General features: G+C 58.8%; 52 protein-coding genes, 1 pseudogene and 1 riboswitch (2 of these 54 only partly in view). Of the genes and pseudogenes, 36 read left to right on the top strand and 17 right to left on the bottom strand.

Annotated elements, in window-relative coordinates; genetic code table 11:
* Together G5253_RS02220 and G5253_RS02215 are read left to right on the top strand one after the other, a co-directional pair.
* Positions 1 to 371, top strand: the 3' portion of a protein-coding gene (locus G5253_RS02220; RefSeq protein WP_040066126.1) for a transglycosylase SLT domain-containing protein. The gene continues 1,531 nt to the left of window position 1, outside the view; 371 of the gene's 1,902 nt are visible here — the last part of the coding sequence; its start codon lies off the left edge, out of view; its stop codon occupies positions 369 to 371.
* 177 nt (positions 372 to 548) lie between these two features.
* Positions 549 to 1,547 carry a LacI family DNA-binding transcriptional regulator gene (locus G5253_RS02215; protein WP_069527099.1) on the top strand — a complete coding sequence of 333 codons (999 nt, stop codon included), beginning with the start codon at positions 549 to 551 and terminating at the stop codon, positions 1,545 to 1,547.
* Between the two features lie 76 nt (positions 1,548 to 1,623).
* Here the strand turns inward: G5253_RS02215 and G5253_RS02210 are convergent, their stop codons facing one another.
* Both G5253_RS02210 and G5253_RS02205 read right to left on the bottom strand, forming a co-directional pair.
* Positions 1,624 to 2,688, bottom strand: a complete 1,065-nt coding sequence (locus tag G5253_RS02210) for a 3-deoxy-7-phosphoheptulonate synthase (protein WP_421202622.1) — start codon at positions 2,686 to 2,688, stop codon at positions 1,624 to 1,626.
* Positions 2,689 to 2,814: 126 nt separating this feature from the next.
* On the bottom strand, positions 2,815 to 4,767 hold the full coding sequence (locus G5253_RS02205; protein WP_266133758.1) for a TonB-dependent receptor domain-containing protein: 1,953 nt from the start codon (positions 4,765 to 4,767) through the stop codon (positions 2,815 to 2,817).
* A gap of 266 nt (positions 4,768 to 5,033) precedes the next feature.
* Between G5253_RS02205 and G5253_RS02200 the strand changes: the two genes are divergently transcribed.
* From G5253_RS02200 to G5253_RS02150, 11 genes and pseudogenes are all read left to right on the top strand, one after another.
* Entirely contained in the window at positions 5,034 to 6,182 is a 1,149-nt protein-coding gene (locus G5253_RS02200) for an isochorismate synthase (protein WP_266133759.1), read from the top strand.
* Positions 6,179 to 7,825: a (2,3-dihydroxybenzoyl)adenylate synthase gene (locus tag G5253_RS02195; RefSeq protein WP_266133760.1), complete on the top strand. Its 1,647-nt coding sequence runs from the start codon at positions 6,179 to 6,181 to the stop codon at positions 7,823 to 7,825. Before G5253_RS02200 ends, G5253_RS02195 begins: the two co-directional genes overlap by 4 nt.
* Entirely contained in the window at positions 7,822 to 8,754 is a 933-nt protein-coding gene (locus tag G5253_RS02190; protein WP_266133761.1) for an isochorismatase family protein, read from the top strand. The genes G5253_RS02195 and G5253_RS02190 overlap by 4 nt, the downstream gene beginning before the upstream one ends.
* Entirely contained in the window at positions 8,751 to 9,518 is a 768-nt protein-coding gene (dhbA, locus tag G5253_RS02185; RefSeq protein ID WP_266133762.1) for a 2,3-dihydro-2,3-dihydroxybenzoate dehydrogenase, read from the top strand. The genes G5253_RS02190 and dhbA overlap by 4 nt, the downstream gene beginning before the upstream one ends.
* A 126-nt stretch (positions 9,519 to 9,644) precedes the next feature.
* Positions 9,645 to 13,634 (top strand): amino acid adenylation domain-containing protein, encoded by a 3,990-nt coding sequence (locus G5253_RS02180; RefSeq protein ID WP_266133763.1) that lies wholly within the window; start codon positions 9,645 to 9,647, stop codon positions 13,632 to 13,634.
* Complete coding sequence (locus tag G5253_RS02175) at positions 13,631 to 14,500, top strand: hypothetical protein (RefSeq protein ID WP_266133764.1); 870 nt, start codon at positions 13,631 to 13,633, stop codon at positions 14,498 to 14,500. Before G5253_RS02180 ends, G5253_RS02175 begins: the two co-directional genes overlap by 4 nt.
* Positions 14,501 to 14,769: 269 nt before the next feature.
* Positions 14,770 to 15,858: a pyruvate dehydrogenase (acetyl-transferring) E1 component subunit alpha gene (pdhA, locus tag G5253_RS02170; protein ID WP_266133765.1), complete on the top strand. Its 1,089-nt coding sequence runs from the start codon at positions 14,770 to 14,772 to the stop codon at positions 15,856 to 15,858.
* Positions 15,851 to 16,837 (top strand): alpha-ketoacid dehydrogenase subunit beta, encoded by a 987-nt coding sequence (locus G5253_RS02165; protein ID WP_040066143.1) that lies wholly within the window; start codon positions 15,851 to 15,853, stop codon positions 16,835 to 16,837. The genes pdhA and G5253_RS02165 overlap by 8 nt, the downstream gene beginning before the upstream one ends.
* Positions 16,834 to 17,934, top strand: a complete 1,101-nt coding sequence (locus G5253_RS02160) for a dihydrolipoamide acetyltransferase family protein (protein WP_266133766.1) — start codon at positions 16,834 to 16,836, stop codon at positions 17,932 to 17,934. Before G5253_RS02165 ends, G5253_RS02160 begins: the two co-directional genes overlap by 4 nt.
* A 208-nt stretch (positions 17,935 to 18,142) precedes the next feature.
* Positions 18,143 to 18,352 carry a cold-shock protein gene (locus G5253_RS02155; protein WP_005302803.1) on the top strand — a complete coding sequence of 70 codons (210 nt, stop codon included), beginning with the start codon at positions 18,143 to 18,145 and terminating at the stop codon, positions 18,350 to 18,352.
* Between the two features lie 90 nt (positions 18,353 to 18,442).
* Positions 18,443 to 18,749: pseudogene (locus tag G5253_RS02150) on the top strand (hypothetical protein).
* Here the strand turns inward: G5253_RS02150 and G5253_RS02145 are convergent.
* Together G5253_RS02145 and G5253_RS02140 are read right to left on the bottom strand one after the other, a co-directional pair.
* Positions 18,736 to 18,984 (bottom strand): TIGR02647 family protein, encoded by a 249-nt coding sequence (locus G5253_RS02145; protein WP_005334209.1) that lies wholly within the window; start codon positions 18,982 to 18,984, stop codon positions 18,736 to 18,738. The pseudogene G5253_RS02150 and the gene G5253_RS02145 sit on opposite strands and share 14 nt — an antisense overlap.
* 73 nt (positions 18,985 to 19,057) lie before the next feature.
* Positions 19,058 to 19,231 (bottom strand): hypothetical protein, encoded by a 174-nt coding sequence (locus G5253_RS02140; protein ID WP_227340851.1) that lies wholly within the window; start codon positions 19,229 to 19,231, stop codon positions 19,058 to 19,060.
* Here G5253_RS02140 and G5253_RS02135 point away from each other — a divergent pair.
* Both G5253_RS02135 and G5253_RS02130 read left to right on the top strand, forming a co-directional pair.
* Positions 19,230 to 19,784, top strand: a complete 555-nt coding sequence (locus G5253_RS02135; RefSeq protein WP_266133768.1) for a hypothetical protein — start codon at positions 19,230 to 19,232, stop codon at positions 19,782 to 19,784. The genes G5253_RS02140 and G5253_RS02135 overlap by 2 nt on opposite strands.
* Before the next feature lie 156 nt (positions 19,785 to 19,940).
* Positions 19,941 to 20,333, top strand: a complete 393-nt coding sequence (locus G5253_RS02130; RefSeq protein ID WP_005344491.1) for a DUF2750 domain-containing protein — start codon at positions 19,941 to 19,943, stop codon at positions 20,331 to 20,333.
* Positions 20,334 to 20,427: 94 nt separating this feature from the next.
* On the opposite strand, the gene G5253_RS02125 is transcribed toward G5253_RS02130, so the two are convergent.
* The 5 genes from G5253_RS02125 to G5253_RS02105 form a co-directional block, all read right to left on the bottom strand.
* On the bottom strand, positions 20,428 to 22,278 hold the full coding sequence (locus G5253_RS02125; RefSeq protein WP_266133769.1) for an extracellular solute-binding protein: 1,851 nt from the start codon (positions 22,276 to 22,278) through the stop codon (positions 20,428 to 20,430).
* 129 nt (positions 22,279 to 22,407) lie between these two features.
* Positions 22,408 to 23,301 (bottom strand): EamA family transporter, encoded by an 894-nt coding sequence (locus G5253_RS02120; RefSeq protein WP_266133770.1) that lies wholly within the window; start codon positions 23,299 to 23,301, stop codon positions 22,408 to 22,410.
* A 126-nt stretch (positions 23,302 to 23,427) separates the two neighbouring features.
* Entirely contained in the window at positions 23,428 to 24,174 is a 747-nt protein-coding gene (locus G5253_RS02115) for a DNA-binding transcriptional regulator YciT (RefSeq protein WP_266133771.1), read from the bottom strand.
* Positions 24,175 to 24,269: 95 nt separating this feature from the next.
* Entirely contained in the window at positions 24,270 to 26,702 is a 2,433-nt protein-coding gene (locus tag G5253_RS02110) for a formate C-acetyltransferase/glycerol dehydratase family glycyl radical enzyme (protein ID WP_266133772.1), read from the bottom strand.
* A 4-nt stretch (positions 26,703 to 26,706) separates the two neighbouring features.
* Positions 26,707 to 27,603 (bottom strand): glycyl-radical enzyme activating protein, encoded by an 897-nt coding sequence (locus G5253_RS02105; protein WP_266133773.1) that lies wholly within the window; start codon positions 27,601 to 27,603, stop codon positions 26,707 to 26,709.
* Positions 27,604 to 27,731: 128 nt separating this feature from the next.
* Here G5253_RS02105 and fsa point away from each other — a divergent pair, with 128 nt between their 5' ends.
* Both fsa and G5253_RS02095 read left to right on the top strand, forming a co-directional pair.
* Positions 27,732 to 28,385 (top strand): fructose-6-phosphate aldolase, encoded by a 654-nt coding sequence (gene fsa, locus G5253_RS02100; RefSeq protein WP_266133774.1) that lies wholly within the window; start codon positions 27,732 to 27,734, stop codon positions 28,383 to 28,385.
* A 125-nt stretch (positions 28,386 to 28,510) separates the two neighbouring features.
* Entirely contained in the window at positions 28,511 to 28,690 is a 180-nt protein-coding gene (locus tag G5253_RS02095; protein ID WP_216954119.1) for a hypothetical protein, read from the top strand.
* Positions 28,691 to 28,698: 8 nt separating this feature from the next.
* On the opposite strand, the gene G5253_RS02090 is transcribed toward G5253_RS02095, so the two are convergent.
* On the bottom strand, positions 28,699 to 29,898 hold the full coding sequence (locus G5253_RS02090) for an HD-GYP domain-containing protein (RefSeq protein WP_266133775.1): 1,200 nt from the start codon (positions 29,896 to 29,898) through the stop codon (positions 28,699 to 28,701).
* 168 nt (positions 29,899 to 30,066) lie between these two features.
* On the opposite strand from G5253_RS02090, the gene rsuA reads away from it, so the two are divergent.
* On the top strand, positions 30,067 to 30,759 hold the full coding sequence (gene rsuA, locus G5253_RS02085) for a 16S rRNA pseudouridine(516) synthase RsuA (protein ID WP_108542280.1): 693 nt from the start codon (positions 30,067 to 30,069) through the stop codon (positions 30,757 to 30,759).
* A 17-nt stretch (positions 30,760 to 30,776) separates the two neighbouring features.
* Here the strand turns inward: rsuA and G5253_RS02080 are convergent, their stop codons facing one another.
* Positions 30,777 to 31,676, bottom strand: coding sequence for a DMT family transporter (locus tag G5253_RS02080; RefSeq protein ID WP_201990399.1), 900 nt, complete (start codon positions 31,674 to 31,676; stop codon positions 30,777 to 30,779).
* A gap of 156 nt (positions 31,677 to 31,832) precedes the next feature.
* Between G5253_RS02080 and G5253_RS02075 the strand changes: the two genes are divergently transcribed.
* Positions 31,833 to 33,470, top strand: coding sequence for a peptide ABC transporter substrate-binding protein (locus G5253_RS02075; protein ID WP_266133776.1), 1,638 nt, complete (start codon positions 31,833 to 31,835; stop codon positions 33,468 to 33,470).
* 10 nt (positions 33,471 to 33,480) lie between these two features.
* Positions 33,481 to 34,023 carry a phosphodiesterase gene (gene yfcE / locus G5253_RS02070; protein WP_227340840.1) on the top strand — a complete coding sequence of 181 codons (543 nt, stop codon included), beginning with the start codon at positions 33,481 to 33,483 and terminating at the stop codon, positions 34,021 to 34,023.
* A gap of 36 nt (positions 34,024 to 34,059) precedes the next feature.
* Here yfcE and G5253_RS02065 read toward each other — a convergent pair whose 3' ends face one another.
* The 3 genes from G5253_RS02065 to flgA form a co-directional block, all read right to left on the bottom strand.
* Positions 34,060 to 34,476, bottom strand: a complete 417-nt coding sequence (locus G5253_RS02065; RefSeq protein ID WP_266133777.1) for a flagella synthesis protein FlgN — start codon at positions 34,474 to 34,476, stop codon at positions 34,060 to 34,062.
* Complete coding sequence (flgM, locus tag G5253_RS02060) at positions 34,473 to 34,793, bottom strand: flagellar biosynthesis anti-sigma factor FlgM (RefSeq protein WP_005344518.1); 321 nt, start codon at positions 34,791 to 34,793, stop codon at positions 34,473 to 34,475. The genes G5253_RS02065 and flgM overlap by 4 nt, the downstream gene beginning before the upstream one ends.
* 93 nt (positions 34,794 to 34,886) lie before the next feature.
* A complete protein-coding gene (flgA, locus tag G5253_RS02055; RefSeq protein WP_216954405.1) occupies positions 34,887 to 35,570 on the bottom strand; it encodes a flagellar basal body P-ring formation chaperone FlgA in 684 nt (227 codons plus the stop codon).
* 144 nt (positions 35,571 to 35,714) lie between these two features.
* On the opposite strand from flgA, the gene G5253_RS02050 reads away from it, so the two are divergent.
* The 14 genes from G5253_RS02050 to mgtE all read left to right on the top strand — a co-directional run bounded on the left by G5253_RS02050 (position 35,715) and on the right by mgtE (position 50,300).
* Positions 35,715 to 36,626: a chemotaxis protein CheV gene (locus G5253_RS02050; protein WP_005344523.1), complete on the top strand. Its 912-nt coding sequence runs from the start codon at positions 35,715 to 35,717 to the stop codon at positions 36,624 to 36,626.
* 19 nt (positions 36,627 to 36,645) lie between these two features.
* A complete protein-coding gene (locus tag G5253_RS02045) occupies positions 36,646 to 37,470 on the top strand; it encodes a CheR family methyltransferase (RefSeq protein ID WP_005344525.1) in 825 nt (274 codons plus the stop codon).
* 261 nt (positions 37,471 to 37,731) lie between these two features.
* A complete protein-coding gene (gene flgB, locus G5253_RS02040; RefSeq protein ID WP_005344526.1) occupies positions 37,732 to 38,130 on the top strand; it encodes a flagellar basal body rod protein FlgB in 399 nt (132 codons plus the stop codon).
* Positions 38,130 to 38,549: a flagellar basal body rod protein FlgC gene (gene flgC, locus G5253_RS02035; protein ID WP_005350658.1), complete on the top strand. Its 420-nt coding sequence runs from the start codon at positions 38,130 to 38,132 to the stop codon at positions 38,547 to 38,549. Before flgB ends, flgC begins: the two co-directional genes overlap by 1 nt.
* A gap of 15 nt (positions 38,550 to 38,564) precedes the next feature.
* Positions 38,565 to 39,305, top strand: coding sequence for a flagellar hook assembly protein FlgD (locus G5253_RS02030; protein ID WP_266133778.1), 741 nt, complete (start codon positions 38,565 to 38,567; stop codon positions 39,303 to 39,305).
* Positions 39,306 to 39,315: 10 nt separating this feature from the next.
* Positions 39,316 to 40,674 (top strand): flagellar hook protein FlgE, encoded by a 1,359-nt coding sequence (flgE, locus tag G5253_RS02025; protein WP_266133779.1) that lies wholly within the window; start codon positions 39,316 to 39,318, stop codon positions 40,672 to 40,674.
* 137 nt (positions 40,675 to 40,811) lie between these two features.
* Positions 40,812 to 41,558 (top strand): flagellar basal-body rod protein FlgF, encoded by a 747-nt coding sequence (gene flgF / locus G5253_RS02020; protein ID WP_266133780.1) that lies wholly within the window; start codon positions 40,812 to 40,814, stop codon positions 41,556 to 41,558.
* A gap of 14 nt (positions 41,559 to 41,572) precedes the next feature.
* Positions 41,573 to 42,361, top strand: a complete 789-nt coding sequence (gene flgG, locus G5253_RS02015; RefSeq protein WP_216954109.1) for a flagellar basal-body rod protein FlgG — start codon at positions 41,573 to 41,575, stop codon at positions 42,359 to 42,361.
* Positions 42,362 to 42,375: 14 nt separating this feature from the next.
* The gene (flgH, locus tag G5253_RS02010; RefSeq protein ID WP_216954403.1) at positions 42,376 to 43,047 is read left to right on the top strand and encodes a flagellar basal body L-ring protein FlgH; all 672 of its coding nucleotides are present in this window, start codon (positions 42,376 to 42,378) and stop codon (positions 43,045 to 43,047) included.
* A gap of 8 nt (positions 43,048 to 43,055) precedes the next feature.
* Positions 43,056 to 44,153, top strand: a complete 1,098-nt coding sequence (locus tag G5253_RS02005; protein ID WP_266133781.1) for a flagellar basal body P-ring protein FlgI — start codon at positions 43,056 to 43,058, stop codon at positions 44,151 to 44,153.
* Positions 44,154 to 44,196: 43 nt separating this feature from the next.
* Positions 44,197 to 45,270 (top strand): flagellar assembly peptidoglycan hydrolase FlgJ, encoded by a 1,074-nt coding sequence (flgJ, locus tag G5253_RS02000; protein WP_266133782.1) that lies wholly within the window; start codon positions 44,197 to 44,199, stop codon positions 45,268 to 45,270.
* Positions 45,271 to 45,273: 3 nt separating this feature from the next.
* Positions 45,274 to 47,277, top strand: a complete 2,004-nt coding sequence (locus G5253_RS01995; RefSeq protein WP_216954106.1) for a FlgK family flagellar hook-associated protein — start codon at positions 45,274 to 45,276, stop codon at positions 47,275 to 47,277.
* Positions 47,278 to 47,281: 4 nt separating this feature from the next.
* Positions 47,282 to 48,490 (top strand): flagellar hook-associated protein FlgL, encoded by a 1,209-nt coding sequence (flgL, locus tag G5253_RS01990; protein WP_216954104.1) that lies wholly within the window; start codon positions 47,282 to 47,284, stop codon positions 48,488 to 48,490.
* Positions 48,491 to 48,666: 176 nt separating this feature from the next.
* Positions 48,667 to 48,836: riboswitch (M-box (ykoK) riboswitch) on the top strand.
* Positions 48,837 to 48,956: 120 nt separating this feature from the next.
* Positions 48,957 to 50,300, top strand: coding sequence for a magnesium transporter (gene mgtE, locus G5253_RS01985; protein WP_266133783.1), 1,344 nt, complete (start codon positions 48,957 to 48,959; stop codon positions 50,298 to 50,300).
* A 60-nt stretch (positions 50,301 to 50,360) separates the two neighbouring features.
* Here mgtE and ppx read toward each other — a convergent pair whose 3' ends face one another.
* From ppx to G5253_RS01970, 3 genes are all read right to left on the bottom strand, one after another.
* Positions 50,361 to 51,851: an exopolyphosphatase gene (ppx, locus tag G5253_RS01980; RefSeq protein WP_266133784.1), complete on the bottom strand. Its 1,491-nt coding sequence runs from the start codon at positions 51,849 to 51,851 to the stop codon at positions 50,361 to 50,363.
* Positions 51,841 to 53,910, bottom strand: coding sequence for a polyphosphate kinase 1 (gene ppk1, locus G5253_RS01975; protein ID WP_266133785.1), 2,070 nt, complete (start codon positions 53,908 to 53,910; stop codon positions 51,841 to 51,843). The genes ppx and ppk1 overlap by 11 nt, the downstream gene beginning before the upstream one ends.
* Positions 53,911 to 53,984: 74 nt before the next feature.
* On the bottom strand, positions 53,985 to 54,500 hold the full coding sequence (locus G5253_RS01970) for a glycine cleavage system protein R (protein ID WP_266133786.1): 516 nt from the start codon (positions 54,498 to 54,500) through the stop codon (positions 53,985 to 53,987).
* A gap of 197 nt (positions 54,501 to 54,697) precedes the next feature.
* Between G5253_RS01970 and G5253_RS01965 the strand changes: the two genes are divergently transcribed.
* Positions 54,698 to 55,576: a DUF2726 domain-containing protein gene (locus G5253_RS01965; protein ID WP_266133787.1), complete on the top strand. Its 879-nt coding sequence runs from the start codon at positions 54,698 to 54,700 to the stop codon at positions 55,574 to 55,576.
* A 268-nt stretch (positions 55,577 to 55,844) separates the two neighbouring features.
* Positions 55,845 to 56,733, top strand: partial view of a sigma-54 dependent transcriptional regulator gene (locus G5253_RS01960; RefSeq protein ID WP_266133996.1) — the 5' portion only. 533 nt of this gene lie beyond the right edge of the window; the window shows 889 of its 1,422 coding nt (coding positions 1-889); it begins with the start codon at positions 55,845 to 55,847; the stop codon falls past the right edge of the window.

Genomic DNA, 56,733 nt, shown 5'->3' with positions numbered 1-56,733 from the left:
TGATGCAGTTGATGCCTGCTACTGCCAAAGAGACTGCCGGCAAGCTGGGGGTGCCCTATCGCAACGAGCAGCAACTGTTTGATCCGACGATGAATATTCGTCTGGGGAGCGCCTATCTCAAGCGCTTGCTGGATGTCTATGATGGCAACCGGATCCTGGCGGCCGCCGCCTACAACGCCGGGCCGGGACGGGTAAAACGCTGGCGAGAGCAGAGTGACAACAAGCCGATGGACGTGTGGGTCGAGAGCATCCCCTACAAGGAGACCCGCAACTACGTACAAAACGTGTTGTCGTTCGATCTCATTTATCAGCACAAGCTGCAGCAGCCGCTGCGCTTCATGTCGGAGCGGGAGCTCAATCACGCCTATTGAGTCGGGGGCCGCCAGCCGGCCCCTGTTTTCAAATTTCCCTGCTGCCGGGTATCATCGGGTAAGGTTTTGTTACCAAAGGAAACATGCCTGGTGACCTGGCTCCGGGAATTGCATCAGGCCGCAGGGTATACTCGGGCGTCGGCATCGACAGGTTCCCCCACAATAAAGGAATGGATAGTGGCAACGATTAAAGACGTTTCTCAGCTGGCAAATGTGTCTATCTCCACCGTGTCGCGGGTTATCAACAACACGGCACAGGTAGCACCGGAAAAGCGTGAGGCCGTACTGGCGGCCATGAAGGAACTGAATTTTCGACCCAACAGTTTTGCCCAGGCACTGGTCAGCAAGCGTTCCAACTGCATTGGCGTGCTGGTTGGCGACCTCTGCGGCGGCCCCTTCTTTGCCCAGATGATGCGTGGCATCGAAACCATGGTCGATCAGGCCAACAAGTTCACCATCGTCATGTCTGGCAACCACGATATCGCGCGCGAGCGTCACGCCATTCAGGCGCTGCTGCAGCGCCAGTGCGATGCGCTGATCCTCCACAGCAAGGCGCTCCCGGACGAGGAGCTGAGCGAGCTGGCGGCTGGCTCTACCCCCATCGTGTTCATCAACCGTCAGGTGCCGGGCTTTGAGGATCGCTGCGTCTGGCTCGATAACCAGGCGGGGATCACCACCGCGTGCCAGCACTTGCTGGATGCTGGTCATCGCAACATCGCCTTTATCACCTCCGATGATGAAGAGTTTGTCGATGGTCAGCAGCGGATGGCCGGTTACACCCAGACCCTGGCCAGAGCCGGGATCGCCTTTGATCCTGCACTCGTCAGCCGCGCCTATGCCGACGAGAATGGCGGCTATGTGGCGATGAGTGAATTGCTGGCCCGTGGTGTCGAGTTCACTGCCGTGCTCGGTTTCAACGACGGCATGGTGGCCGGCGCCATCTCTTGCCTGCTGGAGCGGGGTTACAAGATCCCGCAGCAGGTGTCGGTGGTGGGGTTTGACGATATCCCTTACGCCCGCTACATCTATCCCAAGCTCACCACGGTGCGCTACCCCATCGAGGAGATGGGCAGCCGCGCCGCCGAGCTGGCGCTGCGTCTGCTCGATCACAAGCCGGTGGACGGCCTGGCGCTCAAGTTTGAAGCCCAGCTGGTGGAGCGTGAGTCAGTCGCCTGACGAGCGTCAGACAGCGAACAACAAGGTGGCCCCATGGGGCCACACTCTTTTCTGCGTTATCTCTCTAATCCGCCATTTATCCCGCCAGGGCGACCCGCTGCTGACGGCGCGCCTCTACCCCTTCTGCCACCATATCGAGCAGTTGCCTTGTCTGTTCCCAGCCGATGCAGCTATCGGTGATCGACTGGCCGTAGCGTAGCGGTTTGCTGCCGATATCCTGACGCCCTTCGCAGATAAAACTTTCCACCATGATGGCGGCGATGGCATGGCTACCAGCGCCCAGCTGGTCGGCGATATCTCGGGCAACCAGCAGCTGGCGGGCATGCTGCTTCTGGCTGTTGCCGTGGCTGCAATCGATCATCAGCCGGGGTGACAGATGATGCTGGCGCAGCAAGTCGCCAGCCTCTGCAACATGACAGCTCTGATAGTTGGGCTGCTGGCCACCGCGCAGGATCAGGTGGCAGTCGGGGTTGCCATGGCTGCGCACCAGTGCCAGCTGGCCATCACCGGAAGGCTGGGTATAGAGGTGGGCTGCCCGGCTGGCGAGGATCGCCTCGACCGCGATCCGGATATTGCCGTCGGTACCGTTTTTAAAACCCATGGGGCAGGGAAGGGCCGAGGCCAGTTGGCGGTGGAGCTGGGATTCGGTGGTGCGGGCGCCGATGGCACCCCAGCTGATGAGATCCCCCAGATAGAGCATGCTGGTGAGATCGAGAAATTCGGTGGCACAGGCGAGCCCTTTCTGTCCAAGGGCCAGAAGTAACTCTCGGGCCTGGGATAGGCCCTTTTCCAGTCGATCGCTGCCATCGAGGTCGGGATCGAAGATAAATCCTTTCCAGCCGAGCGTCGTGCGCGGCTTTTCGAAATAGGTGCGCATCACCAGTTGCAGCTGCTCCCCGTATTGGCCCTGCAGTTCAGCGAGCCGGCCACCATAGTCGCGGGCGGCTGCCGGATCGTGAATGGAGCAGGGGCCGATCACCAGCAGCAGGCGGTCGTCCTCTCCCTGCAGAATATGGCGGGCTTGCTGGCGGCTGTGTGCGATTTGGCGAGCGAGCCGTGCCGGACAGGGTCTGGCCTTTAACATCTCGTCAGGGGTGGGCAGGGTGGCAAGGGGTGAAGCATTCAGAAGTGAGGTGAACATGAGCGATCCTGATGACAAATGGAAATCTGCATGCTCTTTGCTGTCCAGTGGGGATCCTCCCCTTATTCTCTTGGTTAACAGAGCGCGGGCATGGGCCCGCGCTCTGTTATATCGGCCTTGGCTACCTTAGAAGCGGGCTGAGCCGCTGACGTAGTAGCTGCGACCCGGTTCGACGTTCTGGAAGACGGTGTCTTTCTCTTGCAGGCGCACGTCGGTCAGGTTGTTGATCCCCAGTCGCAGGTCAAAGTTCTCGGTGACCTTGAAGCCGGTGCCGAGATCGAAGGTCTGATAGCTGGGCAGCTTGTGCAGTACGACAACCTTGTTAACGGTCTGCTCGGCAAACTGGGTGCCGGTGTAGGTGGTGCCGACAAAGGCATTGACCCGCTCGGTGGCCTGCCAGGTGATCTTGGCGTTGGCCTTGTGCTCCGGCCGCTCGGGCAGAGCCTGACCCTGATCGCCTTCCGCCTTGAGGTAGGTGTAGTTGGCTCCAAGGTTGATATTGTCGGTCAGATCGAGCTTGCCGGTCAGCTCCAACCCCTTGGTGGTGGCTTTCTCCAGGTTGTACCAGGTGCGGTCAGTGGAGTTCGGCAGCTGTTTGAAGGTGAGCATGTCGTCGATGTCGGAGTAGAACAGGGTGGCGCTGGTTTCCCAGATCCTTTCTCCTGCGATGACACCCAGCTCGTAGTTGGTGCTGGTTTCCGGCTTGACCTTGTCACTGCCATAGATGCGGCAGCTGCCGCCGCAGCTCTCGATGCTGTAACCGTTGGAGTACTGGTGTGGTGCCGGTGCCTTGAAGGCCTGGCTGACACCGCCTTTCACTGTCACCACATCGTTCATCTCATAGACCAGATAGCCGCGCGGGGTGAAGTGGCTGCCGTAGATCTCGTGGTGATCGTAACGGCCGCCCAGCGTGAAGGTCAGGCTGTCGGTCAGGCCAATTTCATCCTGGGCGAACAGCGCCTCCTGAGAGTGACTCTCCTTGCCGCCGATATCCTTGTAGCTCACCGCATCCACCAGCTCCCGGTCCAGATATTCACCACCCAGGGTCAGGTAGTGGTTGGCCAGCGCCAGGTTGGTATAGCCCTTGAGGGTCAGGGTGTTCTCTTCCAGCTCCCGCTGCTGTGGGGCAGAGTAGCTGGTGTTGAAGTCGTCTATCTGGGAGCTCTCGTAGTTGGCCATGACGGTGGTGTCACCCCAGCTCCAGTTCCCCTTGTGAGTCAGACCAAACAGGTTGCGATCGTTTTGCTGCTGGCGGCTGTGCACCTTGTTGCCGGTTTTGCGGAAGATATCGAGAGGCCGCTCATCCTGGTTGTAGAGGTAATCCAGCTCGAAGCGCTGCTGCTCATCCACCAGCCAGCTGAGGGTGGAGGCGAAGTTGCGGGTCTGTTTGGCTTCGATAAGGGGGATGCCGTCAGCAGCTTCGGTGGGGGTCCAGGCTTGACGGTCATACACCTCGCCGTTCATCCGGATCAGCAGGTTGTCGGTCAGCGGGCCGGTAAAGCCCAGGTTGGTTCTGTGCTGATCGCCGCCATCCTTGCCCTCGATGGCTTTGAAGTCGGCATCAGCCGCCCCTTGCCAGGTTTTGCCCGGCTGTTTGGTGATGATGTTGATGACACCACCGATGGCATCGGAGCCATAAAGTGCCGACATGGGGCCACGGATCACCTCGACCCGCTGGATCATGCCAAGGGGCACGGGAGTGTTGTCGAAGTTGCCGCCGCGCCACAGGGCATTGGAGGAGGAGAGGCGTTTGCCATCCACCAGCACTAGCGTGTACTTGCCGGACATGCCGCGAATACCGATATCGCTGCGGCCATTGGTGTCAGCTTCAGCCTGAATGCCCACTTCGTGGCGCAGCAGGTCGGCAAGGTCATTGACGGGCGCGGCGGCGATCTGTTCGGCCGTGATGACAGAGATAGAGGCCGGTGCCGAGCGGGTATTGTGCGCCGTTGTGGTGACGGTGATCACTTCATCTGCTTGAGGGGCGTTGCTGGCGGCGATCGCTTGCTGGGTCAGCAGAGTGACGATGGTGGTGGCCAGCAGACTGGGAGCAATAAAACGGGAGGTTGAGGATTTCATTATTTACATCTTCCATAATATACAAATGATAAGCGTTATCATTATCAAGTTGAATGTGCTCCGATCGCAACTCTTTTTTATCGGCGAAGTTCAGTTTCGTTCGTCACCTGTTTTTGACTAAAAAGAAGTTAATGAAATTGCTTCTCATTTGTATTGATCGTTTTTTCGCTCCTTGTTAGGATGCCGTTCACCCTGACATCTGGTGAGTCAAATGACTCACTTTAAGTCGTGTCAGGCAGTGATTCATTCCAAGGAGTAGCACCGTCATGTGTGACCATGCACTGGAAGGAGAGTGGCCCGCCACAGCGGTCGGGCTGGATAAAGTGTGCTGTTTTGCCAGCGGTGACAGGGTTCTGGTCGCCTCCGGTATCCACGACAGTTTTACCGGCATCCCGCCGGAGAAGCTGCTCGCCCATCTGCGTCAGTTGCGCCATCAGGGGATGGTCAATCCCATCGCCATCGGCGCCATTCCGTTTGATACCCAATCCCCCTGGCATCTGGTGATCCCGGCGCAATCGCAGTGGGTCAAACGGGATGCGTTGTTACCCGCCCGCTGCTGCCAGCTCCATGGCGAGGTGAGCGAAGTGACCGGCTCTGCCCACTATCAGGGGGCGGTGCGGGCGGCGTTGCAGCAGTTCAGTGAGGGCCAGCTCGAGAAGGTGGTGTTGTCGCGCGCCATCGACGTGCAGAGCGCAGAGCAGACCTCCCCCGCACACGCCTATGGCTCTCTGCTGGCCCAGAATCCGGGCGCCTATGTGTTCCAGATCCCGCTGCCGGAGGGGGAGACCCTGCTTGGCGCCAGCCCCGAGCTGCTGGTATCGCGCAGCGAGATGGCGGTGGTGAGCAATCCGCTGGCGGGCTCCCGTCCGCGCCACGCTTTTCCTGATCAACATGCGGCCAGTGCCGAACTGCTGGGGGCGCAGAAGGATCGCTATGAACATGCGCTGGTGGCCGATGCGGTCGCCGCCGCCCTCGCTCCCTTCTGCCGCGAGCTGGACGTCCCTCTGGAGCCGCAGGTGATCGCGACCCCTACCATGTGGCACCTCTCGACCCGCATCGCCGGGCGGCTCCATGAGCCCTCTCCCGTTCTGGCACTGGCGCTGGCACTGCACCCGACACCGGCGGTATGCGGCACGCCGCTCTCGGCAGCACGTCAGGCCATCGCCCGGCTCGAGGGGTACGAGCGCCGCTTCTACTGTGGCGCCGTCGGTTGGATGGATGCCGATGGCAATGGCGAGTGGGTTGTCACCATTCGCTGTGGCGTGCTGGCCGGTAGGCAACTGCGACTCTATGCTGGCGCCGGGGTGGTGGTGGGCTCTTCGCCGGAAGCGGAGTGGCAGGAGACCGCCGCCAAGCTTGGCACCATGCTGCGGGCGTTTGGCCTAGAGAGCCGGGAGCCGGAGGTAACTGTATGAAGCCGCTGGTGCCCTTTACCCCCTGGCCCGCCGAGCTGGCTGCCCACTACCGGGCACAAGGTTGGTGGCGCGGGCAACCGCTCACCGCCCTGCTCGATGAATCTGCAGAACGGTATCCCGAGCGCACGGCCCTGATCTGTGGCGAGCGCACCCTCAGTTATGGCCGGTTAAAGCGTGAGGTTGATGCGCTGGCGGCGCGGCTGGCGGCGCGCGGGCTGGGCCACGGCGATACAGCGCTGGTGCAGTTGCCCAACTGCGCCGAGTTCTATATCTGCTGGTTTGCCCTGATCCGCTGCGGCGTAGTGGCGGTGCATGCCCTCTACAGCCATCAGCGGCGCGAGCTGGTGGCCTTTGCCCGCCAGATTGAGCCCGCCTTGCTGGTACTCAGCCCCTCCCATACCGGCTTTGCCGGTGAAGCGGGGAGCCTCGCGGCCCTTGATGAGCGGGTATCGCCTTCTTGCCAGACACTGCTGTTCGAGCAGGCAGAAGGCTCCGATCTTCAGTCAGGATTTGCATGGCGTCAGTCTGAAACCATGGCCTGTGCTGATGGTTTTGTGCAGGTGGCCACAGCGCCTACACCAACCCCGGCCGATCAAGTCGCTTTTTTCCAGCTCTCCGGCGGCAGCACCGGCACCCCCAAACTGATCCCCCGTACCCACGATGACTATGGCTACAGCGTGTGCCAGAGCGTAGCGGTGTGCGGCTGGGATGAGCGGGTGATCTATCTCTGTGCCCTGCCTGCGCCCCACAATTTTCCCCTGAGCTCCCCCGGCGCACTCGGGGTGTTTTATGCCGGTGGCTGCGTGGTGCTGGCAAAGGATCCTTCCGCAGCAACCTGTCTGCCGCTGGTGCAGCGCCATCAGGTCAACTGGGCGGCATTGGTGCCACCGGCTCTGGCGCTCTGGCTGGAGGCGGCCAGCCACTATTCGCAGACCTCTCTGGAGTGTGTGCAGGTGGGCGGTGCGCGCCTCAGCCCGGCTCATGCCGAGGCGGTGGCGAGCCGCCTTGGTTGCCGCTTGCAGCAGGTGTTCGGCATGGCCGAGGGGCTGGTCAACTACACCCGCATCGAGGATGACCAGTGGCACATCGTCAATACCCAGGGCCGTCCAATGAGCCCGGGTGACGAGGTGGAGGTGCGAGGCAGCGACGGGCGCCCCTTGCCCGATGGCGAGTGCGGCGAGCTCTGGACGCGTGGCCCCTACACCTTTCGCGGCTACTTCAAGGCTGATGCCCACAATCAGCGTGCCTTCGACCGGGACGGTTTCTACTGCACCGGCGATCTGGTCTGCCGCTTGCCCGGTGGCCATCTGATGGTGGTGGGACGCAACAAGGATCAGATCAACCGGGGCGGAGAGAAGATCGACGCCCTCGAGATTGAAGAGCTGTTGCTGACCCACCCGGAAGTGCGGCAGGCAGCGCTGGTCGCCATGCCTGATCCCATGCTCGGGGAGCGCAGCTGCGCCTTTCTGATGTGCCGCGAGCCCCTCAATCTGCCCCGCTTGCGCCGTTTCCTGCGCGAGCAGGGGGTGGCCGATTACAAACTGCCCGATCGCCTGGTGCTGGTGGAGCAATTGCCCCACACCCCGGTCGGCAAGATAGACAAACAGACGCTGCGCGAGCAGCTCGCCAAGGAGTGTGCATGACCATTCAATCCCTCGCCGCCTATCCGCTGCCTATCGCAGAGGAGCTGCCCACCGGGCGGGTGAACTGGCCCTTCGAACCGGGCCGCGCCGCCTTGCTGGTCCACGATATGCAGCACTATTTCGTCGACTTCTACGGGGCGGGCAATCCTCTGATCAATCAGGTCATCGACCATATCGCCACCCTGATCCGTCAGGCGCGTGCCCTCGGCATGCCGGTGGTCTACACCGCCCAGCCCGCCGAGCAGAGTCAGGCCGATCGGGCGCTGCTCAATGACATGTGGGGGCCGGGGTTGACCCGAGCGCCGGAGCGTCAGCCGATTGTTTCGGCGCTGGCGCCCGAGCCGCAGGATACGGTGCTGACCAAGTGGCGCTACAGCGCTTTTTGCCGCTCACCGCTGGCAGAGCTGATGGCCGAATGGGGGCGGGATCAGCTGGTGATCTGCGGCATATACGGCCATATCGGAGTGATGCAGACAGCGGTCGATGCTTTTATGCGCGATATCCGCCCCTTCCTGGTGGCTGATGCCATCGCCGACTTCTCCCGCGAGGATCATCTGCTGGCGCTATCCTACGTCAGCCGCAATGCCGGTCGGGTGATTACCGTGGCCGAGGTGATGGCGGCCAGCAAACGCCCTCTGACTCGCGAGTCACTGCGTGATCTGGTGTTGGCGCGGCTGCCCGCCGAGATGCAGCATGAGCTGCCCACCGAGGATGACAACCTGCTCGACTACGGTCTCGACTCGCTGGCGGTGATGGGGCTGGTGGAAGAGTGGCGCCAGCAGGGGCTGGTGGTGGAGCTGGCCGAGCTGGCCCGCACGCCGACCCTGGCTCACTGGTGGGCGCTCCTCTCCCGTCAGCTTAATGTCAGTCAGGCCACGGCTTATCAGGTCAACGAAGAGCACGTCAGCGAACCGGAGTGCACCCCATGAGCGAGTGGCAAGGCAGAACCGTCTGGGTGACCGGCGCGGCGCAGGGAATTGGCCATGCGGTGGCACGCACCTTTGCAGAGGCAGGGGCCAGCGTGGTGTCGTTCGATCTGCAACTGGCCGAGGCGCTGCCCGGCAACGTGAAGGGAGTGGTGATCGATGTCAGCGACAGCGAGGCCGTGACCCGCTGCTGCGAACAGCTGCTCGACGAGGGGCTGGGGCCCGATGTGCTGGTCAATGTCGCGGGCGTACTGGCGACCGGCAAGCTCGATGAGGTGGATGACGCCCTCTTGCAGCGCACCTTCGCCATCAACACCTTCGCCCCCTTCTATCTGATGCGGGTCCTGACCCCCTGGTTTCAGGAACGGCGCAGGGGCGCCATCGTCAATGTCTCTTCCAATGCCGGTCGGGTACCGCGAGTGGGGATGGGCATCTATGGCGCCTCCAAGGCGGCGCTGACCAGCCTCACCCAAACGGCTGGGTTGGAGCTTGCCCCCTATGGGGTGCGCTGCAATCTGGTGTCGCCGGGCTCGACCCGTACCCCCATGCTGTACGGCATGTGGCAGGAGGGGGAGGCGGCGCAGCAGGAAGGAGAGCTGCGTACCATCGCGGGTCTGCCCGGGCAGTTCAAGCTGGGGATCCCCCTTGGCAAACTTGGGACCCCCGACGAGGTTGCCGCCAGCGTGCTGTTTCTCGCCTCCGATGCCGCCAGCCATATCACCCTGCAGGATCTGGTGGTTGATGGCGGTGCCACTCTGGGGGTCTAGCCCGCGCGCAGCCGATCTGGCAGGTGTGACACTCTACTTTATGGAGGAGGCCTGGCCTCCTCGCTTTTCAGCCATGCGGGCAGGAGCAACTCACTGCCCGCTCGATGTTTGCGCAAGGACATTTCCATGGAACAGACAATGGCGATGCGCGCCACCCATCAGCGTGGGGAGCCGCCGCGCTGGTCGCTTACCACCGCTCAGGCGGGCATATGGTTTGCCCAGCAAAAATATCCGCAGAGCCCCGCCTGCAATACCGGCGAGTACTGGCTGCTGGAGGGGGCGCTGGCACCCCATCACTTCACCCGCGCGGTGCGCCAGACTATCGACGAGATCCCCTGTCTGCACTGTGCCTTTGTGGCTACTGCCGATGGCCCGCAGATGGTGGCCAACCCCGCGTGCTGGCAGCTGAGCGAACGGGATCTGCGCAGCGAAGCCGATCCGCTTGCCGCCGCGCAGGCCGAGATGCGTGCGCAGCTGGCCGTCCCCTTCAATCTGGCCGGGGGGCCACTGTTTGCCACTACCCTCTATCGCCTTGGTGAGGAGCAGTGGGCCTGGTTTATCGCCGTGCACCATATCGCCATTGACGGCTTTGGCCTGAGCCTGCTCTGCCAGCGGGTGGCGAGCTGGTATGAGGCGCTCTGCATTGGCCAGCAGCCAGCCCCCTGTCGTTATGCGACCCAGCAGGAGTTGCTGGCCGAGGAGGTGGCCTATCAGGATTCGCCGCGCGCCGCGCGGGATCGCGATTTCTTCGTGCAGCAGCTGGCCGGGGTGGAGAGCCCTGCGTCGCTCTCCCGCCGTCCGGCGCAAGGGCCGGGCCCCACATATCGTCTTGAGCAGCGGCTTGCTGGCCGCCAGTGGCAGGCTTTGGTGGCACGGGCGAGTCGTTCGGCCTGTCACCCCTACAGCCTGCTGCTGGCGGCGGTGGCCAGCTATGTGCAGCGGATGAGCGGCGCTGGCGAGGTGGTGCTGGGTATTCCGCTGATGGGGCGGCTGGGCTCAGTGGCGGCCGATACCCCCTGCATGAAGGTCAATGTGGTGCCCCTGCGCATCGAGCTGAGCGGCACCAGCCGGGTAGGGGAGTTGCTGGCACAGGTCGAGCGGCAATTTGCCGCCCTGCGCCGTCATCAGGGCTGCCGTCAGGAGTGGTTGCAACAGCGCCAGCCGGGTCAGCCGCTGTTTGGCCCTCAGGTCAACCTGATGCCCTTTGCCCGTACCCTCAGCGTTGGTGAAGGTCACAACCAGGTTCGTGGCGAGGTGCAGGTGCTGGCGGCGGGGCCGGTGGAGGAGTGCGCCTTCTATTTTGCCGAGGAGGCAGGCGCTATGACCCTGACCCTCGAAGCACATCAGGGGCGCTTCAGCCAACAGGAGAGCGAACGTCATCTGGCCCGGCTGGTAGCCTATCTGGCGGCCTGGAGTGAGGCGGATGACGAGACCCTGGCGGTGCGCTTGCCGCTGCTGCTGCCCTGCGAGCAGGCTGAGCTGGCGCGCTGGAACCAAACCGACCATCCGTTGCCGACCACCACCCTGAGCGCACTGCTGGCCGAGGGGCTGGCGGCGGCAGATCAGAGCGCCATCGCGCTGGAGTGTGGCGCCGAGCGCTGGAGTGTGGACGAGTTGCGCCAGCGTACCCGCCAGCTAACCTGCTATCTGGCGGGGAGGGGCGTGGGCCCAGGTTGCCGGGTGGCGGTGGTGATCCCGCGCTCTCCCGAGCTTATTCTCGCCCAGCAGGCCATCATGGCGGTAGGTGCCGTCTACGTGCCCGTTGACCCGGACTATCCGGCGGAGCGGATCGGCTACATTCTCGCCAGCAGCGAGCCTGCGCTTGTGCTGACCAGCCATACGCTTCAGATGCCGCTCGACGTGGTCGCGCCACTTGTCTGCCTCGATGCCCCCGGTGTGGCAGAGCAGCTGGCGGCGGTAGAGTTGGCAACGACAGCACCTTGTGAGCTGCCAGCTCCCGGGCCGGAAGATGCGGCCTATATCATCTACACCTCCGGTTCGACCGGTCGGCCCAAAGGGGTAGTGGTGAGCCATGGTGCCATCGTCAACCGGCTGCTCTGGATGCAGCACATGTATCCCATCGGCCCGGCGGATCGGGTGCTGCAAAAGACCCCGGCCGGTTTCGATGTCTCCATCTGGGAGTTCTTCTGGCCCTTTATGACAGGTGCGCGGCTTGTGCTCGCCAAACCGGGTGGCCACAAGGATCCCGCCTACCTTGCCGAGCTGATTGAGCAGGCCGGGATCACCACCTTGCACTTTGTCCCCTCCATGCTGCAGATCTTTGTCACTCAGGCCGAGCCTGCGCGTTGCCGCGCCCTGCGCCAGGTATTCTGCTCCGGCGAGGCGCTGCCCGCGGATCTGGTGCAGCGCTGGTATGGGACATTCTCAGCCCCCCTGCACAACCTCTATGGCCCGACCGAGGCGGCGGTGGATGTCACCTGGTATCCCTGCCGGGCAGACGAGGCGGTGACCAGCGTGCCCATCGGCTATCCGGTCTGGAATACCTGCATCCACATTCTCGACCCCTGGTTGCAGCCTGTGCCGCCCGGTGTAGCGGGGGAGCTCTGGATTGGCGGCGTACAGGTGGCGGATGGCTACTTTGGTCAGCCCGAGCTCACTGCCGAGCGCTTTATTGCCAATCCCTTCGGGACGGGACGGCTCTATCGCAGCGGCGATCTGGCTGCCTGGCGCGAGGATGGCGCCATCGAGTATCTGGGGCGCCTCGATTTTCAGGTGAAGATCCGTGGCCAGCGCATCGAGCTGGAGGAGATCGAGCAGGTGCTGCTGCGCCACCCCCGGGTGGTGCAGGCGGTGGTGCTGGCCCCCGAATTTGCCCCCGGCGATCGCCGTCTGGTGGCCTATGTGGTAGCCGCAGATAGCAGAGATCTGACGCTGGCCGAGCTGGTACCCACCCTTGGCGCTTCCTTGCCTGACTACATGGTGCCGGGGCTCTTGGTAAACTTGGCCGAGCTGCCGCTTACCCCCAATGGCAAGCTGGATCGCAAGGGGTTGCCGCTGCCCGATATGGCGTTGGCGGTGGGTCAGGCGCTGCCGAAAACCCTGCTGGAGGAGCGGCTCTGTCGCCTCTTCGCCGAGATACTGGGGCTGGCGCGGGTCGGCGCCGACGATAACTTCTTTGCCCTCGGTGGTCACTCCCTGCTGGCGGCGCAGCTGGTGGTGCGCATTGAAGAGTCGACCGGACAGGCGCTCACTCTGGCCAGCCTGTTCGAAGCGCCGAGCCCTGCCCAGCTGGCGCGCCGTCTTGGCGGCGAACGGGAGGCAATGCCCATGCTGTTGCCCCTGCGAGCGTCCGGTGCGCAGGCGGGTACATCGGGCCCCACCCTCTTTTGCGTCCATCCCGCCGGCGGGCTCGGCTGGTGTTATGCGCCATTGGTGCCCCATCTGCCGACCGACATGGCCGTCTATGCCCTGCAGGCACGGGCGCTCTGCCAGCCGGATGCACCGCTGCCCGCCAGCTTTGACGAGCTGGCCCTCGACTATGTGACTGAGCTGCGTCGTCAGCAGAGCGAGGGGCCCTACTGGCTGCTCGGCTGGTCGCTCGGGGGCATGCTGGTGCACCGGATGGCCGCCATGTTGCAAGAGCAGGGACAGGAGGTGGCCATGGTGCTGCTGCTCGATGCCTACCCCTGTCAGCAGTGGCAGACCCAGCCGTTGCCCGACGAGCAGCGGATGCTCGATGCGCTGCTGCGGATGGGGGGGATTGCGGTTGCGGACGAGGCGCTCGACTCCCTTACTCGGGGCGACGTGGTGGCCAGGCTGGGAGCGGAGGGGAGTGCGCTGGCCATGCTCGACGAGCAGGTGGTGAGCGCCATGATTGAGCTGGTGGGCCACAACAACCGGCTGATCCGTCAGCCGGTCGACTACTGCTACCACGGGGAGGTGATCTTTATCGAGGCGTCAGCTTCCCGCCAGCCCTGGCTGGATGGACGTGGCTGGGAGCCGCTGACAAAAGGCGAAATCCGCTATGAGCGCTTCCCCTGTCTGCATCAGGAGATGGAGCATCCCGACTGGTTGGCGAAGATCGGCGCTTTTATTTGTGAGCGGGTCGATGGGGTCGGGCAACAACCGCACATCCGGCAGGAAGGGGATGCATGACCCCGGTTGCCGCCATCCGGGAAGCCTTGCAGGCGGGCAAGCTGGTGGGGCTGGGGGAGCCGCACTGGCACCCGGATTTTATCCGGCGCCAGCACGCCTGGCTGTGTGATCCGGCGCTCTGGGGAATCATGACCGATCTGGTGCTGGAGTGCGGCAACCGCCGCCATCAAGGCTTGCTCGATGCCTGGCTGGCGGGTGAGGTGCGCTGGCAAGGGGAGCCGCTGACGCTGGCGCGGCTCTATCCGGTCTGGCTCGACTCCTGTGCCTTTCCCGCTTGGATGGCCCCCGAGTTTCCGGCTCTCTTTTCCGCTCTGCGCCAGAGCAATCTGGCGCGCCCTGCACATATGCGGCTGCGGGTGCATCTCTGCGAGCCCTTATTCGAGTGGCAGGAGATGAGCTCGGAGCGCTGGCAGCAGCACAACAGGGAGCGGGATCAGGCGCTGGCCGACTATCTTCTAACACTTCCCCCGCGCGGCGTGGTGGTGCTGGCAGGGGCGCGCCATCTGCTCAAAGCTGCAGGGGATCCCCACTTTGCTCAGCCGACGCTGGGCCAGTTGCTGGAGGCCGCACGGCCGGGTTGGCTGCAGGTGCTTCACCCCTGGCCAATGGCTGATGGAAAGGGAGATGGGGAAGAGGAGCGAGTGTGCGAGCTGGCCGGGATCGCGACTGCCGACCTCTATCCCCACTGGCCGGTGCATCCGCCGCTGGAGACTCTTATCGACAGGTTGGTGCGCGTGGCTGATGGGGGACGGGAGATGCGAATTTGCCCCACCTTGCTGGCCGAGCCCTGGTGCAGCCACTTGCTAAGCCGTGCTCACTTGCTGCCAGTTGGCATGGCCCGCCAACTGCAACAGTGGTTGGCGTAACTGCTGGTTGGCGTAACGGCTGACTGAAGTAACTCAATGGGGGAGCAAGGCTCCCCTTTTTCACATTTTGCATCCTGCATTCAGCGCTGCAAAGTTGCACCATTTACGGCATACCTTCCCACTCATCGCCGAAAATTCAGCTCCTTCGCTACTTTAAAGAAGTTTCGACTGGTCTTACCTGAGCAAATCTCTTTGCTTTTTATTTAACAAGGTATTTACATCTAGGTGTCACCAGCATCGGTGACGCTCACAACGGCAAGGAGCCAGTTATGACCCATGTCGACATCCCTTTCCTTCGTTACCTCGATGCGGAAGGGTGCCCGGTCGCCACCTTACCGACCTGGCTGGACAAGGCGATACTGCACACCTTCTACCGCAATATGGTGATGGTGCGCAGCTATGACAAAAAAGCGATTGCGCTGCAACGAACCGGCAAACTCGGTACTTTTCCCTCCCATCTCGGCGCAGAAGCCGTGGGGATTGGCATTGGTCTGGCCATGCAGCCGCAGGATGTCTACGTTCCCTACTATCGGGACATGCCCACCCTCTATGTGCGGGGCGTGCCGATGGAGAAGAACCTGCAATATTGGGGTGGTGACGAGCGGGGCAGTTATTTTCTCAAACCCGATGGGACCCCCTCTGAAGATCTCCCCATCTGCGTCCCCATCGCCACCCAGATCACCCACGCTTGCGGTATTGCGTCTGCCTTCAAACTGCGTAATCAACCGCGCGTCGCCGTAGTCACTATCGGCGACGGCGGTACCTCCAAGGGTGATTTTCTGGAGGGGCTCAACTGCGCCGGGGTCTGGCATCTGCCGATGGTCATCATCGTCAACAACAACCAGTGGGCCATCTCGGTGCCGCGCAAGCTGCAATCGAGCGCTCCTACGCTGGCCCAGAAGGGGATTGGCGCCGGGGTGCGCAGTCTGCAGGTGGATGGCAATGATGTGGTGGCGGTCTACGATGCCGCCCGCAGTGCCGTCGAACGGGCCCGCAGCGGCAAGGGGCCGACCCTGATAGAAGCGGTCAGTTATCGCCTCGGCGATCACACCACGGCCGACGATGCCACTCGTTATCGCGATGGGGCCGAGGTCGAGGCCGCCTGGGCGAAAGAGCCGGTCAAGCGGCTACGCCAGTTTATGCATAGCAAAGGGTGGTGGGATGAGGAGCAGGAGCAGAGTCTGCTGGCGGACGCCGCCCGAGAGGTAGAACAGGCGGTTGCCCGTTATGAGGCGATGGCGCCCCAGCCGCCGGAGGCGATGCTCGATTATCACTACGCCAGCCTGCCCGCCGAACTCGTGCCCCAGCGCGAGCGAGTGATTGCCAAGGGGATGAAGCAGGAGGTTGGCCATGAGTGAGATCAGTTTGCTGGAAGCGGTCAACATGGCCCTTCACTACGAGATGGAACACGACCCGGATGTGGTGGTGTTGGGCGAGGATGTGGGGGTCAACGGCGGGGTGTTTCGCGCCACGGTTGGCCTGCGCGACAAGTTCGGTTTCAAGCGGGTGATCGACACGCCGCTGGCCGAGGGGCTGATCGCCGGGGTGGCGGTCGGCATGGCCACCCAGGGGCTCAAGCCGGTGGCTGAGTTCCAGTTTCAAGGCTTCATCTTCCCCGGGATGGAGCAGATCATCTGTCAGGCGGCGCGGATGCGAAACCGCACCCGTGGCCGCCTCTCCTGTCCCCTCGTCTATCGCTCCCCGTATGGCGCGGGCATTCATTCGCCTGAACATCACAGCGAGAGCGTCGAGGCGCTGTTTGCCCATATTCCGGGGCTACGGGTGGTGATCCCCTCCAGCCCGAGGCGCGCTTATGGTTTGCTGCTCTCGGCCATCCGCGATCCGGATCCCGTGATGTTTTTCGAACCGGATCGCATCTATCGCTCGATGAAATCCGAGGTGGTGGATGACGGTGTCGGCTTGCCGCTGGATGTCTGTTTCACCCTGCGCCCGGGCCGGGATATCACGATAGTGGCTTGGGGGGCCTGCATTCAGGAGGTGATGCGGGCGGCGAACCTGCTGGCCGAGCAGGATATCCAGTGCGAGGTGCTGGATCTGGCCACCATCAAGCCGCTGGATATGGAGACCATCCTCACCTCGGTACGCAAGACCGGCCGCTTGCTGGTGGTACACGAGGCGTGTGGCAGCTTCGGGGTCGGGGCCGAAATTGTGGCACGGGTGACCGAACAGGCGCTTCCCAGCCTCAAGGCGCCGCCCAAGCGGCTGACCGGGGTGGATGCCGCCGTCCCCTACTATCGCAACGAAGCGTATTACCTCATCACCGAGCAGGATATCGCCGATGCGGCTCACCAGCTGATGGAGAACCAGTGGCTATGAAATTTTTCAAATTACCGGATCTGGGTGAAGGGTTGGCCGAAGCCGAGATCGTCGAATGGAAGGTGAGTGCCGGTGATACCGTCGCGGTCGATCAGGTGCTCTTGTCGGTGGAAACTGCCAAGGCGCTGGTGGACGTCCCCTCTCCGGTAGCCGGGGTGATTGCCCGTCTCTGCGGCGCCGAGGGAGATATCCTCCATATCGGTGCGCCGCTGGTGGAGTTTGAGGGGGGGGAGGATGATGGCACCGTGGTGGGCAAGGTGAGCGCCCATCAGCAGCATATCGAGGATCACTTCGTGGTGGGGGCCATTGCCCCGGGTGGCGCGCTGGTGCAAGCCATGCCTGCCGTGCGTCTGCTGGCACAAAAACTGGGTCTGGAAATCGACCGGATCAAGGGAAGTGGCAGCGGCGGCATGGTGACCGAGCTGGATGTGCAGCAGGCATTCGAGGCCCAGCAGAGCAGTGGCAACGAATTCCTCAAAGGGTCGCGCAGGGCCATGGCCAAGGCGATGGAGCTCTCTCATCAGACTGTGGTGCCGGTCAGCATCACCGACGAGGTGGATTTGCGTCACTGGCGGCCTGATGAGGATGTGACGGTGCGCCTTATCAAGGCCATTGGCGTGGCGTGCCGCGCCGAGCCCTCGATGAATGCCTGGTTTGATGGCGGCACCCTGTCACGGCGGCTGTTTAAAGAGGTCAATGTAGCCATTGCAGTGGATTCAAAGCATGGCCTCTATGTGCCGGTGATGGAGAACGTGGCCGAGCGGGAGGGGGCGGATATCCGGCAGGGGCTGGATCGGATGATCGCCGATGTGAAAGCGCGCGCCGTGCCGCGCGAGATGTTGCAGGGGGCGACCATTACGCTCACCAACTTCGGCGCCATCGCAGGCCGCTATGCCAGCCCTATCGTTACGCCGCCGCAGGTGGCCATCATAGGGGCAGGCAAATTGTTCGAAAAAGTGGTGTTCATCCATGGTGAAGCGCGTCCCGTCAGGGCATTGCCGCTGTCGATGACATTTGACCACAGAGCCTGTACTGGCGGGGAGGCGGCTCGTTTTCTCAGAGCACTGGTGGAAGCGTTGGAAGCGGCCACCTTATAACGGTTTGTGCCCTGTCGTTGGCAGGGCACAAATTTGTTTGCGTAATCTACAAAGCCACGTATAATCCAAACCAGCTTGAAAGGGCGATAGTTATGTCAATGAATACGATGTTTCACATCTTGTCCTGTTGTTCATAAGTTAATCCCGTTTTTTGAGCTTTACCCGCTGAAAAGCATAAGTAATTATTTTGAATACAGGTTTAAAAGATATGTCTAACATGATCACCGGTACCGTTAAGTTTTTCAACGAAACCAAAGGTTTTGGCTTCATCCAGCAAGAAAACGGCCCGGACGTTTTCGTTCACTTCAGCGCCATTCAAGGTAACGGTTTCCGTACCCTGGCTGAAGGTCAGCGCGTACAGTTCTCTGTGACCCAAGGTCAGAAAGGCCCGCAGGCTGAGAACGTAACCGCTCTGTAATTCTTACAGAATTTAAGAAAGCCGTGGTACCTCTGGTGCCACGGCTTTTTGTTTATCTGGCTTCTGCTACTGACTCCCATGTGCTGAATCATGCTGTTATCGCTCCTGCTTGCTGCCACCTTGACTCTGACGTCCGATGCGCCGGTACCGGTTCAATCCGCGATGGAAGCGCAGGTGATCTGCCAGCAATTCGTCCAGGTCCGGATGGGCACTGCACAGCAACCCGATGAGGTGAATGCGCGACTGGTGCCTGAAAGGGAGGGGGGAGTGGCTGGTGGATGGCAAAGTAAAAGGACCCGAAGGTCCTTTGCTGTTTGCCTGTCATCTTCACCAAGGGGAGCGCTGGGAGCTACTCAACTTTTCGCTCTGGGCACCACAGCCGGTCAAAGCGGTTTGAGTGCAACCAGCAGATGTTGCAGGTGTTCAACCATGGTCATGCCAAACGGGGTGAGATAGCCGCCATCTTCTGCGCTGATGAGCCCCTGTTGGTGCAGACGGGCTGCCGCCTGGCACAACTCTTCAGACATATCGCTGCGTAATTTAATCCCTAGGCTCATGTTGGCCGGATCAAAGCATGCCAGTATTTTCAAATCGTTCACGAATTCGTTAGAAACCTGGTCGATCCCAATCATGGATTTACTCCTTACGCTAAAGATGTATGCAAACTAGCATCCCCGGATCCACTTTAGTGGGCGCTGGCTCAAATTATTGATCTTTGGCTGGATGCTGCGTTTCAAATGCTGTTTTTTTCGGCGTAATCAGATGGTTGGCTGACAGCTTCGCCAAGGGCCGAGCCGGACCAAACGTGGTAGGATAGGGGAATTCTTTATATCGGACGGTCCATTGGCGGCTGTTCGCCCAGTCCAAGGTATTGCTCATGGTCAAGATCACGCTGGTATCCCTGCTGCATTCACACACCGCCACTTTCCCTGTTTACCCAGTCTCCTTGCTGACCTCCTTGTTGGAGGGCCATGAGGGAGAGGTGTGGCTACCTACCCGCAAGGGGGGCGACATTACCCATCTTCGCAAACATGCTAAAGGGGCTCGCGCCCGCGAGCTGGCAAATCTCGATGCCGGTTGGTGCGATTTTATATCTGGTCAGGAAGGGGCGACTGCGGAGCTGGATGCGCTGGCCAACTACGACACCGAGATGATGGACAACTTGCAGATGTACTGGCATAGCGCGGGCAAGATCAACAGCCCGATCACAGATAATTTGTTCGAACTTCGTCGCGAAGTGGTGGATGAGGCCCATGGCGAAAAGCTTGCCGCTCTCTGGGAGCAACAACAACAGCAGCGATTTGAGCAGTTGATGAAAAGTGCGGCTGACGGTCGGGATCAACTCTGTTTCGTCGAAGTAGAGTCTGCCTACTGGCTGCGACAGAAGTTGAGCGAGCAACCTGATGTAGAGCTGATCACCCCGACCTTTTAATCAGGTCTGGAAGGTGGGTGAGACGTTTTATTCGCCGCCCTGCTCTATCCTTATGAGCGTTGCTGTTTCCCCGACGGGAGTCAGGAGGCGGCAAGCTGGACAAGCTGACCACAAGATGTGAACATGGCGCCCTTTATCGAGAGAGAGACTTGGCCAATGAGCTATGAACTGAGCGACACCGAGCGCAATGCCGCGCTGCAACTGAACGCTGACTACCGTTACGATCACTTCATCAGCAAGCTGGTCGAGCATGAAGAGCTGTTCGTCCTGACTGACGAGCATGGCGTCATGATGCTGACCACCGACGATGAAGATTGCATCCCGGTATGGCCGCACCCGGAGTACGCCAAGGCGTGGGCCGAAGGTGAGTGGGCAGATTGCAAACCACAGTCCATCACCCTCAAGGTGTGGCTGGAGCGGTGGATTGACGGCATGGAGCAGGATGAACTCTGTGTAGCCGTGTTCCCGACTCCGGATCAGGAAGGTATCGTGCTGGAGCCGGCCGATGTGGCTGATGCCATCGCCCAGAAGCAGGCCAAGCGCGGCTGATCACCGAGCTATTCGCAACACCGGTTGCCAACAAAGACCCCGCTATCTGGCGGGGTCTTTTGTTTTAAGGACTTTTGCCGATGGGCTGATGCAATCAGGGCTGGCGATAAGTGGTGTCGATGATGGGCTCGGCCGGGAAGATCTTGCCACTCTTGATGGCTGCCCTGGTCTCGGATTTTAGCTCTTCATCAATCCATAGCAGACCGCCATAGCTGTAACCGCTGTTGTCGCCACCGAGGGGCCAGTAAAGTTGCTCGCTCTTGGGGGTTGCAGGTACTTTTGGCAGTTTGATCCAGCGCCATGCGCCTTCCCGGGTGTAGGGCACCTGATACGCAGGCACGAAGCTGGCCAGTTCATAGAGCCGCTGCTGGATCTGCCGTGACAGGGCCGCCTTTTTGGCAAAGTCGAACTCCTTGTCATACTGCTCCACCAAGGCTGTGATGGCGTCGTCATCGATGTTCATGATGTTGTTGGTCTGGGGTTTGTTGGCGTTGATCTTGTGGAAGAACTCCCAATAGGCGGGATAGCGGCTGCCCGCCCAGGCCATCCAGGCGCTCTGGTGCTTTTTCTCCAGCATCGATTTGAAACCGGCCGATGCATCCATCAGGTTGAGCTCCAGATTAAGCCCCGCCTTCTTGGCCTCTTCCCGCAACAGCGTGAGCCGCTGGGCGTGCTCCGCCGTGGTGTAGGTGATAGCGAGGGTAAGTGACTGCCCCTTGTCGTTTTGCAAAATTCCCTGCGGCCCCACTTTGTTGAAACCGGCTTTGGCAAAGTATTCCCGTGCCAGTTTGGGAGCGAACGGACGGGCCTTGATCTCGCTGTTGGTAAACTCACCCTGACCTGAGCCATAACTGTTGAGTCGCTGGTAATCCCCCCGCAGCAGGGTGGTGAGCATCTTGTCGAGGTTGAGGGCATGCTGGATCCCGAGCCGCACATCGAGATTATTCAGCAGCGGATCGGCGGTGTTGAGATAGAGCCCCATCGGCGATTGCGGAGTCTGGTTGTAGAACCAGGTGCGCCCGATATAACCCTTCTCGAACTCTGCAGTTTTGGTCTTGTCGTGCCACCAGTTGGGCATCACCAGCGGGAAGGTGTCGAGATCGCCGCGCAGGAAGTGCTGCCAGGCGATGTTCAGATCCCTGAGCACCTTGATCTCGATCCGCGCAGGATTGAAGCGATGCTGGAAGTAGCGCTCGTCATCCCCCCACCAGTTTTCAATCCGCTTGAAGGTGACCGATTTACCCTTTTTCACCTGATCGATCTGATAGGGGCCGGTGACTGGCAACACCTTCCAGTTGTACTCCTTGACCCAGTTGGCGGTGAGCTTGATGGCGTGGCTCGGCTCCGGGCTGATGGGCAGTGATTCGAGCAGATCCTGGCGGCTCTTTTCGGTGCCGCTGGTGATGGCCAGGGTGTGATCATCAAACTTGGTGATATCGGCTATCTGGGTGCTGTAGTAGTTGTTGTACCAGGGGTCGTTGATCTCTTTGCTGCGCATCATCTTGAGGGTAAAGAGCCAGTCATCGGCGGTGACCGGTTGGCCATCTGACCAGCGCGCCTTGGGATTGATGCGAAAATAGAGGGTCTTGTTGTCGGCGCCGAAGGCCCACTCGTTTGCCAGCATCGGCATGGGGTTGCCGGTGACGGGATGAGTGCTCAGCAGTGGCAGGTTGGTTTCCCGCACGTAACCGGCAAAGCCCCCGTTGGAGTCGGGGCCATATTTGCGCAGGGTCAGGGGGAAGCTGGTCATAAAGGTGCGAAAGGTGCCGCCGCGCTTGGCGGCCGGATCGGCATAGAGAGGATCCTGGTTGTTGCTCTCCCACTTCAAGTCGGCAGGCAGCGTGGCACTCCAGCCAAACGGGCTCCAGCACAGGGTCAGGGTGATGGCGGTGGCGCGAATGATAGGGGAGAGTCGGCGCTCCCCGGCTGTGATGGTCGATGGCATGTCCTTGCTCTCCTGAAGTCTGCTTCCTGCAGATCACACACTGGTGATGTCAGTCCCGATGGGGACTGGCTCATCATGGAAATTTTATCCTGTCAGGTCAATGAAATAGCGTAAATGGGCAGGCGCTCATCATGTCGCTCTCTGTGGTTTGAACCAGCGCAGTCGGCTACCCAGCAGATGGACCACAAAGCCGAGCAGCACCAGAGCTGAGCCCAGCCACTGCAAGGGTGTTGGATGTTCATCGAGCAGCAGCGCTGCCGTGACCATGCCGACACAGGGGATCAGCAGGGAGAGCGGTGCCACCTGCGCCACCGGATAGCGCATCAGCAGTCGTCCCCACAGGCCGTAACCCAGCCAGGTCGCGACATACGAGAGATAGAGCACGCACAGCAATCCCTGCCAGCTGAAGTCGCGCAGGCTGCTGGCCATCAGCTCCGGCCCTTCGAACAGCCAGGAGAGGGCGAAAAATGGCAGGATGGGCACCAGACCGCCCCAGGCGATCAGGCTCGGCAGCGTGGTCTGGTAGCGCAGACCAATCTGGCGATTGATGACGTTGCCAAGGCCCCAACAGGCGGCGGCACACAGCGTCAGGACAAACCCTAACAGGGTCAGGTTGCCTTCACCGTGAGTGGCGATGAGATAGAGGCCGAATCCCGCCAAGGGCAGCGCCACCCAGTGGTGGGATTGCCAGCGCTCCCCCAGCCAGATCATTGCAAAAAGCAGGGTGAATACCACCTGGGATTGCAGCACCAGCGAGGCCATACCTGCGGGCATGCCGAATTTCATGGCACTGAACAAAAATGCGAATTGACCGAGGCTGATGGCGCCGCCATAGGCCAGCAGCCAGCGCCAGGGCATGGCGGGTTTGGGTACCAGCAAGATGGCGGGGAAGACCACGCCGATAAAGCGCAGCGCACCCAGCAGCAGTGGGGGGCTCCCCTCCAGCCCCCACTTGATGGCCACGAAGTTAAGCCCCCAGCAGAGGATGACCAGAGCGGCCAAAAACTTGTCTTTGGTGTGCATGCGGTGTCCTTCGGTCTGTGGCCTCTGCCATGAGAGGCCAAAAGAGGACGAGCATACCCCCGCCAGGGTGGGCGCCGTCAAGCCGACCGGCGGGGGAGCAACCCGGCAGCGGGGGCCAGGTGCGATTCAGGCAGAGACGCAGTGCACTGTGATGCCGCGTGCGGCCAGGGTGGCCCGCATGGGGGCGGGCAGGGCATCATCGGTAACCAGCACGTTGATCTGGCCCGGCGCGCCAAGCTGACTCGGGTGGATGGCGCCAAATTTGCTGCTGTCGGTGATCACCACATTGGTCATCCCCTTGGCCAGCACGCTGTTGACCACGTCGGCCCGCATCATGTCGCGGCCGGTGAAACCCATCTCGGGATGAAAGCCATCCACCCCGATAAAGGCCTTGGAGAAGTGCACCTGCTCGATGCAGAGGCGAGTGAGCGGCCCTACCACGCTCTCGCTCTGATGCTGGAACAGCCCGCCGAGCAGCACCACCTGAGCCGGGGTGTCTTTGAGCAGATGGGCGATATAGCTGCTGATGGTGATAATGGTGACCCGTTTGTGCAGGGCCAGATGGCGCGCCAGCATGGCGTTGGCGCTGCCCCCTTCGATAAAGACCGTTTCGCCATCTTTCACTAGCTGGGCGGCCCGCTCGGCGAGGCGCTCCTTGAGCAGGTAATTGATATTCATCCGGGCATCCGGGTCATCGGTCTCCAGCGCCATGGCCGAGCCGTGTACCCGTCTGAGCAGTCCCTGCTTCTCCAGCGCGGTGAGGTCGTTGCGCACCGTCACCTCAGACACGCCGGTGTGTCGGGAGAGTTCACTCACGCTCATCTTGCGAGCCTGATGGACCAGAGTGAGGATCAGTTGGTGGCGTGGATTCATGGTGCGCTCACATAGAAGGTGTTGGATAGCGGCAAGCCACCCATGGGGTGGCTTGCCAATCATATGACGTCACAGGCGCCATGGGGAGCGCCCCGTCAGAGACTGTGCTCGGTGCGGGCGATGATATCATCTTGCGCATCCGGGGATAAGGCGGTGAAGAAGGCCGAATAGCCCGCCACCCGTACCACCAGATCCCGGTATTGATCCGGATGGGCCTTGGCCGCCAGCAGGGTTTCCCGCGAGACGATGTTGTACTGCACGTGCCACCCCTTGTGCACCTCGAAGAAGGTGCGCAGCAGACTCATCAGCTTGGCCTTGTCCCGCTCGCTCTCGAGGCTGGCCGGGCTCAGCTTCTGGTTGAGCAGCACCCCGCCGAGAATGGCCGCCGTGGGCAGCTTGCCGATGGAGTTGAATACCGCTGTCGGGCCGAGACGATCCGAACCCGACGAGGGGCTGGCCCCTTCTGCCAGCGGCGTGCGGGCACGGCGACCATCCGGGGTGGCCATGGTGGCGGCACCGAAGGGCACGTTGGCGGAGATGGAGGAGGTGCCGGCATAGTAGGTGCCGCCGATGGGGCCGCGGCCGAAGCGGGTGTTGTGCAACCCCTTGAGCTCGTCGATGTAGCTCTGGTAGGCCTGCACCAGTAGCAGGTCAACCTCGTCCAGATCGTTGCCATATTTGGGGGCGGCGTTGGTGAGGCGCTGGCGCAACTGCTCCCCTGCCAGCCCGGCAAAGTCTTGCTCCAGTGCTTCGGCCAGCTCTTGCTGATCCACAATCCCTTGCTCGAACACCAGTTTCTTCAGGGCCGACAGACTGTTGCCGAGGTTGGCAATCCCCACCTGCAGACCTGAGACCCAGTCATAGACGGCGCCCCCCTCCTTGATGGTCTTGCCGCGCTCGATACAGTCATCTACCAGGGTGCTGCAGAGGATATCGTGGGCTTGAGCCTCCAGCACGCTGTCGACCACGCAGTCGATCTCGATGGATTTGCGGGTGAAGTAGCGTACCTGCTCATCCCAGCGGGCCATCACCTCGTCAAAGTTGCCAAAGCTCCCGTCTCGCAGCGACTGGGGCTGGGGCAGGAAGACCTTGCCGGTGGTGGCATCGCGGCCGCCATCGAGGGAGGCCAGCAGGATGCGGGCGAAGTTGATGAAGCTCATGCCGGTGCAGCGGTAGCCCCATTTACCTGGCACTGCGGTCTCGATGCAGCCGATGGCGGCGTAATGGTGGGCATCCTCCACGCTTACCCCGAGCTTGATGAACTCGGGGATCACCACCTCGTCGTTGTTGAAGGCGGGCATGCCAAAGCCGCAGCGGATCACCTGAATGCAGGCGTCGAGGAAATCCTCGCTCATCCCGGCATGGTAGCGCACCGAGAGGTTGGGCTGGGTGGATCTCAGCTGGCCGCAGGATTCCAGAATCGCGTAGGAGAGGCCATTGATCGCGTCATGTGCAGTGCCATCCCGCCAGTTCTGGCCGCCGATGGTGACGTTTTGATAGAGCGGGCTGCCGGCGGAGGCCTTGGAGTGGGTGCCGGAGCGGATCTTGTTTACCTCCAGCAACTTGAGCCAGCACCCTTGCAGCAGTTCGATGGCGCGCGTCCGAGGCAGGGATTCCGACAATTCCACCTCGCGGCGATACCAGGGGTAGAGGTATTGATCCATCCGGCCAAACGACACCGAGTGACCGTTGGATTCGATCTGCAGGATGAGCTGGATAAAGTAGCAGAGCTGCAGCGCCTGCCAGAAGGTCTCGGGGGGCAGGTGGGCGATGTGGGCGCAGTTGAGCTCGATGGTCTCAAGCTCGTTTCGGCGCTCGGGGTGAGATTCTTGTGCTGCCATATCATGGGCAAGTGCGGCGTAGCGCGAGATGTGAGCGCTGACCGCATCCAGAGTGATGGCGACGGCGTGCAGGAACTGCTCGCGCTGCAGATCGGCCCAATCAGCTAAATCCAGCCGACTGCGGCGCTCGGCCACCTTGGCCTTGAAGCCATCGAGACCCAGAGTGAGCAGCTCCTCATAGTTGACCGCGAGGTGGGCATCCCCCGAGGTCATGTTGCCCTCGGCCTTGATGATGCCGCTCTCCAGCAGCGCTTTCTGCTCGTCGGTAAAGAGGCCGAAGCAGCGATCCTGCACCGTCTGGCCGCGCCAGAAGGGGGTGAGGGCGTGGATGATCTCCTTGTCGGTTTCGCTGACTGCAAAACCGGCGCCGGGACGGTCTGCCAGCTCGTCGATCTCCTTCTCAATCCAGCTCACCGTGTATTCGGGAAACAGCGGCGCCGCCCGCACCTGACTGGCCTGATTGCCGACGATCAGCTCGTCGTGCTTGATCCAGATGGTGCGCTCCTTGAGGTGATGAGCCAGCGCAAGAGCGCGGCGCACCGGCAGCGGCTGGGCGAGATGAGCCTGATAGGCCTCGGTGTAGTGGCGGGCACGCTCGGTGCAGACCGGTGGCTGAACGATGTGGATCAGGCTCTCTTTGTGGGCGCGGATCCGCGGGCTGAGGGTATTGAGGTCGAGCTGGGTCATGATCTTATCCTCTGGTCACAGGGGTCAGCCCCTGACGTTGGGCGTATGCGTGGGCAAAGCGGAGTAAATCGGGGTCGTCGAGCGGTGTCTCTGGCGCCTGATAGGGCAGATCCAGCAGGGCATATTTGCCCATCCCCAGGGTGTGGTAGGGGAGGAAGTGGATCTCCTGCACCGTGCCGAGGCTGGCGGCGGTGTCGGTGATGGCTTCGATCGATGCGCGGTCGGCATTGAAGCCGGGAATGAGCGGCACCCGGATCTGCATCGGCACGCCGTGCTCGGCGAGGCGTTTGAGGTTCGCAATGGGCAGCTCCACCTTGCCGCGGGTCCAGTGGAAGAAGCGTTCTTTATCAACGTGTTTGAGATCCGCCAGCAGCAGATCCAGTGAGGGGAGGCTTGGCTCAATCTGGTGCCAAGGCACATGGAGGCAGCTCTCGACTGCGGTGTGCAGCCCTTCGGCCTTGCAGCGGGCGAGCAGGGACGCGGCAAAGTCGGGCTGCATAAACGGTTCGCCACCGGAGAGGGTGACGCCACCGCCGCTGCGCTCGAAGAAGGGGCGATCCCGCAAGATGGTGTCCATCAGGGTGTCCAGGGTTTCATCGCGGCCGCACACCTGCAGCGCTTCGCTTGGGCAGAGGCCGCGCAGCCGTTCCATATCATCGGCCTTGAGGGCAGAACGGCTGAGCTGGATGCCCTCGCTGTCACGCAAGATTGCCGGACAAGCCTGGCTGCAGAGCTGGCATCCCTCGATGCACTGGCGCCGGTCGAGTAGTATGTCCGGCTTGGGAGAGCGGCTTTCCGGGTTTTGACACCAGCGACAGACCAGCGAGCACCCCTTGAGAAACACCAGGGTGCGAATGCCGGGGCCATCGTGAGTTGAATAGCGTTGCAGGTCGAAAATCATACCGCCTCCTTTTGTATTTGCATTCTATTTGCTTTCATTCGAAAGTTGATTTGATTTCGATCAAGCTGTTTGCAGATGTTTTCTCGCTAGAATGGCGACATATTGAACATCCCGTTAAGGAGTTAGAGATGGAGCTGTATCTCGATACCGCCGATGTGGCGGCAGTGCGTCGCTGGTCACGGATCCTGCCGTTGGCCGGTGTCACCACCAATCCTTCCATTACCGCCGCCGGGGGATTGCCGCTCTGTGAGCTGCTGCCCGCCTTGCGCGATGTGCTGGGGCCCAAGGCGCGCCTGTTTGCCCAGGTGATGGCCAAAACCGAAACCGAGATGGTGCGCGAGGCGTTCGCTCTGCGTGAGCTGGACTCGGATCTGGTGATCAAAATCCCGGTATGCGCAGAGGGGCTGGCGGCCATCAAGAGCCTGACCGCCAACGGTGTGCCGACTTTGGGCACCGCTGTCTATACCCCGCTGCAGGGTTGGCTGGCGGCGGTGGCGGGGGCAGAGTACGTGGCACCCTACGTCAACCGGCTGGATGCCCAGGGGGGTGACGGCATCGCCACCGTGCAGGAGCTGCAACAGCTGCTTGCGCTGCACGCGCCGAACAGCAAGGTGCTGGCGGCATCGTTCCGTACCCCGCGCCAGGCGCTCGACTGCCTGCTGGTGGGTTGCCAGTCCATCACTCTGCCGCTCGATGTGGCGGAGCAGCTGATGAACGTGCCAGCGGTGGATGCGGCGCTGGTGAAGTTCGATCAGGATTGGCAGCGCGCTTTCGGTCGCTGATTGCCTGATTGCAGTGACAGATGGGGGAGGGTGAGGAGACGCAGGAGGGGATTGGGATTGACCGACTAGACTTGTAATAGGCAGTCAGATGCGCTGGCTGCCTTGCGATCTACCGGAGGTATCCCATGAGCGACCATCTGCTGCTCCCCCATGGTGAAGATCTGCGACGTGCGGTGCGCTGGCTCAGTGAGCACCACCAGTACGATATCGCCGCCATCGAAGAGGCCAGCCTGCGTTTCGATCTCTCGCCGTTGGATGAGGAGTTTCTGATCCGGCACTGGCTCGATAGCCAGCGCCAGTCGTGAGGACAGAGTTAGAAGAAGTTGGTGAGGTTGATGCCAAACTCTTTGGGGTCGACCGTGCACTCGATGCTCTCCTTCACACTCGATCTGGCCAGATCCAGCCACTGCACATCGAGGTAGTGGCGCTGGGAAGCGTGATAGATCACCTTGACCACCGGCTTGAGCGGCTGCTGCTCGTTGCGCTGCATCACGATGGCCAACCGCTGGTTTGAAAGCTGTACCAGCGTTCCCACCGGATAGACCCCCATGCACTTGATGAACTTGGTGACCAGTTCGGCATCGAAGTGCTGGTTGACTCCCTTTAGCAGAATGCGAAAGGCCTGGGTGGGTTGCATGCCAGCCTTGTAGACTCTGTCGGCAGTTACTGCGTCATAGACATCGACAATACCGCTCATGCGGGTATAGAGGGAGAGTTCATCCCCCTTCAGCCGCTGCGGGTAGCCAGTACCATCGAGCCGCTCGTGGTGGTTGGCGGCTACTTCCAGCATGGTTGGGGTGATGCCGGGGGTATTGCGGAGAATGTCGTAGCTATGCACCACATGCTGGCGCATGATGGCAAACTCCTCGTCGGTCAGCTTGCCCGGTTTGTTGAGCACCTCGTCCGGCGTCATGATCTTGCCCACGTCGTGCAACAGCCCTCCCAGAGTCAACTCCTTGAGCACGCTGCGCTCCAGCCCCAGATAACGGCCGAAGTTGGCCAGCAGGATGGCCACGTTCATGGAGTGCTCCATCAGATAGGCATCCTTGGCACGAATACGGGCCAGGCAGAGCATGGCATCGCCATGGGTGAACATGGTGTCCACCATCTCCTCGGCGACTTCGGCGAGCGGAGTGATGTCGATGGGCTCACCCGCTTTGAGGTGGCGAATGAACTTGCCTTGCAGCTCGCGCGCTTCCTGATAGAGGCGGCGGATTTTAAGCTCCCGTCCTTCGCCGTTGGCACTGGCCCGGCGCCCTACCTGGGCGCTGTTGGCATTGAGATCGGGGGAGGTAACGGCGTCACTCTCGGTACTGCCCAGCTTGCTGCGGGCCAGATCGATGCGTACCGTGAGCACCCCCTGACGCACCAGATTGGCAATTTGCGCCACGCTGGTCACCAAGCCCATCTGGGCGATCTCCATCCCACCTGTCTGGCTGGCGATAGCAATGACATACATGCCGGGTTTCAGCTGGTTGACGGGAATGACGGGATAGGATGCTTGAGACTTCATGAGGGCTTCCTGACTCTTATTATTATGAGTATCGTGCGGATGGATCACACCGGAGAAGTGTAACATCGGATGACCAGTTCGTCATAATTGGCAACCCCTTAACAGTGGCGTTGTCGCCCCCGCCCGATATAATGACGCCCCTTTACTTGTTGGACTCCGAGGTTGTGAATGCGGCTTGATAAATTTCTGTGCGATTGTTCCGATTTGACCCGCTCGCTGGCAGGCAAACTGATCCGTCAGGGCGAGGTCATGGTGGATGGTATTGTGGTCAAGCAGCCCGCCTTCCATATCAATGAGCAGAGCCAGATCGAGTTTGACGGCGTGCTGCTGACGCTGGAGCAGCGCAACCGCTATTTCATGCTGCACAAGCCGGAAGGGTATGTCTGCTCCAACGAGGATCCGGATCACCCGACCGTCTTCTTCCTGATGGATGAACCGGCGATGGGCAAGCTGCACGTAGTGGGTCGCCTCGACCTCGATACCACGGGTCTGGTGCTGGTGACCGATGACGGTCAATGGTCCCACCGCATCACCTCGCCGCGCCACGAGTGTGCCAAGACCTATCACGTCTGGCTGGCCGATCCGGTGAGCCCGGATGCAATCGAGCTGTTCGCCGAAGGGGTCTACCTGCGTAACGAGACCGATAAAACCCGTCCTGCCCAGCTGGAAATTCTCGGCGAGTGCGAGGCCCGCCTGACCATCCACGAAGGCAAGTACCATCAGGTCAAGCGGATGTTTGCCTCCATCGGCAACAAGGTCGTTGGCTTGCATCGCGAGCGGGTGGGCGGTTTGACGCTGGATGAAGATCTGGCACCCGGTGAATACCGCGAGCTGACCGCTGAGGAGATTGCCCTGTTCTGATCAGGGGGGGCCGGGTGTCAGTGAGTGCTGAAACCCAGCACCAGCGCGGTGCCCAGGGTGGCAATCAGTGCCCCCGCCCAGGCGGCAATGGATGGCCGCTCCCCCGAGTGCCACCACAACAGCGGCAGCAGCAGTACCGGTGTGGTAGAGGAGAGAATGGCCACCATGCCCACCTCGCCCTGCCGCAGCGCCATCAGGATCAGCGTCATCCCCAGCCCCATCGCCAGAAAACCGTTGGTGGCAATCATGGCGAGGATATGGCGATTGACCGGTTTGAGCGGCATGGCCAGCGGCAAGCGCCCCAGCCGAAGGACGCAATGGGCCAGCAGGGCACTGCCCATCCGGATACCCGATGCACTCACCGCATCCACCTCACCACTCATCATCACCGGTTTGGCGATGATGGCTCCCACGCTCTGACACAGTGCCGCCGTCAGGCCAAGGCCAATTCCCAGCGCCAGATTGCCACGGATCTGCTCCCACTCGTTGCTGCTACTGCGTCTGCCAAACAGGATCGCCAGCATTACGCCGGCAAAGACCAGCATGGCCCCCAGCAGTCGCCAGCCCGTCAGCTGTTCATTAAAGAGCCAGAGTCCAAGCAGGGCGGAAAACAGCGCATGGCAGGAGAAGAGCAGGGCACTGCGTCTTGGCCCCAACCGGTTCATGCAGGCAAACAGCGCCGTATCGCCCACGAAGATGCCGATCAGCCCCGAGATGGCGAGCAGGGGCAGGGCGCTTGCGGTGAGGGTTTGCCAGCCACCGGTGAGCAGACTCATAGTGCCGAGCATCAGGCTGACCAGAAACATGCGCCAGCGGCTGTAGGCAAATGCGCCGAGATGACGGGCCGGTTTGACCGAAATTAGCGCTGCAATTGCCCATAAACTGGCCGATGCGAGGGCCAGCCACTCATAACCCATAAAAACTCCTGAAAAAATTAACCCGAAAGACTCCATCTCCCGGGCAAGCCCGATACAATACGGGGCGTTTTCGGGGATAACAAGAGCGGCATCCGGCATTCATCAGGCGCGCCGTCGGCCTTCCCCTCCTGCAGTGGTGTTATTCGAGGTTTTGTCATGAGGTATGGTTTCTTCCCCAAGCTGGCGCAACGCTGGCTCTCCCCGCTATTACTTGCCGTGCTGGCAGGGCCCCTGGCCCATGCCACCACCGTTGAGCAGCAGCCTCTGCTTGCCGAGCGGCAAACCCTGGTAAAGGGCAACGGTGCCGAGCCGGAGTCGCTGGATCCGGCGCTGGTGCGCTCCGGTTTTCCGGGGGAGGCCGTGCTGGTCGATCTGTTTGAAGGGCTGGTCAGTGATGATGGGCAGGGGAATATCGTCCCTGCTCAGGCACAGCGCTGGGAGGTGAGTGAAGATGGGCTGGAGTGGCGATTCTTCCTGCGCCCTCAACTGAAATGGTCCAATGGCGAGCCGCTGGTGGCCGCTGATTTCGTCTATGCATGGCGCCGTCTGCTCGATCCGGCCATCAACTCCCCTTCTGCCGGATTGCTGCTGGCGACGGGGATCAACAATGCGCAATCCATCTATGCCGGTGCGCTGGAGCTCGGCAATCTTGGCATTGAAGCGCAAAGCGATCAGATCCTGAAAATCACTCTGGAGCGGCCGGCTCCCTATTTCCTGCAGCTCATCAGTCAGCGCCCCTTTGTGCCAGTCAATCAGAAGGCGATAGCCAAATTTGGCAAGCAGTGGACCGAGCCCGGCAAGCTGGTGAGCAATGGTGCTTATCGGTTGGCAAGCTGGACGCCAAACGAGCGGATCGAAGCCGAGCGCAATATCCACTACTGGGATGACCTTCACACCCGTATCGGACGGGTCACCTATCTGCCTATCACCTCGCAACATGCCGAACGGCTGCGCTATGAGGCTGGTGAAATCCAGCTCACCAACAAGGTCTCCCTCGGCTATTACCAGAAGATGAAGCGCGAATCTCCGGAGCGGCTCTGGGGCTTGCCGCTGTTTGGCACCTATATCTATGCGTTCAATTTGAAGCGCCCCGAACTGCAGGATGCACGGGTGCGTCAGGCACTCTCCATGGCGGTTGATCGACAGCAGCTTATTGAATCGGTGAGCGGTCAGGATGAACAGGCGGCATGGTCGCTGTTGCCGGAGATGCCGGGTTACCCCCGGGTGATATTGCCTGTGGCGCTTGAAGATATGCCAACCCGCCAGGCCAAAGCGGCAGCGTTGCTGTCAGCGGCCGGGTATAACAGTGCCAATCCACTCAAGCTGAGCATTACCTACAACAGCGCAGAAACCCACAAACAGATGGCGATGGCGATTGCCGCCATGTGGCAGAAGCTGGGGGTGCAGGTCACCCTCAACAGTCTGGAGTGGGGCGCCTATCAGGTGGTTAAGGATAGCGGTGATTTTCAGGTGGCCAGAAGCTTCCTGTTTGGCGATTACGTGGAGCCGTCTGCCATGCTGGGCAGCTTCCGTTGTCAGGATCTGCGCAACGAGAGCGGCTACTGCAATCCCGACTTTGATCTGCTGCTGGAGCAGGCAGCCAATACGCTGGACAGCGCGAGTCGGGTTGAACTCTACCGGCATGCCGAACAGTTGCTGCTTGAAGAGGCGCCGATCCTCCCCGTGTATCATTACAATCAGATGAGACTGGTTGACCCCACCCTGCGGGGACTACCCAGCCAGAATTTGAAAGGGACGATTGCCACCAAGGATCTCTATTTCAGCCCGCAGTGAGGAGCATTTCATGAAACTTGCCATCATTTCCGACATCCACGGTAGCATCATTGCGCTGGAGCGGGTGTTGACCCGACTTGACTCCTGGCAGCCGGATCACTATCTGCTGCTCGGCGATCTGCTCAACCATGGCCCGCGTAATCCTCTGCCGGAAGGGTATAACCCGGCGGCAGTGGCTGACAGGCTCAACGAGCTTGCGCCACAGATCATCGCGGTGCGGGGCAATTGCGATTCCGAAGTGGATCAGATGCTGTTGCGCTTTCCCATCACCGCCCCCTACAACCAGTTGCTGATCGATGAGCGGCGCTGGTTTGTCAGCCACGGTCATCTTTATCGCCCGGACGAGGTACAGCTACCGGCGGGTAGTCTGTTCCTGAGCGGCCACACCCATGTACCTGTGCTGGAGTGGCAGGGGGAACGGATATTGATGAACCCGGGGTCAATCTGTTTCCCGCGCGGCGAGCTGCCAGCCAGTTATGGAAGCTATGAGGATGGGGTACTGCGCGTCAACGCGTGTGAGGATGGGCGGGAGTTGTTGCGCCTTGCGCTTTAAAACGGAGAGCAAAAATGCAAGGCCTGATAAGAGATGTCAGGCCTTGATACCGTAGGAGCGGGTGCCAGAGCGAGTATTGCCTTTGGCGTCATAGGTCAGGCTGTTGCGATCACGCAACTGACTCAGAAAGGTTGCCAGACGACGGTTGGAGACGATGCTCAATTCAAGCAAGCGACCGTTGATATCATTTTGTGCCTGGCAGGCATCCAGTTTTGCACGAAGCTGCTCCATCTCGTCGGGATAGGCTGCTAGCTGCAGTGCCAGTTCCGGCATATCTGCCAGTGTCTTGTCCAGAGTTTCTATCGCAGCAAGCAACTGCTGTTTGCGCTCGGTCAGTGCAGGCAGGGCCAGTGCCTGATGCTGCTCGAGCAAGCTGAACTCCTCTTCCAGAATGCCTTGCATCTGGCTGAGGTAATCATCTTGGGTGTGCAGTAACGAAGGTAAGTCCATCATCCCAGAACTTTGTCCAGATTGGCCTCGAAACTGAACATCTTCTTGGCTACAGCGTCGCTGTTAACCTGATATTCGCCACTCGCGACGGCTTTTTTCAGTCGTTCAACCTTGCTCTCGTTGCCGGTTGAGGCGGTATTGAGGTTCTGTTGCATTTTTTGCAATTGTTGCGCCTCACTGGTCAAGGAGACGGAGTCCAGCTTGACAGTGGTCGCTTTGTTTTCGGGCGATGAGGTGACTGACTTGCTGCCTGTCCCTTGGCTATTAGCGGTATTTTGCAACCGATTATTCGCCAAGTTGTTGATATTGTTGATGGCCATTTTAGTTACCTTCGTCTGCTTTAAGGTTTGCTTACCTGTTTATCGGTGCGGCAGCTCAAAACTTTAGAAAAAAAATTGTTCAGGCTCCGGATATCAAAAAGTGACCGATGCGGCACCGACTGCTGTGACTTTACCTTCCACCGTTTTGCCGGAGCGAATATTGACGAGTTTGATGATCTCTCCGAAACTGCCATCTTGCAAGGCTCGGGCCATGGTTTTGATCTGGAAGTTGCTGTTTTCGGCAGTCAGGGTGACCTGATCCCCTTTACATATCACGCAAACCTGGCTCAAGCGGATGGGCTGTCCCGGTTTGATCTCCCGCTTGCTGCGTACCCCAATCAGAGGGGCCGGGTTGGTCAGATAGTCACCACGGATCAGGGTTTGATCCTGAAACGCCACTACCAGCTTGCTTTCATTCAGCAGATCCCCTTTGGCAATGGGGTCGGTGACAGTAACAAAGGGTTTTTGAATACTGACCCTTACCGGCAAGTAGACATCCCAGGGTTTTTCTTCCTCACACTTCATGTAAACAGTTGTATTACGACGAATTTCCATTTTTGCTGGCAAGCTGATGGTCAACAGATCATCGCAACGGGTTAGCGGGAGTCTCTCATCAAGGGTCGCGGCAGTGACCTCTGCTCTGGCATCCAGCGGCAGATCGAGTTGACCATAAACGAACTCTTGTGCTTGCTCTCTCAGATAGGTTGTGACATCCGAGGCATGGCTCGAGGATATGCTGCCAAAAAAGAGGCTGATGAGTAAAAGTCGGTTAATCATTTTCGCTCGTCGGTCGATAAGTTGTTCACGCATATCACCATATTTAACTATGATTGCTTCAGAATCTGTTTGTTGTCACATCGATAGTCTGACGCAATCCATCACGCATGCATGATTAATGCCAAGCGTTTTTAGGGAGTGTTTATGGCCAGTATCCTGGACTCGGTCAACCAACGTACCCAGCTAGTGGGGCAAAACCGGCTGGAATTGTTGTTGTTTCGTCTCAATGGACGTCAAAGATTTGGCATCAACGTATTCAAAGTGCGTGAAGTGTTGCAGTGCCCCCCCTTGACCGTGATGCCCAAGTTGAACTCCTGTATTCGCGGAGTGGCTCATATTCGTGGCCAGACTATCTCGGTCATCGATCTCAGCATGGCAATGGGCAAGCGCCCCATTGAAGATTTGAGCAAGTGCTTCATTATCATCTCCGAGTACAACCGCTCCATTCAGGGTTTTTTGGTGCACTCGGTCGAGCGCATCATCAATATGAACTGGGAATCTATCCTTCCTCCCCCCAAGGGGGCTGGTCGCATCAACTATATGACGGCGGTTACCGAGGTTGATGGCGAGTTGGTCGAGATCCTCGACGTTGAACGTATTCTCAACGAAATATCTCCGGTTTCTACTGAGGTCAGCCAGGAGCTGGTGGAGGCCAGTGTCGAGCATCCGACCTTGGGACGTCCCGTATTGGTTGCTGACGACTCTTCGGTTGCGCGCAAACAGGTACAGCGTGCGCTGGAGGCGATCGGAGTTGAATGCGTGCTGGCAAAAGATGGCCGCGAAGCATTGAACATGCTGCTGGAGATGACCAAAAATGGCCCTATCAAGGATCAGATTGCGCTGGTGATTTCCGATATCGAAATGCCCGAGATGGATGGCTATACATTCACTGCCGAGATCCGGAATAATCCCAATCTCAAAGATTTGCATGTTATTCTGCATACCTCGCTCAGTGGTGTATTTAACCAGGCTATGGTGCAAAAAGTTGGTGCAAACAACTTTATTGCCAAGTTCCAGCCTGATGAATTGGCCAAAGCCGTACAAAACGCACTCTAATTTAAAGAAGAACAGCTGCATGAAGACACTTTCGGATGACTTATACAAACAGTTCAGCAACTTTCTTGCGGTTCAGAGCGGGATCGTGCTGGGTGATAACAAACAGTATCTGGTGAAGAGCCGTCTTTCACCTTTGATGGCACAGTTTGGCATCGAGAGTCTGTCTGAACTGGTCACCCGTGCAATGAGTGTACGAGAGCGTGACCTGAAAATGGCGGTTGTTGATGCGATGACCACTAACGAGACCCTCTGGTTTCGTGATACATATCCGTTCCAGCTGCTGACCGACAAGATTTTTCCTGAATTGGGCAAAAGTGGTCGCCCTGTCAAGATTTGGTCTGCTGCCTCATCTTCGGGACAGGAGCCATATTCTATCGCCATGACGGCGCTGGAGCAGCAGATGAAGAAGCCGGGTACCTTGCCCGGTGGAGTGCAGATTGTCGGGACAGACATATCGACTACCATGCTGAATCAGTGCAAGGAAGGGGTATATGACAGTCTGGCTTTGGCACGCGGATTGTCGCCAGAGCGCAAGAAGATGTTTTTTGAGCCCTATGGTGACAACAAAATGCGGGTGGTAGAGCGAGTCAGAAAATTGACCACCTTCCGGCCGCTCAATCTGCTGGAGAGTTATAGTCTGCTCGGTAAATTTGACATCATTTTTTGCCGTAACGTGCTTATCTACTTTGCACCGGAAGTGAAGTCAAAAATCCTCAACCAGTTTGCATCCAGCCTCAATCCTGGTGGATACCTGATGCTGGGAGCGTCGGAATCGCTGGCGGGTTTGACTGACCGATTCGAGATGATTCGGTGCAATCCCGGAATTGTTTACAAGGTCAAATAACGTTGCAGCCCATGGTATTCAATGAGTTGTGATTGGTGACATTGTTATAAGAGAAGGAGGCACAGTGCCTCCTTCTCTCTTTATGGCTCCATTCTTATAGCTCCATTCGTGATGGCATTGCACCATGTTCCTATCTATCGCGCAGCAGATCCTTGCACTCCGTCTAAAGGCTTTCATAGCTAGGCTCGACAATCTGGCAACATTTTGAAAATCGTCTGGCACATCTCTTGCAAGCAAAATATACCAAGTAGGAGGTGTGCTATGGCTTTTTCATTCGACAAGGCATTTGGTATCCATCAATACACGCTGGGTGTTCGCGCCAAGCGTGCCGAGGTGTTGTCCAGCAATATTGCCAATGCGGACACGCCAGGTTTTAAAGCAAGGGATATCAACTTTGCACAGGCATTGCAGGATGCCCAGCATAAACAGGGTTTTGGCCTGGTAACAACCAGTGAAAAGCACTTTGCCTTGAATATGGATGCCCCCGGTACTGTTCAATACCGCAATCCGTTGCAGCCTGATACGGGTGATGGCAACACGGTGGATGTGCAGCAGGAACGGAGCGAGTTCTTGCGCAACAGTCTGGAGTACCAAACCTCCCTAGAATTTATGAATCGCAAGATCAGTGGCCTGCTTAAAGCCCTGAAAGGAGAGCAGTGATGAGTTTGTTCAAGGTCTTTGATATTGCCGGCTCGGCCATGAGTGCGCAGTCCGTGCGCCTCAATACGGTTGCCAGCAATATGGCCAACGCGGACAGCGTAAGCTCCAGCGTGGAAAACACTTACCACGCCAGGCGGCCAGTTTTTGCCGCTCAGCTCGATCAGGCCATGTCAGATAAGCAGGGATCGGTCGGCGTTGAGGTGAAGGGCATTGTCGAGAGCAAGGCTCCACTGCTCAAGGAGTACAACCCTAACCATCCGATGGCGGACAAGGATGGCTTTATCTTCAAACCGAACGTCAACATGGTTGAAGAGATGGCTGACATGATCAATGCCTCGCGCAGCTACCAGACCAATGTACAGGTTGCAGATTCGGCCAAGAAGATGCTGCAGCAGACGCTCCAGCTTGGCAAATCCTGATAGGAGGGATGCAACATGGTCGACACCACAAACAGTGTGAACGGCATTGGCCGTACCACGACCCAGACCACAGGCACCACAACGACGCCGAAGAAAGAGCTGGATCAGGCTTCGTTTATGAAACTGCTGACCATGCAACTGTCATATCAGGATCCCTTCAAGCCGGTGGACAATGCCCAGATGCTCTCCCAGATGGCTTCCATGTCTACCTCGGAGGGGATCAGCAGTCTGTCTACCCAGATGGGCAAGCTCAATGAGCAGATGATCTCCAGCCAGGCTCTGCAAGCATCTTCTCTGGTTGGCCAGAATGTACTCTTGCCCAGCAATGTGGGCTATCTGGACAAGGAGGGCCCAGTCTCCGGTGTCGTTCAGGTTGGCACGACCAATCAATACACGGGTGTCAAGATTATCGTTGAAGACGAGGCGGGTCAGGTCATCAAGGAATTTAGCCTGGAAGGAGAACAGAAGGGCAATGTGGAGATCGCCTGGGATGGCACTGACAAGGCGGGCAACCGGGTCAAACCAGGCAAATACGTGATCAAGGCCAGTGGCAGTGCGGATGGCAAGGCAGAAACTATTCCCACATACGCTTATGGCAAGGTCGATAGCGTTGCACTGGGGAATGCAACAAACCCCACAATGCTTAATTTGAAGGGACTGGGTAGCACCCTGCTGAGTTCCGTCCTGCAAATATCAGGCACCAATCCAAACCAGACGGCTACTCCGTCAAAAACCACGTCGACAGCATCGATCTAAGGAGCTGGATATGTCATTTAACAATGCCTTGAGCGGTGTCAACGCGGCACAAAAAGACTTGAACGTCACCGCTAACAACATTGCGAACGTCAATACAATGGGCTTTAAAGAGTCCCGTGCCGAGTTTGCGGATGTCTACGCCAACTCCATCTTTGTCAATGCCAAGACTCAGGTCGGTAACGGTGTGGCGACCGGTGCTGTTGCCCAGCAGTTCCATCAGGGGGCGCTGCAATTTACCAATAACGCGCTGGATTTGGCCATTCAGGGGAACGGCTTCTTTGTCACCTCTGATGGTTTGACCAACCTGGATCGCACCTACACCCGTGCCGGTGCATTCAAGCTCAATGAAAACAGCTATATGGTCAACAATCAGGGCCACTATCTACAAGGCTACGAGATCAACTCCGATGGCACACCCAAGGCGGTCAGTATCAATGCGACCAAGCCGATCCAGATCCCTGATCGGGCGGGTGAGCCGATCAAAACCAGCAAGATTGATGCAAGTTTCAACTTGCCTTCCACCGCATCGCCCCTGCCCGCAGGTAATGGTGCGGGGGATGCCTCCACCTTTGACCCTAAGGATTCCAAAACGTACTCCTCATCCACCTCAGTGGTGATTTATGACTCGCTCGGTGAACCTCACACTATCACCCAGTATTTTGTCAAAGAAGCAGATCCAGCAGACCTGACCAAGCCAGCTAGCCCGACAGCTTGGCGCATGTATCTTTATCAAGGTGACAAGCCGGTCGATATCGTCGGAGGGGTGACGCCAACAATGTCCACAGGGTTGAATCCTGCACCTGCCGGTGCCCGGATTACCTTTGGTGCCGATGGTAAAATGATTACTCCGACCACACCGGCAAACATCCAAACTGAGCAGTTGGGTGCAGCAGGAGCGGGGATTATTACCAATGGTGCGGACCCTACCCAGCAGGTAGATATCACGTTCGGCACTGTGACCCAATATGCCTCACCGTTTGAAGTCAACAAGTTGTCACAGGATGGTTCCACTGTCGGCCGGTTGACCAAGGTCGAGATCACGCCGGATGGGATTGTCTCTGCAACCTACAGCAATGCCACCACCATCAAGGTAGCCATGGTGGCCATGGCCAAATTTGCCAACTCGCAAGGGCTGACCCAGGTGGGTGATACTTCCTGGCGGCAATCCCTGCTCTCCGGCGAGGCTTTGCCGGGAACGCCCAATTCAGGCACCTTCGGTACCATCAAATCGTCGGCGCTGGAGCAATCCAACGTGGATTTGACCTCCGAACTGGTTGATCTGATCACTGCCCAGCGTAACTTCCAGGCGAACTCCCGATCTCTGGAGGTCAACAGTTCGCTGCAGCAGACCATCTTGCAGATCCGTTAATTCCTCTCAGGCGACGGGGCACCTTGGGTGCCCCGTTTTTTTATCGTTCTCTACTGTCGAATGGCGTGGCATTCCCCTTCTGTTGGCATCCAAATTGCAGTTCTGCTGTCAGAGTCATCTGTTTGACGGAGAATCCCATGGATCACCTGCTTTATATCGCCATGTCCGGGGCCAAAGAGAACATGAACAGCCTGGCTGTTCGCGGTAATAACCTCGCCAATGCCAATACCACCGGCTTTAAATCCGATTTCGAGCAGGCCCGCAGCATGCAGGCCTTTGGTGAGGGGCTGCCCAGTCGGGTATTTGCCATGACGGAACGTCCCGGCCAAAACCTGCAGCATGGCATGTTGATGACCACGGGGAGGGATCTTGACGTGGCGGTGGATGGTCCCGGCTGGATTGCGGTGCAAGATCCGAAGGGGGGGGAGGCCTATACCCGTATGGGAAATCTGCAGGTCAATGCGACTGGCAACCTGCAGACCTCTACCGGCTTGAACGTCGTGGATGACGGTGGTCAACCCATCGTGCTGCCAATGCCGATGGAGAAGCTGGAGATTAACCGGGATGGCACCATCAGTGGCCGTCCTGAAGGGGCCGCCGCGAATTTGTCGGAAGATTTTCAGCGGATCAAACTGGTTAACCCGGCCGCCGATGCGGTAGAGAAGGGCCAGGATGGGCTTTTTCGGCGCAAAGATGGCCAGAATGAGCCTGCCTCTGCCAACGTTGGCCTGATCGCCGGCTCCCTGGAGGGGAGCAATGTCAATGTGGTGGATGAGATGACCAACCTGCTCCGGTTACAACGACAGTTTGAAACCCAGGTCAAGATGATGAAAACGGCCGAAGAGAATGACGAGGCCCAAACCCAGTTGCTGCGTATCAGCTAATCAAGGAGTTACCTATGAATCCTGCACTCTGGATCAGCAAGACCGGGTTGGATGCTCAGCAGACCAATATTTCGGTCACCTCGAACAACCTGGCGAACGCCAGCACCGTTGGTTTCAAGAAATCGCGGGCCATTTTCGAGGATCTGCTCTATCAAAACATCAATCAGCCCGGCGGCCGTTCGTCGGCGGATACCGAGTTGCCCTCTGGCTTAATGCTTGGCGCGGGCGCCAAGGTGGTGGCTACCCAGAAAAACCACAGTCAGGGCAACGTACAGACTACGGATAATTCGCTGGATCTGATGATCAGTGGTCGTGGCTACTTTGAAATTCAATTGCCCGACGGCAGCCTGGCCTATACCCGTAATGGGCAATTCACCCTTAACAGTGAAGGCACCATAGTGACGCCGGGTAACGGTTATCCCCTGCAGCCAGAAATCCAGATCCCGGAAAATGCCCAGAGTGTCACTGTCGGCACTGATGGTCAGGTCTCGGTACAGTTGAAGGGAGATGGTGCTTCTCAAGTGGTCGGACAGATCACCCTGTCAGACTTTGTCAATGCCAGTGGTCTGCAGCCGATGGGTGAGAACATGTTTCTGGAAACCCAGTCCAGCGGTGCAGCCATTCAGGGAACTGCCGGGGCGGATGGCATGGGGGTCTTGAAGCAAGGGATGCTGGAAAGCTCCAACGTTAACGTCACCGAAGAGCTGGTGAATCTGATCCAGGCTCAGCGGGTCTACGAGATGAACTCTAAAGTCCTCTCTGCGGTGGATGGCATGATGTCCTTCCTGATCCAGCGGACCTAATGGGGAGAGCCATGATGAAAAGCGTATGGATGCTGGGGTTGCTGGTGTTGGGGGGGTGTAGCAGTACTCCCAATACACCCAGGCCTGATGACCCCGAGTTTTCCCCCGTATACGGGGAGTCGGAGCCAGTCTCGGTGAGACCGACGGGTGCTATTTTTCAGCCGGATCAGGTTAATGGCATCTATTCGGATATCAAGGCGCACAAGGTGGGTGACATCATCACCATCGAGCTGGCCGAGTCCACTTCCGCCTCGAAGAAGGCAAATACCCAGAGTGGCAAGGATAACAAGTTCAATCTGGATCCGGTGACGCTGGGGGGCGTGCCTGTCACTGCCAGCCCCTATGATCTCTCCGCATCCATCGCTCAAAACAGTGCCTTCAAGGGGCAGGCCAAGGCGGATCAGAGCAACAGCCTGCAGGGCAATATTTCGGTCAGTGTGGCCAAGGTACTGCCCAATGGCAATCTGCTGGTACGGGGCGAGAAGTGGATCATGCTCAACAATGGCAATGAGTATATCCGTATCACAGGTCTGATTAGACCGGAGGATGTCACCTCGGATAACAGCGTGTCATCCCAGAAAGTGGCGAATGCCCGTATCTACTATGGTGGTACCGGCGATCTTGCCAATACCCAGGAACAGGGATGGCTTACCAGCTTTTTCAATGGTCCCTGGTGGCCGCTCTAGGAGATGTTATGAAGTCACTCCGTTTGGTTACTCTGCTCTGCTGTCTGCTGCCTTTGGGGATGGCGAATTCCGCCCGGATAAAGGACATCAGCTCGGTAGAGGGGGTGCGTAGCAACCAGTTGATCGGCTACGGTCTGGTCGTGGGTCTACCCGGTACCGGCGAGAAGAACAACGCCTTTACCGAACAGACCTTCCGCACCATGCTCAACAACTTTGGTATCAAGGTACCGGACAACATCAAACCCAAGATCAAGGATGTGGCGCCGGTGGCAATTCATGCAGATTTGCCGCCGTTTGCCAAGCCGGGCCAGACCATAGACGTCACTGTTTCTGCCATCGGTGAGGCCAAGAGCCTGCGCGGTGGTACGCTGCTGCAGAGTTTCCTGAAAGGGCTGGATGGGCGGGTCTATGCAGTCGCGCAGGGCAGCCTGGTGGTCGGCGGGTTGGGTGCCGAGGGGGCTGATGGCTCCAAGGTGGTGGTCAATACTCCGACCGTCGGCCGCATTGCCAATGGTGCCACTGTAGAGCGAGAGGTGCCCAATGCCTTCAGCCAGGGTGACACCATCACCTTCAATCTCAATCGCCCCGATTTTACCACCGCGCGTCGGTTGGCCGATGTGGTCAACGATCTGGTGGGGCCCAATACTGCGCAGGCACTCGATGCCACTTCGGTCAAGGTTTATGCCCCACGAGATCCGGGTCAACGGGTCTCCTATCTGGCGACCATCGAGAACCTGGAGGTGGATCCGGCCAACGAGGCGGCCAAGATCATCGTCAACTCCCGCACCGGCACCATCGTTATCGGCAGTCAGGTGAAGCTCAAACCGGCGGCCATCAGCCACGGAGGCCTGACGGTGACCATAGCCGAAAACCAGCAGGTCTCTCAACCCAACCCGCTGGCAGGGGGCGAGACCACGGTCACCAACAACTCGACCATCAATGTCCAGCAGGAGCCCGGGCGGATGTTCAAGTTTGATACCGGTGCGACTCTGGACGATCTGGTCCGAGCGGTCAATCAGGTCGGGGTCGCCCCCGGTGATTTGATGGCTATCCTTGAGGCGCTGCAGCAGGCAGGTGCCATCGAGGGGCAACTGGTCATATTGTAACTGGCGGCAAGTGATTGCCACGGGTGGCAATGAGGTAAGCAAAATGGCGGAGTTTGACACCAACAGCGGCATGAATCTCGGGGTGGTGCAGGATATCAAGAACCTGGACCGTCTGCGCCAGATGAGCCACAGCAAAGAGGGACAGGCCGAGGCACTGCAGGGGGCTGCGCGCCAGTTCGAGTCAATCTTTACCCAGATGTTGTTTCAGAGCATGCGTCAGGCCAACGGGGTGTTGACTCAGGACAACCCGATGAACAGCAGCTATACCCAGTTCTATGAAGGGATGCTGGATGAACAGCGAGTGGCCGACATGTCCAGCAAGGGAGGGCTTGGCTTGGCTGATATGGTGGCCAGGCAGCTCTCACCGGCGACATTTGTCCATCAGGATGGCCGGGTGCTCAAGATGCCGCAACGGACGGAACGGGTCTATAAACCCTACGAGCCACCCAAGACGGCTGCCACTGATTTGATCTCGGCATCAAAAGTTGGCAAAGATTTTGCTGAAAAAGAGATGGCCGAGGGGGTCAAGGAGAGCCACGCACTCACTATGCCCCGTCGACCGCACCGCAGCATTCCGCCCATGGGACGCATGGCCAGCGAAGAGGGCAGTGCCGCCAGTAGTGGGGGCAAAGAGTTCGATACGCCGGAAGAGTTCGTTAATCGCCTGATGCCGCTGGCCAAGAAAGCGGCCGACAAGTTGGGGTTAAGCCCGGCGGTACTGGTCGCTCAGGCGGCATTGGAGAGCGGCTGGGGCAAACGGGTGATCAAGGATGGTGAAGGGCAGATGACCCATAACCTGTTTGGCATCAAGGCCGATCCTCGCTGGGAAGGGCCCAAGGCGGTAGTCAGCACCCTGGAATATGAAGAGGGAGTGGCGTCCCGCCAGAAAGCGGCGTTTCGTTCCTATGGCTCGTTTGAAGAGAGCTTCAACGACTATGTGGACTTTCTCACCTCCGGTTCCCGCTACAAGGGGGCCCTGGCCAGAGTGGACAGTCCGGATCGCTACTTCGAGGCGCTGCAACAGGCGGGTTATGCCACCGACCCGCACTATGCCAGAAAACTGAAACAGGTATTGCGCAGTGATGCCATTGCCCGATACAACGAGATGGAGCTGTAACATATGGCAAGCGATCTGCTTGGAATTGGTACATCGGGCGTGCTGGCACAGCAGCGCCTGCTGCAGAGCACCAGTAACAATATCGTAAACGTCAATAGCCAGGGCTATGTGCGTGAGCGTACGCTGGTGTTTACCAATGCCATCGGTCTTGGCACCGGTGACATCAGGACCGAGCGGGTAATCAACAGCTATATGCAGGGAGAAGTGCGTCGCGATACCTCTGCCTTTTACGCATCCCTGACTCATTACGAGCAGCTTGCCGGCGTGGATCGCCTGCTGGGAGACAGCAGCAATAGCGTAGGGGAGACCATCACCTCTTATTTCAAGTCCTTTCATTCGGCAAATGAATCACCCGCCGAGATCGGTGGCCGCAAGGTAGTGATGACGGAGCTGAGCGGTATGGTGAACCGCTTTCACACACTCTCGGCCCAGCTCGACAAGCAGAGCGATACCCTCAACACCCGTATTGAAGATGAGACCAAGCAGGTCAACAGTCTGCTCACCAGCATCAATGATCTCAACCAGGCGATCATCCGTACTCAGGGGTCTCCCGAAGAGAACCTGATGCTGTTTGATCAGCGTGACGAGGCGATCAGGCAGCTCTCCGAGAAGATGGATATCCGTACCGTAACCCAGGCTAACGGCAGCGTATTGGTCAATATGAGCACTGGTCATTCGCTGATCCTGGATGGGGGCGTTGCCCAGTTCAAGGTGGTGGCGGGCGATCCCGATTCCCGTGATCAGGAGTTGCAGCTGACTCTTGGCGACAATCAGGCTCTCATCGATCACGATACCTTCGGGGGGGCCATGGGAGGGCTGTTCAAGGCGCGTACCGACCTGGAGCCGACCAAGCGTGAACTGGGCCAGCTGGCCGTTGCGATGGCGGATGCCATGAACCAGCAAAACCGTCTCGGGATGGATCTGGACAACGAGTTGGGCAGCGATATTTTCACCCTGCCAACCAGCAAGGGATTGCCTTATGGCGACAACACAGGGTCGGTCGGAGCGAATGTCAGCTTTGTACCCGGCAAAGGAAGCTCTGTAACCCCCTTCGACTATGAAGTGCGCTTTAGCAGTGCGACCGGATATGAAGTGTTCTCGCTGGACAAATCTGGTAATCGCACCTCTGTGGCGACGGGCACCACGCCGCCAGCAACGTTTGAACTGGCTGGCCACGGGATCTCGATCGATCTCACCGGTACGCCAGCGGCAGGAGACAAGCTGCTGCTGCAACCAACCAAGGGGGCTGCTGCCGGGCTGGCTCAGCAGATCAACCGGCCGGAAGACCTGGCCTTGGCTGCACCTCTCAAAGTACAGAAGACTACCAACAACATCGGCAGTGCAGACATCAAGCTCGATGGCATCTTCAATACCGGAACGGGTTCCGGTTTTGGTACCAACAGCCTGGATCCCGCCGCTCCCCAGATCGTCAAGATCGGCAATAACGGCAATTATGAGGTGTATGCCGGTGATGGCACTACCTTGATCGGTGTCGCGCCGGCAGCCAGCAAAGGGCAGAATTTGATGGCCTCGATAGTAAACCCCTTTCCGGGTGGGCCTGCGGTCTACAGCAACCCGAAACAGAGCCCGGGCTACGAGTTCAGCATTACCGGCACGGTAGAACAAACCGACAGCTTCCAGCTTAGTTACAACACCAATGGTTTTGCTGATAACAGCAATGGTCTGGCAATGGCTGAGTTGCAGAACAAGGATCTGGTACGCAAAAGCACCAATGGTGGTACCACCAACGACAAGATGACCTTTAACCAGGCTTACTCCGGGTTGGTGATGGAAGTGGGTAACAATACCAGTCAGGCAAAAACCCTGCTCAAGGCTAATGAATCCAAGCTGATCCAGAGTACCGGGATCTACGAGAGCGTCTCCGGGGTCAATCTGGAGGAGGAAGCGGCCAATCTGATCCGTTTCCAGCAATCTTACGCGGCATCCGCGCAGGTGGTCAGTACGGCCAAAACCATCTTCGATACACTGCTTTCGTCCGTGAGGTAACGTCATGCGCATCACTACAAACATGATCTACGATCGGAATCTTTACTCCCTCACCAATACCAACGAGCGACTGGACAAGGCCTATCAGCAGCTGCAAACCGGCAACAAGTTTCAGAGCGCCGGTGAGGATCCGGCAGGCATGAGCCAGAAGATGGCGCTGACCAAAGAGATTGAACTGTTTAAACAGTACGGGGTGAATGGCAGTTTGCTGCAGAACAGTCTGGGGCATGAAGAGACGGTATTGGACTCTCTCAATACTGCGATGCTCAGTGCCCAGACCCTGATCCAGAAATCCAATAATGGTGCCATTAGCCTGGATGACCGAAAGGCCATTGCCAGTGAACTGGAAGGGTTGCAGCAGCAAATGTTTGACCTGATGAACAGCAAGAACTCATCGGGTGAATTTATTTTCGGGGGCAATCAGAGCAAGACCCAGCCCTATGTGAAAGATGCCAACGGTAAATACATCTATCAGGGAGATCCTGGCCAGCGAAATATTCAGGTATCGCCCACAGTGCAAATTGCTGCCAATGACTCCGGACAGGATCTGTTTGAAATCGTAGCAACCAGAAGAACCGCCAGTGCCACCAGTGCGAATATCAAGGTAGGGGTCGGGGATCAGGGGGATTTTGATAATTTCTATAAATCCAGTTACGACCCGGCACTGCCCAGCAACACCTACACAGTCTCCACCACAATTGGCCCGCCCGATACCTATGATATCAAGGATGCGGGTGGCAATACCCTGCAGACAGGTAATTACACTCCCGGTACCAAAATACCGTTCAATGGTCTCGAACTGACACTGGATCAGCCTGCAGGTGGTGCAGCACAGCAGTTTGCTCTCAATCCTCCCAAGAATGACAACGTGTTGAACGGGATGTCAGACTTCATTACGGCTCTGCGTGATCCCAATATTTCAGCCGAGAGTTTTGAGCAAAAAGTGGCCGATGCCACCGTTCATATGAAAAATGCCCGTTTGAACATTGATCATGGGCTGGGTGAACTGGGTGGCCGGATGAACAGTCTGGAGCAGGTGATGGGTTCCAACGAGGGGTTGAGCACCCTCAATGCCGAGGCGAGAGCCAAGGTGTCGGAAGCCGATCTCTATGAGGTAATTTCAGCACTGTCAAAAGAGGATGCGGCATTGAGTGCCTCGCAGCTCTCGTTCAGCAAAATAAGTCGTCTGACGCTATTTGACTATATTCGCTAAGAAAAGGCCCCTATGGGGCCTTTTTGCTATGCATCCCCGGCAGAGTTCCCCTGATATGTTCCGACAATTGTAACAAGCTGTTGCCATACCCTGTTTCCTGGTTGAGGCGGGGTTGACCTCCCTGCGGGATTGGATAATCATGCCGCCCGCACAACAGAGGGTTGTGCATATTATTTGCAGCATCTCGTTAGGCGAGGCTCCTGTATAAACACAGGCCACTGATCTCACGACGTCCAGAGACGCCCAAGATCAGGACAGTTTTCATCGGATTAAGGTGTAAACCCAAGTGGCTTCCGGCATGCCGGATACGTTATGCAGTGCTAAAGCTGGTACGTGGGGATGATGACACGCCGAACGGCGTCATTTCCTGCCTATTACTCGTCAATCAAATTGCTGTTTTCTTTCAGACAGCGAACGGTCTCCGCTCGCGCTCAGGCTTGCCTGAAATCACATGAGGTTCTTTGTGATGAAGAAAACACACACCATTCTCAACCGTCATCAACTGCTCGATCTCGCCAGCCTGCAAGGCTGGCTGGAACACAATCTGGATCCGGTTCAGCGCGCCGATCAGCTGCTGACCCTGCGTCCGGAAGAGCTCAACTGCATCTTTGACACCTTGCCTGCGTCAGAAGGGGCAGAACTGATCGCTTCTCTCTCCGCAGAGAGTGCCGGTCGCCTTTTGTTGCGGCTGCATGGCAGCATCGTCAGCGTGTTGCAGGAGGCTATTCCCCGTCGCGAAATGGTGGCTATCCTGCGCAAACTGAGTCGTCAGGATCGCACCATGTTGCTGGCTCGCTTCCCGACCCAGGCGCAGGCCATCTACTACTCACTGCTGGATTGGCCGCCTGAGTCCGTCGGGGCCAATATGCGCCACGAGTATCTGGCAGTGAGCGAACAGGATTCCGTCGGCAAGGCCAAGCAGCTGATACACGATGCCTGGGACAATGCCCAGCTGTTCCGCCATATCTATGTGGTCAACGTGGATGGCCGTCTACAGGGGAGTATCTCGCTCAAGAGCTTGCTGATCGCCGACCCGCTGGCCAGTGTTGCGACCCTGATGGATCGGGAGACGGTACGGATCAACGCCCGTGCGGATCAGGAGTTGGCAGCGCGCCTGCTGATCGACCGCGACCTGTCGGTATTGCCGGTCGAGGATCAGGGGCGACTGGTCGGTATTTTCCACGTCGATGATGCGGCGGATATTCTGGAGCTCGAATCCACCGAGGATGCCGAGATGCAGGGGGGCTCCTCGCCACTCGATACTCCCTATCTGCAGGCGACTCCCTGGCAGCTGTGGCGCAAACGGGTGGGCTGGCTGCTCATCCTGTTTGTGGCAGAAGCCTACACCGGCACCGTGCTGCGGGCATTCGAGGAGCAGCTGGAAGCCGCCATCGCGCTGGCCTTCTTTATCCCCTTGCTGATCGGTACTGGTGGTAACAGCGGCACCCAGATCACCACCACCATAGTACGTGCCATGGCGGTCGGGGAGGTGAGTCTGCGCAATCTCGGCACAGTGCTGAAAAAGGAGCTCTCCACCGGTCTGCTCATCTCGGGGGCCATTGCCATGGCGGCCTGGGTACGGGCATGGAGCCTCGGCGTCGGTCCCCAGATTGGCATGGTGGTGACCTTTACCATCATCGCCATCGTGCTCTGGAGCGCCACGGTCGCATCCATTATTCCCATGGTGCTGCGTCGTTTCCGCATCGATCCGGCGGTGGTCTCTGCACCCTTCATCGCGACGCTGGTGGATGGTACCGGTCTTATCATCTACTTCGAAATGGCCAAGTTGCTGCTGCCCGAGTTGCAGTAACCGGGAGATTGAGATGCAAAAGGCAGCCAGTGGGCTGCCTTTTGCATTTATCTTTCCGGTTTAGCCGAGCTGGAACAACAGTGGCCAGCCCTGCTCCTGGCAATAACGATGCTCTTTCTCCAGATTCTGCATCAGGAGACGGTTCTCCTCGCACCAGTCAATCGGCAGGGTCACGACCAGCTGATCCCCTTGTACCGCGACTTTCCACTCGGGCAGCAGGTTGTCCTGGCGCTTGTGGTGAGCGGCGACTGCGAGGCGCAAGATGCGGATGCAACGCAGCACCGTTTGCATGTCGTGGTTGGGCAGGGGAGGCAGCTCGGAGAGCTTGAGCCCCTTGCGCTGGAATCGTACCAGCGCTGCCAGCAGGGCCTGATCGTCCTGGTTGAAGCCAGGCAGGTCGGTGTGTTGCAGGATATAGGCTGAGTGGCGATGAATGCCGCTGTAGTTGATGGCTAGGCCGATTTCGTGCAGCCGCGCTGCCCAGCCGAGGATGGCGCGATAGGGCTCAATCTCCATCTGCCAGGGCTCTTGCAGGGCATCAAACAGGGTCTGCACGCTCTGCTCAACCCGGGCTGCTTGTTTGCGGTCCATCCGGTAGTGGGTGCCGAGCGCCTGCGCGGTACGCTCGCGAATATCGTGGTGCTGCAAGCGTTCCTCGAATTCATAAAGCAACCCTTCGCGCAGCGCACCATCGGAGTAGTCGAGCCGCTCTATGGGCAGCGAGGTAAACAGCCCGAGCAGGATGGCGACCGCAGCGGCAAACACCTCCTGACGCTCCTCGGTAAGCCCGACCAGTTTGAGGTTATCGACTCGCTTGCGCTCAATCATCAGCGCCTTGAGCCGCTCCAGCCCCTCCAGCGTAATGCTGCCGTCAGTCAGCCCTTCCCCCTGCAGCACGTCGCGCACGGTACGAATGGAGCCTGAGCTGCCAAGGCAGCTCTGCCAGCCCAGCTTGCGGTACTGGTTGACGATGGGGGCGAGTTGGTGCTGCGCCTCTAGCACGGCATTGGTGAAGTGTTTGTCGCTCAGCTTGCCGCTGGCGAAGAAGCTTTGGGTAAAGCTGACGCAGCCCATCTTGCGACTGGTGAGGGCCTTGTGTTCAAAGCCTTCACCGATGATGAGTTCGGTGCTGCCGCCGCCGATATCGATGACCAGTACCTGACCCTCGATATGCTGGGTATGGGCGACACCCTGATAGATGAGGCGTGCTTCTTCCTGTCCGCTGATGATCTCGATGGGGTGGTTGAGCACCTTGGCAGCTTCACTCACAAATTCGCGGGCATTGCTGGCGCGGCGCAGGGTATAGGTACCGGCGATGCGGATCTGATCCGGCTTGATATTGGTGAGGCGCTCGGCAAACAGCGAGAGGCAGGCGAGGCCGCGTTCCATCGCCTCCGGGCTCATGCGCTTTTGCTCATCCATCCCTTCCGCCAGCCGCACCCGCTCCTTGATGCGATCGACGATGCGAAAACGCCCTTCGCTCAGATGGGCGATCACCATATGAAAACTGTTGGAGCCGAGATCCACGGCGGCATAGAGACTATTGTCCATTGTTTGACTCGATACGTTTGAGATAGTCGTAAATCGCCACCTGAGAGCGGATCTTGCGGCGGTTTCCCCGCTTCACATATTCGTTCTGCTGGTCGGCATCGATGACCCGCGCCTTGCAGGTATCACTCAGTTGTAGTTCGAGAATGTCCATGATGCGCTGCTTGAGTCGCTCATCATAAATGGGGGTGCCCACCTCAATACGGCCGTCGATATTGCGGCTCATCCAGTCGGCACTGGAGATATAGAGCTGGGGGGTGCCCTTGTTGTGGAACACCATCACCCGCGGGTGCTCGAGGAAGCGGTCGATGATGCTGATCACCTTGATGTTGTCACTGAGACCTGGCACACCGGGGCGCAGGGCGCACATGCCACGGATGATCATCTGGATCGGTACTCCCGCCTGCCCGGCGGCATAGAGGCGGTTGATGAGATCCTTGTCCACCAGATTGTTGATCTTGAGGATGATGCCGCTCGGCTGGCCCGCCTTGGCGTTGGAGAGCTCGTTGTCGATGAGGCGATAGAGCTGACGGCGGCTGTTGATGGGGGAGACCAGCAGGTGGTTGAACTTGTAGCGCCGATAGGGGTACTCGATGTATTCAAACACCCCTTCCACTTCGGCGGTGATATCCGGATTGCGGGTCAGCAGCGAGAAGTCGGTGTAGATCTTGGCGGTCTTCTCGTTGAAGTTTCCGGTGCCGATATGGGCATAGCGCACCGGCTCGCCATTTTCGTGACGGGTGATGAGGCAGAGCTTGGAGTGGATCTTGAGGCTCGGTACCCCGAACACCACCTTGACTCCGGCATCGGTAAGGATGTTGGCCCAGTCGATGTTGGCCGCCTCGTCGAAACGGGCGCGCAGCTCGACCACCACGGTCACCTTCTTGCCGTTGTTGGCGGCATCGATAAGGGAGTGGATGATCCGCGACTTCTTGGCCACCCGATAAATGTTGATGCGAATGGCGCTGACTGCCGGATCGAACGCCGCCTGGCGCACCAGTTCGGTGAAGTGGTGGAACTTGTGGTACGGGTAGTAGAGCAGGATATCCTGCTTGGTAATCGCATCGAAGGCGTTGACGAAGCCGTCAAAATCGCGGCAATCCAGGGCCGGCAGCTTGGGGTTTTCCAGATAGTCACGGCCCACGTTGGGGAAGCCGATGAAATCCTTGAAGTTGTGATAGCGCCCGCCCGGCATGATGGCATCGTAGGAGCTGATCTGCAGCTTGAGCTTGAGGAAGCTTATCATGGCAGCGGGCATCTCCCGCTCGTAGACGAAGCGCACTGGCATAGCGGTGAGGCGCTGCTTCAAGCCGTCACTCATCTTGTCCACCAGGCTCAAGTCCAGCTGGTCGGAGAGATCATATTCGGCATCCCGGGTCAGCTTCACCGCATAGGCGGCAATCTCGTCGTAGTCGAAGAAGCCTTTGAAGATCTCGTCGAGGCAGAAGCGGATGACGTTATCCAGAATGATGATCTGCTTCTTGCGGCGGGTCCCTTCCGGCGGCAGCTGGAAGAAGCGGGGCAGGTCGTCGGTCGGCACTTCCACCAGGGCGTACTGGATCACCTGACCATTCTTCTTCATCTCGATGGCCAGATAGGTGTACTCATCCTTGAGGAATTTGACCGGATTGACCTCCTTATTAAGCAGGATCGGGATGATGTGACGCAGCACCTTCTCCTTAAAGAAGACCCGCAGCCACTTCTGAATGGCATCGGAGAGCTGGTTCTCGTTGACCAGGAAGATGTTGTGGCGAGCGAGCGCAATCAACAGCTCTTTATAGGTGTTGTCGAACGCTTCACCGAGCGCCATCACCTTCTGCTGGATGGCGCGCAGCAGCACTTTCGCTTCATCGTCGCCACCATGTACTTCATTGATGAGGATGCGGCGCTTGACGTCCGATACCCGTACCTTGAAGAACTCATCCTGGTTGGAGGAGAAGATCCCCAGAAAACGAACCCGCTCGATGAGGGGCACCGTCTTGTCCATTGCCTCTTGCAACACCCGTTCATTGAATGAGAGCCAGCTCAGCTCTTTCTCTTCATACTGCTTGTCGGTGCTCATCTTGTGCCTCTGTTTCAGGTCGCGTCTGCGCGGCAGTTATGGCGTTAATATATGACAAATAAATGACAGTATTGTTACTGCTCGCTGAACCCTTCGTCGATGTCGACCACCAGATCGTCGGAGAGGGATTCCAGCGCGGTGATCAGCTTATCCATCGCGAGCCCGTCGGGCAGGGCAACCAGCGCATGGGCATAGAAGAGCGGGGCGCCGGAGTGGGGAGCCGGTTCACAGCCGGTGGTGAGATCGGCCACGTTGATCTCGAGCTGGCGCAGGATGCTGGCTACTTCATGGACGATGCCGGGGCGGTCGTTGCCGGTCACTGTCATCATGATTTGATGGGCTGGCTCGGCGGTAGGTGTCCCTTCGGCAAAGCTGATGGTCAGACCCGGTAGCAGGGCCAGTGCTTCGCACAGGCTGCGATAGTGCTCATCGGGGACAGAGACATGGAGGATACCGGCAAACTGTCCCGCCAGTTCGCTCATGGCGCTGCCCAGCCAGTTGCCCTGCTCGCTGCTGATGACTGCAGCCAGACTCTCGACGATCCCGGGTTTGTCTGCACCGATCACGGTGACCACCAATTGCTTTTGCATCCTGCTCTCCTTGAAATGGGATTTCTTGCTCTATCCCTATTGTGCCTGCTGGGGCTGGTCATATGAACCCCCGCCCATGAGCAAATAGATAAAAAGCAGGGACTTTTACACTTCCCATACGCTTGTCTGCTGCCTCGCCCGGTAGCGGCTGTGGTAAAGTGGGGCCCCTTTCGTGTTGTGAACTGGATCGTGCTCTCATGAATACCCTTGTCCTATCGGGATTGTTGTTGCTGGCTCTGCTTGTGCTGGCGATCTTCTGGAGCAGAGGCAGACAGCAAAAGCGCCTGCCCTATGATGTGCAGGAGACCCTGTTCAGTCCCGCCGAACGATCGTTCCTCGGGGTGCTGGATCTGGCGGTAGGTGACAAGGCCCGGGTCTTTGCCAAGGTGCGGGTGGCTGATGTGCTGACGCCGCAGGCCGGGATCGGCAAAAGCAAATGGCAGCAGTACTTCAACAAGATCAGCGCCAAGCATTTCGACTATCTGCTTTGCCACCCCGCGGATCTCTCCTTTATCTGCGCCATCGAACTCGATGACAGCTCCCATCGTCACCAGAAGCGCAAGGCGCGGGATCTCTTTCTGAAAACCGCCTGCGACAGCGCCGGTCTGCCGTTGCTGCAGATCCCGGCAAGTGCCAGCTATCTGGTGGAAGAGCTGCGCGAACAGATCCTGCCGCTGCTGGTCAAAACCAGCGAACCCTTGATTGACGATTTGCCGCACGGGGCGCGCCGCGAGCCGACGTTCAACCCTCTGCTGCTGGACGGCGTGGATGTCGGTGCCGGGATGCGTGGCCGCACTGCCCATGCCGAGGCTGTCTCGCCCTCGTCGCTCCACGAACCTGCCATCCGGGCCAAGGGGATGGTGGAGACACCACAGAGTGAGGGTGAGCTGGTCGATGGACTGTTCGCCGATGTAGAGGAGGACGAGGAGCTCGAGGTGCAGCATTGCCCCCGTTGCGATGCGCCGCTGGTGGAGCGGGAGGCGAAAAAAGGCCCCCACGCCGGTCGACTCTTCCTGGCCTGTAGTCGTTTTCCCGAGTGTCGTTATGCGGCGCCGCATCACCACCACAGCCACTGAGTTCATCTGACCGTGCTGCATGCTGCCCTCTGACGAGGGCAGTTTTCTTTCCGCCATTGGCGGCGTTTGCTAGCGGCGCCAATGCAGAAAATTCCTCGGCAAAATTTATCTAATCTCCCGTTTCTATCGATACACTTAGCCTGAATACGACAATTTTTGACAATGTGTCGGTTTTTTGGCACTTTGTGTGCCTGCAAAAAGACAGTCAGTAGCTGTTTTATTACTAAATAAAACAATAAGTTAGTTCTGGATATCGCGAGGGATGGATATGGTGGAGATGGGCGTGTTGATTGTTGATGCCGATGCGCAGCGGCGCCAGCAGTTGGGAACCGTGCTCTCGTTTATGGGGATCCTGTGGCAGGATGTCGCAGAAGGGGACCTGGATGTCGCCATCGAATCTTCTGGTCCACTGCAAGGGGTGCTGGTGGGTGAACTGGCAGGTCGCACCTTGCCCGAGTTACTTGCCGCTTTCCCTCGTACCCCCTTTATCTCGCTGGTTGAGGCGGAACTGCCCAACAGCAACTTTATCGGTGTTGCCCAGGCCCCCTTTACCTATGAGTCGCTGACTCGTCACCTGCACTTCTGTCAGGCTTTTGTCTCTCTCCATCCCCGTCAACAGACCCACGACAAGGGGCAGACGTTGCTGCGTTTGCTGGTGGGCAAAGGGAAGGGGATCCAGGAGGTTCGCCGCCTCATCAGCCAGGTGGCCGAGACCGATGCCAACGTGCTGATCCTTGGTGAATCGGGAACCGGCAAAGAAGTGGTGGCCCGTGCCATTCACGAACTCTCGGCCCGCAGTAGTGGCCCCTTTGTGCCTATCAACTGTGGTGCCATTCCTGCCGAGTTGCTTGAGAGCGAACTGTTCGGTCACGAGAAGGGAGCCTTTACCGGCGCCATCGCAGCTCGTCGCGGTCGTTTCGAGCTGGCGCAGGGGGGCACTCTGTTCCTCGACGAGATTGGCGACATGCCGATGCCGATGCAGGTCAAACTGCTGCGGGTATTGCAGGAGCGGCTGTTCGACAGGGTCGGTGGTGGCAAGCCCATTCAGGCCGATGTGCGCATCATTGCGGCGACCCATCGGGATCTGGAGGCATTGATCCGCAGTCAGGGTTTTCGTGAAGATCTCTACTACCGCCTCAACGTGTTCCCCATTGAGA

Origin of the sequence: Aeromonas sp. 602658 (assembly GCF_049173005.1) — a bacterium.
GTDB classification, from domain to species: Bacteria; Pseudomonadota; Gammaproteobacteria; order Enterobacterales; family Aeromonadaceae; genus Aeromonas; species Aeromonas veronii_A.
The sequence above is the reverse complement of the archived record's forward strand: the minus strand, read 5'-3'. Positions and strand labels throughout refer to the sequence as shown.

Excerpts from the sequence above, each read along its gene's own strand:
- G5253_RS01970 (WP_266133786.1), bottom strand. The coding sequence starts at position 54,500 with ATGCAAAAGCAATTGGTGGTCACCGTGATCGGTGCAGACAAACCCGGG.
- G5253_RS02090 (WP_266133775.1), bottom strand. The coding sequence starts at position 29,898 with ATGAAGTCTCAAGCATCCTATCCCGTCATTCCCGTCAACCAGCTGAAA.
- G5253_RS02105 (WP_266133773.1), bottom strand. The coding sequence starts at position 27,603 with ATGATTTTCGACCTGCAACGCTATTCAACTCACGATGGCCCCGGCATT.
- yfcE (WP_227340840.1), top strand. The coding sequence starts at position 33,481 with ATGAAACTTGCCATCATTTCCGACATCCACGGTAGCATCATTGCGCTG.
- G5253_RS02030 (WP_266133778.1), top strand. The coding sequence starts at position 38,565 with ATGGTCGACACCACAAACAGTGTGAACGGCATTGGCCGTACCACGACC.
- flgH (WP_216954403.1), top strand. The coding sequence starts at position 42,376 with ATGAAAAGCGTATGGATGCTGGGGTTGCTGGTGTTGGGGGGGTGTAGC.
- ppx (WP_266133784.1), bottom strand. The coding sequence starts at position 51,851 with ATGGACAATAGTCTCTATGCCGCCGTGGATCTCGGCTCCAACAGTTTT.
- flgB (WP_005344526.1), top strand. The coding sequence starts at position 37,732 with ATGGCTTTTTCATTCGACAAGGCATTTGGTATCCATCAATACACGCTG.
- G5253_RS02180 (WP_266133763.1), top strand. The coding sequence starts at position 9,645 with ATGGAACAGACAATGGCGATGCGCGCCACCCATCAGCGTGGGGAGCCG.
- G5253_RS02200 (WP_266133759.1), top strand. The coding sequence starts at position 5,034 with ATGTGTGACCATGCACTGGAAGGAGAGTGGCCCGCCACAGCGGTCGGG.
- fsa (WP_266133774.1), top strand. The coding sequence starts at position 27,732 with ATGGAGCTGTATCTCGATACCGCCGATGTGGCGGCAGTGCGTCGCTGG.
- flgF (WP_266133780.1), top strand. The coding sequence starts at position 40,812 with ATGGATCACCTGCTTTATATCGCCATGTCCGGGGCCAAAGAGAACATG.
- G5253_RS02065 (WP_266133777.1), bottom strand. The coding sequence starts at position 34,476 with ATGATGGACTTACCTTCGTTACTGCACACCCAAGATGATTACCTCAGC.
- G5253_RS02165 (WP_040066143.1), top strand. The coding sequence starts at position 15,851 with ATGAGTGAGATCAGTTTGCTGGAAGCGGTCAACATGGCCCTTCACTAC.
- G5253_RS02120 (WP_266133770.1), bottom strand. The coding sequence starts at position 23,301 with ATGCACACCAAAGACAAGTTTTTGGCCGCTCTGGTCATCCTCTGCTGG.
- G5253_RS02005 (WP_266133781.1), top strand. The coding sequence starts at position 43,056 with ATGAAGTCACTCCGTTTGGTTACTCTGCTCTGCTGTCTGCTGCCTTTG.
- G5253_RS02130 (WP_005344491.1), top strand. The coding sequence starts at position 19,941 with ATGAGCTATGAACTGAGCGACACCGAGCGCAATGCCGCGCTGCAACTG.
- G5253_RS02155 (WP_005302803.1), top strand. The coding sequence starts at position 18,143 with ATGTCTAACATGATCACCGGTACCGTTAAGTTTTTCAACGAAACCAAA.
- flgL (WP_216954104.1), top strand. The coding sequence starts at position 47,282 with ATGCGCATCACTACAAACATGATCTACGATCGGAATCTTTACTCCCTC.
- G5253_RS02115 (WP_266133771.1), bottom strand. The coding sequence starts at position 24,174 with ATGAATCCACGCCACCAACTGATCCTCACTCTGGTCCATCAGGCTCGC.
- G5253_RS02210 (WP_421202622.1), bottom strand. The coding sequence starts at position 2,688 with ATGTTCACCTCACTTCTGAATGCTTCACCCCTTGCCACCCTGCCCACC.
- pdhA (WP_266133765.1), top strand. The coding sequence starts at position 14,770 with ATGACCCATGTCGACATCCCTTTCCTTCGTTACCTCGATGCGGAAGGG.
- flgA (WP_216954405.1), bottom strand. The coding sequence starts at position 35,570 with ATGATTAACCGACTTTTACTCATCAGCCTCTTTTTTGGCAGCATATCC.
- G5253_RS01965 (WP_266133787.1), top strand. The coding sequence starts at position 54,698 with ATGAATACCCTTGTCCTATCGGGATTGTTGTTGCTGGCTCTGCTTGTG.
- flgJ (WP_266133782.1), top strand. The coding sequence starts at position 44,197 with ATGGCGGAGTTTGACACCAACAGCGGCATGAATCTCGGGGTGGTGCAG.
- dhbA (WP_266133762.1), top strand. The coding sequence starts at position 8,751 with ATGAGCGAGTGGCAAGGCAGAACCGTCTGGGTGACCGGCGCGGCGCAG.
- G5253_RS02205 (WP_266133758.1), bottom strand. The coding sequence starts at position 4,767 with ATGAAATCCTCAACCTCCCGTTTTATTGCTCCCAGTCTGCTGGCCACC.
- flgC (WP_005350658.1), top strand. The coding sequence starts at position 38,130 with ATGAGTTTGTTCAAGGTCTTTGATATTGCCGGCTCGGCCATGAGTGCG.
- G5253_RS02045 (WP_005344525.1), top strand. The coding sequence starts at position 36,646 with ATGAAGACACTTTCGGATGACTTATACAAACAGTTCAGCAACTTTCTT.
- G5253_RS02050 (WP_005344523.1), top strand. The coding sequence starts at position 35,715 with ATGGCCAGTATCCTGGACTCGGTCAACCAACGTACCCAGCTAGTGGGG.
- G5253_RS02140 (WP_227340851.1), bottom strand. The coding sequence starts at position 19,231 with ATGAGCAATACCTTGGACTGGGCGAACAGCCGCCAATGGACCGTCCGA.
- flgM (WP_005344518.1), bottom strand. The coding sequence starts at position 34,793 with ATGGCCATCAACAATATCAACAACTTGGCGAATAATCGGTTGCAAAAT.
- G5253_RS02125 (WP_266133769.1), bottom strand. The coding sequence starts at position 22,278 with ATGCCATCGACCATCACAGCCGGGGAGCGCCGACTCTCCCCTATCATT.
- rsuA (WP_108542280.1), top strand. The coding sequence starts at position 30,067 with ATGCGGCTTGATAAATTTCTGTGCGATTGTTCCGATTTGACCCGCTCG.
- G5253_RS02175 (WP_266133764.1), top strand. The coding sequence starts at position 13,631 with ATGACCCCGGTTGCCGCCATCCGGGAAGCCTTGCAGGCGGGCAAGCTG.
- G5253_RS02075 (WP_266133776.1), top strand. The coding sequence starts at position 31,833 with ATGAGGTATGGTTTCTTCCCCAAGCTGGCGCAACGCTGGCTCTCCCCG.
- G5253_RS02080 (WP_201990399.1), bottom strand. The coding sequence starts at position 31,676 with ATGGGTTATGAGTGGCTGGCCCTCGCATCGGCCAGTTTATGGGCAATT.
- G5253_RS02195 (WP_266133760.1), top strand. The coding sequence starts at position 6,179 with ATGAAGCCGCTGGTGCCCTTTACCCCCTGGCCCGCCGAGCTGGCTGCC.
- G5253_RS02095 (WP_216954119.1), top strand. The coding sequence starts at position 28,511 with ATGAGCGACCATCTGCTGCTCCCCCATGGTGAAGATCTGCGACGTGCG.
- G5253_RS02135 (WP_266133768.1), top strand. The coding sequence starts at position 19,230 with ATGGTCAAGATCACGCTGGTATCCCTGCTGCATTCACACACCGCCACT.
- G5253_RS01995 (WP_216954106.1), top strand. The coding sequence starts at position 45,274 with ATGGCAAGCGATCTGCTTGGAATTGGTACATCGGGCGTGCTGGCACAG.
- G5253_RS02190 (WP_266133761.1), top strand. The coding sequence starts at position 7,822 with ATGACCATTCAATCCCTCGCCGCCTATCCGCTGCCTATCGCAGAGGAG.
- mgtE (WP_266133783.1), top strand. The coding sequence starts at position 48,957 with ATGAAGAAAACACACACCATTCTCAACCGTCATCAACTGCTCGATCTC.
- G5253_RS02160 (WP_266133766.1), top strand. The coding sequence starts at position 16,834 with ATGAAATTTTTCAAATTACCGGATCTGGGTGAAGGGTTGGCCGAAGCC.
- ppk1 (WP_266133785.1), bottom strand. The coding sequence starts at position 53,910 with ATGAGCACCGACAAGCAGTATGAAGAGAAAGAGCTGAGCTGGCTCTCA.
- G5253_RS02110 (WP_266133772.1), bottom strand. The coding sequence starts at position 26,702 with ATGACCCAGCTCGACCTCAATACCCTCAGCCCGCGGATCCGCGCCCAC.
- G5253_RS02145 (WP_005334209.1), bottom strand. The coding sequence starts at position 18,984 with ATGATTGGGATCGACCAGGTTTCTAACGAATTCGTGAACGATTTGAAA.
- flgE (WP_266133779.1), top strand. The coding sequence starts at position 39,316 with ATGTCATTTAACAATGCCTTGAGCGGTGTCAACGCGGCACAAAAAGAC.
- flgG (WP_216954109.1), top strand. The coding sequence starts at position 41,573 with ATGAATCCTGCACTCTGGATCAGCAAGACCGGGTTGGATGCTCAGCAG.